At 59.2% G+C, this 57671-nt stretch carries 46 protein-coding genes (2 of these 46 cut by a window edge); 16 read left to right on the top strand and 30 right to left on the bottom strand.

Features of this window, described 5'->3' with window-relative positions:
- Both RCI20_RS08510 and RCI20_RS08505 read right to left on the bottom strand, forming a co-directional pair.
- A protein-coding gene (locus tag RCI20_RS08510) for a sensor histidine kinase (RefSeq protein WP_306604348.1) crosses the window boundary here: on the bottom strand, nt 1-1729 show its 5' portion. The gene continues 59 nt to the left of window position 1, outside the view; 1729 of the gene's 1788 nt are visible here — the first part of the coding sequence; its start codon is at nt 1727-1729; its stop codon lies off the left edge, out of view.
- A gap of 167 nt (nt 1730-1896) precedes the next feature.
- On the bottom strand, nt 1897-2673 hold the full coding sequence (locus RCI20_RS08505) for a response regulator transcription factor (protein WP_306604347.1): 777 nt from the start codon (nt 2671-2673) through the stop codon (nt 1897-1899).
- 166 nt (nt 2674-2839) lie between these two features.
- On the opposite strand from RCI20_RS08505, the gene RCI20_RS08500 reads away from it, so the two are divergent.
- From RCI20_RS08500 to RCI20_RS08485, 4 genes are all read left to right on the top strand, one after another.
- Nucleotides 2840-3766 (top strand): hypothetical protein, encoded by a 927-nt coding sequence (locus tag RCI20_RS08500; RefSeq protein ID WP_306604346.1) that lies wholly within the window; start codon nt 2840-2842, stop codon nt 3764-3766.
- 42 nt (nt 3767-3808) lie between these two features.
- The gene (gene cysC, locus RCI20_RS08495; RefSeq protein ID WP_306604345.1) at nt 3809-4345 is read left to right on the top strand and encodes an adenylyl-sulfate kinase; all 537 of its coding nucleotides are present in this window, start codon (nt 3809-3811) and stop codon (nt 4343-4345) included.
- 61 nt (nt 4346-4406) lie between these two features.
- Nucleotides 4407-5624 carry a TIGR03032 family protein gene (locus RCI20_RS08490; RefSeq protein WP_306604344.1) on the top strand — a complete coding sequence of 406 codons (1218 nt, stop codon included), beginning with the start codon at nt 4407-4409 and terminating at the stop codon, nt 5622-5624.
- 58 nt (nt 5625-5682) lie between these two features.
- Nucleotides 5683-13173 (top strand): autotransporter-associated beta strand repeat-containing protein, encoded by a 7491-nt coding sequence (locus RCI20_RS08485; protein ID WP_306604342.1) that lies wholly within the window; start codon nt 5683-5685, stop codon nt 13171-13173.
- Between the two features lie 60 nt (nt 13174-13233).
- Here RCI20_RS08485 and RCI20_RS08480 read toward each other — a convergent pair whose 3' ends face one another.
- Nucleotides 13234-13800 carry an energy transducer TonB gene (locus RCI20_RS08480; protein WP_306604341.1) on the bottom strand — a complete coding sequence of 189 codons (567 nt, stop codon included), beginning with the start codon at nt 13798-13800 and terminating at the stop codon, nt 13234-13236.
- 38 nt (nt 13801-13838) lie between these two features.
- Here RCI20_RS08480 and RCI20_RS08475 point away from each other — a divergent pair, with 38 nt between their 5' ends.
- The gene (locus tag RCI20_RS08475; protein ID WP_306604340.1) at nt 13839-14876 is read left to right on the top strand and encodes an ankyrin repeat domain-containing protein; all 1038 of its coding nucleotides are present in this window, start codon (nt 13839-13841) and stop codon (nt 14874-14876) included.
- A gap of 51 nt (nt 14877-14927) precedes the next feature.
- On the opposite strand, the gene RCI20_RS08470 is transcribed toward RCI20_RS08475, so the two are convergent.
- The 6 genes from RCI20_RS08470 to RCI20_RS08445 all read right to left on the bottom strand — a co-directional run bounded on the left by RCI20_RS08470 (nt 14928) and on the right by RCI20_RS08445 (nt 22985).
- Nucleotides 14928-15650 carry an LrgB family protein gene (locus RCI20_RS08470; protein ID WP_306604339.1) on the bottom strand — a complete coding sequence of 241 codons (723 nt, stop codon included), beginning with the start codon at nt 15648-15650 and terminating at the stop codon, nt 14928-14930.
- A complete protein-coding gene (locus RCI20_RS08465) occupies nt 15647-16000 on the bottom strand; it encodes a CidA/LrgA family protein (protein ID WP_306604338.1) in 354 nt (117 codons plus the stop codon). Before RCI20_RS08465 ends, RCI20_RS08470 begins: the two co-directional genes overlap by 4 nt.
- 94 nt (nt 16001-16094) lie before the next feature.
- The gene (locus tag RCI20_RS08460; RefSeq protein ID WP_306604337.1) at nt 16095-17957 is read right to left on the bottom strand and encodes a diguanylate cyclase; all 1863 of its coding nucleotides are present in this window, start codon (nt 17955-17957) and stop codon (nt 16095-16097) included.
- Nucleotides 17958-18289: 332 nt separating this feature from the next.
- Entirely contained in the window at nt 18290-20479 is a 2190-nt protein-coding gene (locus tag RCI20_RS08455; RefSeq protein WP_306604336.1) for a diguanylate cyclase domain-containing protein, read from the bottom strand.
- A 158-nt stretch (nt 20480-20637) separates the two neighbouring features.
- A complete protein-coding gene (aceB, locus tag RCI20_RS08450) occupies nt 20638-22236 on the bottom strand; it encodes a malate synthase A (RefSeq protein WP_306604334.1) in 1599 nt (532 codons plus the stop codon).
- 41 nt (nt 22237-22277) lie between these two features.
- On the bottom strand, nt 22278-22985 hold the full coding sequence (locus tag RCI20_RS08445; RefSeq protein WP_306604333.1) for a haloacid dehalogenase type II: 708 nt from the start codon (nt 22983-22985) through the stop codon (nt 22278-22280).
- 75 nt (nt 22986-23060) lie between these two features.
- On the opposite strand from RCI20_RS08445, the gene RCI20_RS08440 reads away from it, so the two are divergent.
- On the top strand, nt 23061-23963 hold the full coding sequence (locus RCI20_RS08440; protein ID WP_306604332.1) for a LysR family transcriptional regulator: 903 nt from the start codon (nt 23061-23063) through the stop codon (nt 23961-23963).
- Nucleotides 23964-23985: 22 nt separating this feature from the next.
- Nucleotides 23986-24342: a YbaN family protein gene (locus RCI20_RS08435; RefSeq protein ID WP_306604331.1), complete on the top strand. Its 357-nt coding sequence runs from the start codon at nt 23986-23988 to the stop codon at nt 24340-24342.
- On the opposite strand, the gene RCI20_RS08430 is transcribed toward RCI20_RS08435, so the two are convergent.
- Entirely contained in the window at nt 24305-25531 is a 1227-nt protein-coding gene (locus RCI20_RS08430) for a diguanylate cyclase (protein WP_306604330.1), read from the bottom strand. The genes RCI20_RS08435 and RCI20_RS08430 overlap by 38 nt on opposite strands.
- A gap of 153 nt (nt 25532-25684) precedes the next feature.
- Nucleotides 25685-26983: an isocitrate lyase gene (gene aceA / locus RCI20_RS08425; RefSeq protein ID WP_117608162.1), complete on the bottom strand. Its 1299-nt coding sequence runs from the start codon at nt 26981-26983 to the stop codon at nt 25685-25687.
- A 299-nt stretch (nt 26984-27282) separates the two neighbouring features.
- Here aceA and RCI20_RS08420 point away from each other — a divergent pair, with 299 nt between their 5' ends.
- Entirely contained in the window at nt 27283-29079 is a 1797-nt protein-coding gene (locus RCI20_RS08420; RefSeq protein ID WP_306604329.1) for a methyl-accepting chemotaxis protein, read from the top strand.
- Nucleotides 29080-29173: 94 nt separating this feature from the next.
- Nucleotides 29174-30472, top strand: coding sequence for an NYN domain-containing protein (locus RCI20_RS08415; RefSeq protein WP_306604328.1), 1299 nt, complete (start codon nt 29174-29176; stop codon nt 30470-30472).
- On the opposite strand, the gene RCI20_RS08410 is transcribed toward RCI20_RS08415, so the two are convergent.
- From RCI20_RS08410 to hda, 8 genes are all read right to left on the bottom strand, one after another.
- Nucleotides 30469-30981 carry a hypothetical protein gene (locus RCI20_RS08410; RefSeq protein WP_306604327.1) on the bottom strand — a complete coding sequence of 171 codons (513 nt, stop codon included), beginning with the start codon at nt 30979-30981 and terminating at the stop codon, nt 30469-30471. The genes RCI20_RS08415 and RCI20_RS08410 overlap by 4 nt on opposite strands.
- Nucleotides 30982-31075: 94 nt before the next feature.
- Nucleotides 31076-31459, bottom strand: coding sequence for an aspartate 1-decarboxylase (gene panD, locus RCI20_RS08405; RefSeq protein ID WP_306604326.1), 384 nt, complete (start codon nt 31457-31459; stop codon nt 31076-31078).
- A 90-nt stretch (nt 31460-31549) separates the two neighbouring features.
- Nucleotides 31550-32374 (bottom strand): pantoate--beta-alanine ligase, encoded by an 825-nt coding sequence (panC, locus tag RCI20_RS08400; RefSeq protein ID WP_306604325.1) that lies wholly within the window; start codon nt 32372-32374, stop codon nt 31550-31552.
- An 11-nt stretch (nt 32375-32385) separates the two neighbouring features.
- Nucleotides 32386-33204 (bottom strand): 3-methyl-2-oxobutanoate hydroxymethyltransferase, encoded by an 819-nt coding sequence (panB, locus tag RCI20_RS08395; protein WP_306604324.1) that lies wholly within the window; start codon nt 33202-33204, stop codon nt 32386-32388.
- A gap of 67 nt (nt 33205-33271) precedes the next feature.
- Nucleotides 33272-33748 carry a 2-amino-4-hydroxy-6-hydroxymethyldihydropteridine diphosphokinase gene (gene folK / locus RCI20_RS08390; RefSeq protein WP_306604323.1) on the bottom strand — a complete coding sequence of 159 codons (477 nt, stop codon included), beginning with the start codon at nt 33746-33748 and terminating at the stop codon, nt 33272-33274.
- Nucleotides 33748-35091, bottom strand: coding sequence for a polynucleotide adenylyltransferase PcnB (gene pcnB, locus RCI20_RS08385; protein ID WP_306604321.1), 1344 nt, complete (start codon nt 35089-35091; stop codon nt 33748-33750). Before pcnB ends, folK begins: the two co-directional genes overlap by 1 nt.
- A 100-nt stretch (nt 35092-35191) precedes the next feature.
- A complete protein-coding gene (locus tag RCI20_RS08380; RefSeq protein ID WP_306604319.1) occupies nt 35192-35860 on the bottom strand; it encodes an HAD family phosphatase in 669 nt (222 codons plus the stop codon).
- Nucleotides 35857-36519: a DnaA regulatory inactivator Hda gene (gene hda, locus RCI20_RS08375; protein WP_306604318.1), complete on the bottom strand. Its 663-nt coding sequence runs from the start codon at nt 36517-36519 to the stop codon at nt 35857-35859. Before hda ends, RCI20_RS08380 begins: the two co-directional genes overlap by 4 nt.
- Before the next feature lie 355 nt (nt 36520-36874).
- Between hda and RCI20_RS08370 the strand changes: the two genes are divergently transcribed.
- Together RCI20_RS08370 and RCI20_RS08365 are read left to right on the top strand one after the other, a co-directional pair.
- Entirely contained in the window at nt 36875-37546 is a 672-nt protein-coding gene (locus RCI20_RS08370) for a hypothetical protein (RefSeq protein ID WP_306604317.1), read from the top strand.
- Nucleotides 37543-38130 carry a FlgO family outer membrane protein gene (locus RCI20_RS08365; protein WP_306604316.1) on the top strand — a complete coding sequence of 196 codons (588 nt, stop codon included), beginning with the start codon at nt 37543-37545 and terminating at the stop codon, nt 38128-38130. Before RCI20_RS08370 ends, RCI20_RS08365 begins: the two co-directional genes overlap by 4 nt.
- A gap of 67 nt (nt 38131-38197) precedes the next feature.
- Here the strand turns inward: RCI20_RS08365 and RCI20_RS08360 are convergent, their stop codons facing one another.
- The 9 genes from RCI20_RS08360 to creB all read right to left on the bottom strand — a co-directional run bounded on the left by RCI20_RS08360 (nt 38198) and on the right by creB (nt 49316).
- Nucleotides 38198-38956 carry a TerC family protein gene (locus tag RCI20_RS08360; protein ID WP_306604315.1) on the bottom strand — a complete coding sequence of 253 codons (759 nt, stop codon included), beginning with the start codon at nt 38954-38956 and terminating at the stop codon, nt 38198-38200.
- A 59-nt stretch (nt 38957-39015) separates the two neighbouring features.
- On the bottom strand, nt 39016-40290 hold the full coding sequence (gene tyrS, locus RCI20_RS08355; protein ID WP_306604313.1) for a tyrosine--tRNA ligase: 1275 nt from the start codon (nt 40288-40290) through the stop codon (nt 39016-39018).
- A gap of 107 nt (nt 40291-40397) precedes the next feature.
- Nucleotides 40398-41672 (bottom strand): glycoside hydrolase family 3 N-terminal domain-containing protein, encoded by a 1275-nt coding sequence (locus tag RCI20_RS08350; protein WP_306604312.1) that lies wholly within the window; start codon nt 41670-41672, stop codon nt 40398-40400.
- Nucleotides 41672-42988, bottom strand: coding sequence for a cell envelope integrity protein CreD (gene creD / locus RCI20_RS08345; protein WP_306604311.1), 1317 nt, complete (start codon nt 42986-42988; stop codon nt 41672-41674). The genes RCI20_RS08350 and creD overlap by 1 nt, the downstream gene beginning before the upstream one ends.
- A 183-nt stretch (nt 42989-43171) precedes the next feature.
- A complete protein-coding gene (locus RCI20_RS08340; protein ID WP_306604310.1) occupies nt 43172-44185 on the bottom strand; it encodes a virulence RhuM family protein in 1014 nt (337 codons plus the stop codon).
- A 95-nt stretch (nt 44186-44280) separates the two neighbouring features.
- The gene (locus tag RCI20_RS08335) at nt 44281-46839 is read right to left on the bottom strand and encodes an ATP-binding protein (protein ID WP_306604309.1); all 2559 of its coding nucleotides are present in this window, start codon (nt 46837-46839) and stop codon (nt 44281-44283) included.
- Nucleotides 46840-47016: 177 nt separating this feature from the next.
- The gene (locus RCI20_RS08330) at nt 47017-47139 is read right to left on the bottom strand and encodes a hypothetical protein (RefSeq protein WP_306604308.1); all 123 of its coding nucleotides are present in this window, start codon (nt 47137-47139) and stop codon (nt 47017-47019) included.
- A 71-nt stretch (nt 47140-47210) separates the two neighbouring features.
- Nucleotides 47211-48638 carry a two-component system sensor histidine kinase CreC gene (gene creC, locus RCI20_RS08325; protein WP_306604306.1) on the bottom strand — a complete coding sequence of 476 codons (1428 nt, stop codon included), beginning with the start codon at nt 48636-48638 and terminating at the stop codon, nt 47211-47213.
- A 3-nt stretch (nt 48639-48641) separates the two neighbouring features.
- Nucleotides 48642-49316 carry a two-component system response regulator CreB gene (gene creB, locus RCI20_RS08320; protein ID WP_306604305.1) on the bottom strand — a complete coding sequence of 225 codons (675 nt, stop codon included), beginning with the start codon at nt 49314-49316 and terminating at the stop codon, nt 48642-48644.
- A gap of 151 nt (nt 49317-49467) precedes the next feature.
- Here creB and purM point away from each other — a divergent pair, with 151 nt between their 5' ends.
- Genes purM through RCI20_RS08295 form a run of 5 tightly spaced genes read left to right on the top strand, consistent with a single transcriptional unit; the run spans nt 49468 to nt 55873 of the window.
- Complete coding sequence (gene purM / locus RCI20_RS08315; RefSeq protein ID WP_306604304.1) at nt 49468-50508, top strand: phosphoribosylformylglycinamidine cyclo-ligase; 1041 nt, start codon at nt 49468-49470, stop codon at nt 50506-50508.
- 49 nt (nt 50509-50557) lie between these two features.
- Nucleotides 50558-51079, top strand: a complete 522-nt coding sequence (locus RCI20_RS08310) for a septal ring lytic transglycosylase RlpA family protein (protein ID WP_306604303.1) — start codon at nt 50558-50560, stop codon at nt 51077-51079.
- On the top strand, nt 51076-52224 hold the full coding sequence (locus tag RCI20_RS08305; protein ID WP_306604302.1) for an efflux RND transporter periplasmic adaptor subunit: 1149 nt from the start codon (nt 51076-51078) through the stop codon (nt 52222-52224). Before RCI20_RS08310 ends, RCI20_RS08305 begins: the two co-directional genes overlap by 4 nt.
- Nucleotides 52221-55265, top strand: coding sequence for an efflux RND transporter permease subunit (locus tag RCI20_RS08300; protein WP_306604301.1), 3045 nt, complete (start codon nt 52221-52223; stop codon nt 55263-55265). Before RCI20_RS08305 ends, RCI20_RS08300 begins: the two co-directional genes overlap by 4 nt.
- Before the next feature lie 26 nt (nt 55266-55291).
- Nucleotides 55292-55873, top strand: coding sequence for a YqaA family protein (locus RCI20_RS08295; protein WP_306604300.1), 582 nt, complete (start codon nt 55292-55294; stop codon nt 55871-55873).
- An 88-nt stretch (nt 55874-55961) separates the two neighbouring features.
- Here RCI20_RS08295 and RCI20_RS08290 read toward each other — a convergent pair whose 3' ends face one another.
- Both RCI20_RS08290 and miaA read right to left on the bottom strand, forming a co-directional pair.
- The gene (locus tag RCI20_RS08290) at nt 55962-56708 is read right to left on the bottom strand and encodes a hypothetical protein (protein WP_306604298.1); all 747 of its coding nucleotides are present in this window, start codon (nt 56706-56708) and stop codon (nt 55962-55964) included.
- Nucleotides 56709-57123: 415 nt separating this feature from the next.
- On the bottom strand, nt 57124-57671 hold the 3' portion of the coding sequence (gene miaA / locus RCI20_RS08285; RefSeq protein WP_306604297.1) for a tRNA (adenosine(37)-N6)-dimethylallyltransferase MiaA. It continues 400 nt past the right edge of the window; only the last 548 of its 948 coding nucleotides appear in the window; its start codon lies off the right edge, out of view; it ends in the stop codon at nt 57124-57126.

The raw sequence follows: 57671 nt of genomic DNA, 5'->3' as shown, positions 1-57671 counted from the left end.
TTTCCGGTTGATTGGCCGCCTGCAGCGTGCCGCCATGTGCTTCGACGATGCTGCGGCTGAAAAAATAGCCCAACCCAGTGCCCTGCTTGCCCATTGAAGTGCCTGCCCGGTAATAGGCAACACCTAACAGAGCCAATTCAGCTTCGCTCAAGCCAGGGCCTTGGTCGACCACCGTCAACAGCAAATCGTCACCCTCCTGTTGAGCCGTCAGGCTGACCGTGCCCGTATCGCCGCTGTAGCGCAAGGCATTGCCCAGCAAATTGCCGACGGCGATACCAATCAGTCGGGCATCCAGTGCATACTGCAAATCGGGTGGCGTCACGCTTAGCCGCAAGCGTCCTTGCGCTTCTGCACCCTGCGTTTCAATCACATTCGCCAGCATTGGAGCCACCCTTTGCTGCGTAAGTACTGGGGTCAGGCGGTGTTGTTCTACAGCCTCGGATACCAGAAAGCTGTCAACCAGCGAGTCCAGACGACGCACGCTGCTACGAATGCCACTCAGCCGGGCGCCATCGGCCTTGTGCAGATCTGTCAGCTTGAGTTGTAACAGGTTGGCGGCCCGGTCAATGCTTGCCAACGGGTTGCGAAACTCATGCGACAGCATGGCGATGAAGCGCCGTTGTTCGGTCTGGCGCTCCAGCACCAAAGCATTCTGTTGCTGAACGTGCGTCTGATCACGCTGATTTTGGTATAGCCGTACTGCCAAAGCCAGGCTCATTACCCCGATGTGCACCAGCGTTGATGTCTGATAGACGCGGGTACTGAACCAGTCAATGCTTAGCCAGCCACTAAAAGTTGCCCATTGCAGTAAAGCCACCACAACGGAGGTCATGAAGCCAAAAAAATATAAAAGCATGTCCCAGCGACGTTGCTGCCACCACAGCACCGCAGTCAACACCAGGCCAAGCAGACTGAGCAGCGCGCCCATTTTCAGTAGCAGTGGCGCAAATACCAGATAGGCCGGTGTAGTGATGAAGCACAAAGTCAGTGCTGTCATCCAGCCCAGCATCAGGTACATCCGAAACAAACGGGGAAAGTGGACGCGCAAATTCAGCAGGTAGCTGAAGAAAATCGTTGCTGCCAACACCGGAGCCAGTGAGCCCAAGCCTTGAATGGCATTGCTTTGCCAAGGCATTTGGGGATCGAACAAAGTTTGCGAGTAGCCACTGATCAACAGGTGACGCAAACCCTGGCTGGCAACAAAAGCGGCGTAGGCTAACAAAACATGCTCGCCAAGCATAAGACCAAGTGCGCCAAATGCCAGTACAACGACCAATATCACGCCTAATAGAAAGCCTAAAAACAGGCCTTCTTGTGTCTCGTGGCTGGTGAACGTCTGCGGCTCATAGATATGGGCGCTGAAATTCATCATGCTGCTGGAGGTGACGCGCAGCCATACCTTGCGCGGCTGGATATCCGGTAAGGCGAGTGCCAGCACGTTCTGGTGCGAATGCACGGGCCGTTCGGCCATCGGCACATGGTCGCCCAGACGGTAAGGGCCGATGGTGCCATCGGCCTGTTCGATCCAGACCTCGATATTGTCCAGGTAGGGCGCTTCCAATACCAGCAACCAGTTCGTGGGTGCATCCGGCGTGCGGGCCAGGTGCAGGAGATACCAGTGTGCGGCGTTCGTAAAGCCGGCGTTTTCAAAGCCGGGCAAGCGGCTGAAAACCTGGTCACGGGCCTGGGCCAACGAGCTCTGTGCACTGGTATCCACCCACCGGCTCAAGTGGCCCGCCAAACTGGATTGCTGGGTGTCAGCACGCAATAGCAGGGCCGGGGAGGGCTCTTGAAAGGCCCAAGTAGACCCACTTAGCAGCAATAGCCACCCTGCCAGCAAGTGCGCCAGCCACCCGTTTCGCGAGGGTAGTAGCCAGTGCGCTCCTGTTCGTCGGCTCAAGCCTGGTCTACCCGCCCAGTGCCGGCAAAAGTGTAGCCTTGCCCATAACTGGGACGCAGCGGCAGCTCGCGCGCACAACCCGCCAGCACTTTGCGGCGCAAGCGGCTGGCGCTGTTGTCCAGGTTGCGCAGGTTGGAAAGTGTTTCGGGTTTGCCCAAATCGGCCAGCAACTCGCTGCGACTCACCGCCGTACCGGGTTGCTGCATCAATCGGCGCAACATGAGGGTTTCCTGATGTGTCAGCTTGAGTCGCTCACCATTAGGCATGCCGAGCTGCCAACTGGTGAGGTAAATCACCCATTCGTCGCGCCTGGTGTCGGGTAGCGTTTCGATAGTTGCCGTGGGTGGTGCGGGGCGCTGCATGTCTGTGCGCGTACCCAGTCGGCGTAAAACACTGTGACAGGTGGCCTCGATGACTTGTAACGAGGCACCTTTCACTAAATAGGCATCCGCCCCCAGCGCGAGGCCAGCCACACGGTCTTCGTCTGAACAAAAGGCGGTAAGCATCACAATGCCCGGTACTTGCGGCATCGCTTGCAGTTGTTGCGCCAGTTCCAAACCACTGAAGCCTGGCAAACCGATATCAAGCAATACCAATTCAAACGCTTGTCGGGCGTGTGCCGTATTGAAAGCCTCTGCACTATCAAATCCTTGTGCAGCAAACCCACGCCAACCTAAAAACTCCAGCAAGTCTTCGCGCAAGTTGTGTTCGTCCTCAACGACCGCAATACGTGTCCGAACTGGGGGTGGGGAGCATATGGCGGTGGATGTCATCTTTGTCTTTGATATGGGTTGCTGCTTTTGTGTCTGGGCTGGTTCGGGACAGAATTTGACAGCATTGAACAGTATTGAGTGCACGAAGGACGCTGGATTCTGGCGCAAAATCCCGCGTAGTCCAAATCAGTTGTGCCAAATGCTCCCTCAGGAACCGATTACACCGATGTCGCAGCAGCATGAGTTGACCGTGCGCCTGTTGCTGCCCCGGCAAGCGGGTTTGCTGGCCTTCTGGCAGCGCGCCAGAAATGAAGCTGACCAGGAGTTGCTGGTGCGTCAGCCCTTCAAAAGCGGCAAGGCCTATCCGCTCGGGCAATGTCTGGAAATAGCTCAACGGGTATTCGGTATTGTTGAAGGGTGGCTGTGTTCGCCCAGCCCCCTCTTTTCCCCCGCGCTTTCCCCTGCCGAGCAACAGGGTTTGGACGCCCTGCGCGAGTTTTTTGCCGCAGGTGGCTTGCTGCGTCTGGTCTGGGGCGCACTACGCGGGCAATATTTTCAGAACGCCATGCAGCTAGGTTCGCTGTATGTCGATGTCGCCAACGACACGGTGTACCGCGAAAAACCGCCGGTGGAAATTTTGCCCTTTCAGGACTGCGGTCTGCTTGCGATCCGGGATTTTTTTCACTTCGCCGATATCGCTCGTCTCTACTGGGGCGGTGAGTTGTTTCCGAATCATCTCTTCCCGCACCTGGCGCCCTGGTTTCCATGGATTTCGGTGGTTCCTGGAACCGGCGTACAACTGGAAGCTGGCAACGATTACATGATCGCACTGACCCGCCAGGATGGCTTTCGCTCGGCGCAGTGCGTGTTGGAACAATCCTCTGCTCCCGCTGCGTTGACCGCAGTTATTGCCCCGTTTTTCGCCGAAACGACACTGGGTTTCTCCGCCGATGGTCGCGCAGCCGCGCTGGCCGGCTGCGAAACCCTGCGCCAGACGCTACCCGATGATGCACAGCGTGACCGGGTTGTACGAGCCTTTTTGGAAGTCAACGCGCGCTTGTCACGTATAGTGGTCCGGAAGGATCAGCCCGCCGGTGCTCTGCCAGCAGACGCTTCGCTAAAGGTAATATCCCGCCCAAGCCTGAAGAATTGATGCATACACCTCCTTTTAATCTTGGTCATTCAGCGAGTTGATTTGAAAGTTCACGCACTCACCTATTGGCTCACCGGGTTTTCCGGCGCGGGTAAAACCGTGCTGGCCCAAGCCTTGGTTCAGCAGTTGCAGGCCGCAGGGCAAGCGGCTTGTGTGCTTGATGGCGACGAATTGCGCAGCGGCCTTTGTAGTGACTTGGGGTTTTCCGCCGCTGACCGTGAAGAAAACATGCGGCGCACAGCCCATCTGGCTCACCTACTCAACCGTCAGGGCATTCACGTCATCGCCGCCTTGATTTCCCCGACCATCGCAGGCCGGTCTGCCGCGCAGCAAACCATCTCGCCCGAATGCTTCGTTGAAATCCACGTCAGCACGCCGCTCGAAATCTGCCAGCAGCGCGACCCCAAAGGGCTCTACGCTCGGGCGCGGCATGACAGTACGCTGGGACTCACGGGCCTGCAGGCTCCCTATGAAGCGCCAGTGCAACCGGCCTTGCGCATCAACACGCATGAAACCCCGCTGGCCGACGCCGTTCGCCAGATTCTCAGCATTCAATCGCTCAGGCACTCCACGCCATGAAAACAGTTCCCCTGCCCACCCACCTCAGCGCCTGCCCGGCGCAACAATTTGGCCAATTACGATGAGCGGCAATCTCAACGACTGGACAGCAAACGATTTTCAGCGCAGCGGTTTTGACGCTGAAGGGAAGTCGACCGCAGAATTACGCGCCGCCGCCGGCAAACCCGTCCTGACGCCATCCCCCGGTCTTGCTGACTGGTTGGCTGCCAGTGGTGGATCGCTGGCATTTTCCACTTACCAGACTGGCCGCTTGTTTTTTCTCGGCACGAATCCCGACAACAGCCTGTATGCACAGGAACGGGTCGTTGGCACCGCGATGGGTCTGGCTATCGACCGGGACAAATTGTGGGTCGGCAACCGGGAACAAATCTGGCGTTTTTCCAATGCCGGCCCGGACGAGATCGCCGGCCAGCACTATGACGCCATCTACATGCCCCGGCGGGCGTACCTGGTCGGCAACAGCAACACGCACGACGTGTTGGCCGATGTCAATTTTCAAGGGCAGCATTACGAGTTTCTCTACGCCAATACCCAGTTCAGTTGCGTCGCTGCGCCCGACGAGCACTACACCTTCAAACCGGTGTGGGTGCCCGACTTCATCAGTCTGCTGGCGCCGGAAGACCGCTGCCATCTGAACGGTATTTGCGCGGTTGATGGCGAACTGGCCTATGCCACCATTTGTGGACGTTTCGACAGCAAACTGGGCTGGAAAGGCGTCAAGAGCCACGGCGGTTTCGTGGTGGACATGCGCAGCAACGAAGTGGTCTGCGAAGGCCTGTCGATGCCGCATTCGCCACGTTGGCACGACGGCAAGCTGTGGCTGATCAATTCTGGTGAAGCCCAACTCGGCTATGTCGATTTCGACCGCAAACAGTTTGTCCCGGTTGTGCTTTGTCAGGGCTTCGCCCGGGGCATCGCTTTTGTCGGTGAGCATGCGGTGGTCGCCCTGTCGCGTCTGCGTCCGGATAAAAACGGCCTGGTCGGCCAGATCAACCTGGCGCAAAAGCTCGAAGAGCAAGGTTTTTACCAGCGCTGCGGTCTACTGGTCTTTAACCTCAAAAATGGTCGCTTGGACCACTGGCTGACCATCGAAGGCCAAGTCACGGAAACCTACGATGTTGCCTTTCTGCCTGGCATCCGCAAACCCTACACCCCCGGTTTTCGCGAGCCGGAACAGCACCAGTGGCGCATGCATTTACCGCCCGGCCCCTGGCGCTCGGCCCCCAAGCCGCCGCCGGATTTTCCTGGCTGGCAGCCTCAGCGCAAAACCTTGCCCTGACGCGACCTGAAACCAACAAACGCCCCCCACGCTAACCCAAATTTCCCGAAGGCCCACCATGACCGCAACCCAATCCGCCACCCGCGAAGTCGTCATCATCGATGCCGGCGTCAGTGACTGGAAAACCCTGACCGCTGGCATCAGTCCCGATATTCCGGTGATCCTGCTGCCCGCTGGTGGCAATGGATTGGCCGCGCTGGCCGCAGCCCTGGCCGAATATGGTGCGCTCGATGCGCTGCATCTGGTCAGCCACGGCGGCAACGGCTTTCTGCAACTGGGCGACCTGCAACTGGGCGACCTGCAACTGGGCGACCTGCAACTCGACCAGAACAGCCTGCCTGGCGAAGCCGATGCCCTGACCGCCATCGCCAGCCATCTGAGCGCCGACAGCGACCTGCTGCTCTACGGCTGTTCGCTCGCCGGCAGCGCCAGTGGCCAGGCCTTCGTGACCGATTTGTCCACCGCGCTGAACGGCGTCGATATCGCCGCCTCCACCGACCGCACCGGGCCGTTGAGTCTGGGCGGGGATTGGGATCTGGAATTTTCCGTCGGAGAGATCGAAACGGTGCTGCCGTTTACGGTACAGGGGATGGAGGGGATTGATGAGTGCTTAGGGTGTGTAAACGGTGGGAGCACATCTACCAACAATCCGCATGGTTGCACTACGAATCAACATTGGGAGGATCCTCCCCCTCCCTCCGATACCACTCCCCCCTCAGTTTCCTCAATTAACCGTATCGGCACTGCAACAACTAACGCGACCAGTGTGAGTTACACCGTTACCTTTTCAGAATCAGTGAACGGGGTTGATACCACTGACTTTGCCCTGACGGGTTCCGGTACAGCCAATGGCACAATTTCCGGCCTGACTGGCAGTGGAACGACGTACACCGTGACAGTCAGCACCATTTCCGGTAATGGCACGCTGAGACTGGACTTGAATAGTTCGGGTACGGGTATCAAAGACAGTGCAAACAACGCCATTGCCGCGGGCTATACCAGCGGGCAAACCTATACGATAGATACGGCCGCCCCCACCATCAGTTCCATCGCCGTATCCGGTACCCCGGCTGCCGATGCTACAGCCATTGACTACACCGTCACCTTCGCCGAAAGCGTCACGGGGGTGAATAGTGCCGACTTCACACTCAGTACCGTCAGCGGCAGCACCACCGGCACCATCACTGGCGTCACCGGCAGTGGCAACAGCTACACGGTGAGTGTGGGCAGCATTACAGGCACCGGCACCTTGCGCCTGGATTTGAACAACACCAGCACTGGCATTACCGACAGCGCAGGCAATGCGATTTCCGGCGGTTACAGTAGCGGTGCAGTGCATACGGCAAGCTTCGTCAGCAATGCCCCTCCGACGCTTGCCAACCTGAACGGCGATAGCGTCGCCTGGGCGGGGGAAGGTCTGTATGTGAAGCTGGACGCCGCCACAGCCCTGACCGTTGCTGACACTGAATTCGGGGCGCTAAATTCCGGCAATGGGGATTGGAACGGAGCGACCTTGACCATCAGCCGGGTCAAGAGCGGGGGCGCCGCCGACGGGGCGACCAAGGATTTATTTACATTCCTCAGCAATAGCGTATTTGATTTGCAGGCAGACGGCTCAATCGCGTACACAAATTACCCGGAGCAATCAATCGAAGCCGCCCAGGCGGCCGGACAGAATGCGACCGGCGTATTGAACGATATGGTGAACACTGGATGGTTCGCCCGCTGGTCGTACACCTATGCAAGCGGTACGCTGATTGTTCAGTTCGGTACGGCTTCCGGCAATATCGATGTCAACCGCATGCCGACGACAGCCTTGGTGCAATCCGTCTTGCAAAACATCGCCTATCGCAACGACACGCCGTATGGCGACACCACCATCCGCTTCTCGCTGAGCGACGGCAACTCGGCCGCGAACGCTGATGTTACTGTCGCCAGTTCGACCATCTACGCCAATTCAATCACCGACAGCGATAACGAGGGTGACGCCGCCGACGGCTTTTCGCTGCGCGAAGCCTTGGCGCGCTCGGTCAGTCAGGCCGGCGCCGACACCATCAAGGTGGTGCTGACCGACAACTCCACCTATACGCTGATGAGCGGAGCGACGGCAGGGGCGGGCGACTCGCTCAATCTTGACAGTGCCAACGGGCTGACCATTGCCGGCAGCACCCTCACGCTGAACGGGGCGCTAACCGTCACCAACACCACAGGTGAAACGGCGAGCATTTCCAGCACCCTCGCCGGCTCGGGCGCCCTGAGCAAAATGGGGGCTGGCAGTCTGACGCTGTCAGGCGCCAACACCTACACCGGCTCGACCACGATCAATGCCGGCACCCTGATTGCCAGTGGCGGTGCAGCGATTGCTGACACCAGTGCCGTAACGGTGGTTACCGGCGCGACGTTAAGCCTTGCCAATAATGAAACCATCGGCTCGCTGGCCGGGGCTGGCGATGTGGTGTTGGGCAGCTACATCCTGACAGCAGGCGGCAACGGCGCGACCACCGCCCATACTGGCATCATCAGCGGGGCGGGCGGCCTGACCAAGACCGGGGTGGGAGCCCTTACCTTGTCAGGGGCCAACAGCTACGACGGAGCCGTCAACCTGAACTCCGGCGTGCTGATCGTCGGCCATAATACGGCATTGGGTTCCACGACAGCGGGAACGACCATTGCCAGTGGTACCACACTGCGCATCCTCGATGGCTTAAACGTGGCGGAAAACCTGAGCATAAGCGGCATCGGGGTCAACGCTGCTTATGGCGCAGTCAAGGTTAACACCGGTAGCGCCACCCTTTCCGGAAACGTTACCCTGGCTGCTGACGCGGCTATCGGTGCCTATGTCAACACCGACATGCTGACGATTTCCGGGGTGATTTCCGGCGACTTCGCCCTGAGCAAGGTGGGGGATGGCACGCTGGCTTTGTCGGGCAACAACACCTACACCGGTGCTACGACGATTTCCTCCGGCACGTTGGTCGCCGGCCACAACTCGGCACTGGGAACCTCTGCCGGCACAACTACTGTTGCCAGCGGTGCCGCACTGGCCCTGGCCGACGGTGTAAACGTGGCAGAAAATATCAATGTGGCCGGCGCAGGCATTTCCAGTACCGGCGCGCTGCGGCTCGATAGCGGCACGGCCACCCTCAGCGGCGCGCTGGCCATGACTGGCAACAGCATGATTGGCGTTGGTACTGGCGCCGGCCTGACCTTGAGCGGCGCAATCAGTGGTGGTTTCAATTTGACCAAGGTCAGTGCTGGCACCCTGACGCTCTCCGGCACCAACAACAGCCAGAATTGGGCCACCCAAATTAATGCCGGAACACTCAGCATTGCCGGAAGCAGTAATCTGGCGACAGGTGCGCTCACGTTGGGCAGCGGCTCAACGCTGCAATTGACCAGTACCACCTCGACGCTAGCCAACACGGTGACACTGACCGGCAATGCGACGATTCAGACCGACGCCAGACTCACCCTCAGTGGCACGGTATCGGGCGGTTTTACGCTGACCAAAACCGGGACGCAAGATCTGACGCTATCGGGGACCAACAACGGTTCGGCCTTGGCTACCGAGGTAATGGCGGGCAACCTCGTCATCTCGTCAGACGCGAATCTCGGCACCGGGACGTTGACGTTGGACGGCGGCACGCTTTATCTCCAAAGCGCGTCTAGTCCCATCGCCCACGGCGTCACTCTGGGCGCCAGCGGTGGCACGATCACGGCGGCGGGGTTGGACGCGACGGTCTCGGGCGTAATCACAGGTAGCGGCGCCCTGAGCAAGATTGGCGGCAAGGTGTTGACCTTGTCGGGGAACAATGATTTTTCCGGTGGGCTCACCATCGCCGGCAGCGCCGGTAATGCCACTTCCGAAGATACCACCGATGATTTCAATGTCATCGTGGCCGACGGGTCGAATTTGGGAACCGGGGCGGTGACCTTAACCAAGGGTCTGAAGATCACCGGTTCAGATGTGTCGATTAGCAACGCCTTCACACTGAATGGCGGCATCATCTCGAACGCCAACACGGTGACGTTGGGAGGCATCATCTCCGGTTCGGGCGCCATGGAGAAGGTGGATATCGGCAACCTTCAATTGACGGGAGCGAATACCTACACAGGCACGATCACGGTATCGGCGGGCACGCTGACAGGCCTCACCACCAGTCTGGTGGGCGACATCACCAACAACGCGGCTGTGGTGTTCAACCAGAACACGACCGGGACCTATGCCGCGGCAATCAGCGGCACGGGCGCCGTGACCAAATCCGGCAGCGGTGCGGTGACCTTCAGCGGAGCCAACACTTACACCGGGGCGACCACGATCTCCGCCGGCACGCTCAGCCTGTCAGGCACTGCGGCCATCGCCGATACCAGCGCAGTCACGGTGGCTTCCGGGGCGACTATGTCGCTGATCGGCGGTAACGAAACCATCGGCTCGCTGGCCGGCGCTGGCGCCGTCTCCTTGAGCTATAGGCTGATAGCGGGCGGCGACAACAGCAGCACCACCTTCTCGGGCGCGATCTCGTCCACCAACACCAGCGGCATCACCAAGAGTGGAACCGGCACGCTGACGCTCACAGGCACCAATACCTACACCGGGGCGACCACCGTCTCGGCGGGCGAGTTGCGGCTTGTCAACGGGTCAGGCACGGTCATTGCCGACAGCAGCGCGGTAACGGTAGCCTCTGGGGCGACCTTGAAGGTATACAACGACGAGACGCTCGGCTCGATAGCAGGTGCCGGTTCGCTTAACGTGAACAACGGCATCCTGACTGTCGGCGGTGACAATACCTCAACCACCTTCAGTGGTGTCATAAGCAATACCATTACTGGCAACCTGGTCAAAACCGGCTCCGGTACCTGGACGCTCTCTGGCACCAATACCTACACCGGTACGACAACGGTCTCAGCAGGGAGCTTGCTGGTTAATGGCACGAATAGCGGTACGGGCAGTTTCAGCGTAGGGGCCGCCGGCACGCTTGGCGGTACAGGCAGCATTGCTGGCAGCGTCGCGCTTTCCAGCGGTGCCACGCTGAGTGCGGGTAGCGTCACTGCTGCCGACGACTTGGCCACCGGTGCGCTGACGCTGGTTGCCGGTAGCGTTCTCTCAGCCCAGATCGGCGGAACAAGCGCTGGTACGGAATATGACCAGATCAACGTTACCGGCAGTGTCGACCTCACTGGCGCCACGCTTGATCTGTCGCTGGTCAATAGCTTTTCTCCCGGCGGCGGCACTTTTACGCTGATCGCAAACGATGCAAGCGATGCCATCGTCGGCACATTCGACACTGTGAAAATAGGCGGGTCGACCGTTACTGTCACGAACGGTCAATTTGTCCATAGTGGACAGGTCTACCAGATCAGTTACAACGGTGGCACAGGCAATGATCTGGTTCTGACTGTCAATGTCACGCCAGTCATCATGAGCAACGGAGGCGGTGCAACGGCCAGTATCAACGTAGCCGAAAACAGCACGGCGGTGACGACGCTGACCGCGACCGATGCCGACAGCGATACCGTGACCTATTCGATCAGCGGCGGTGCCGATCAAGCCAGATTCGCCCTGAATGCTGGCGTACTCAGCTTTGCCAGTGCGCCCAATTTCGAGTCGCCAACCGATGCGGATAGCAACAATACCTATGTGGTCGACGTCACTGCCAGCGACGGCAGAGGTGGTACGGATGTGCAGACGATTACCGTAACAGTGACCGATGTTAATGAAACGCCGCCCGCATCGACTCCGCTACCAACCGAGGCGCCTTCAACTACGACAACGATCGATGGTGTCGCAGTCAGCAGCAATACGAACACTGGTACGAACACCGTTACTGACCCGGTTACCGGGCAGACACAGACCATTGCCACGACCACAGTGACCACGACAATTCCCATCGTGCCGGGGTCGCGCGTCAATACGGATACGACAACACCTTTGGCCGACATTCCGCTGGGGGGTAATGCTTCGGGGGGCGTCCCGGTCACGCTTGGTTTGCCCGTCGGCGTTGGTTTGCAGGCTTCGACCACATTTGCCAGTGCCGGCTCGGGGAGCGGCGCTACAGGTGGTTTCGGCGGAGGCTTCGGCGGAGGTTTGATCCAGGCGATTCAGAACAACAGCTCACAGGGTGCAGGCCGCGACAGCATGACCGGCATTGCCAACAGCTTCTCGCAGGGCTTGCCGTCTGGTACCAACTTGGTTGTGAACACGATTACCCCAAGTGTGGCGCCTGGGAGTGGTCAGCCAAACCAAGCCATCATTGTCAGTGCGCCGCAACACCAGAACAGCGGCCAGGCAATCGGTCTGGTAATCAATGCCAGCAATCTCCCCGCTAACACCAACATTCAGTTGCAGAACGTGGACTTTGCCGCGGTTGTCGGTTCTGTGCGTCTCACGGGCGGAGAGGGCAGTCAGGTAGTCACGGGCGACGGTGCCAGTCAGTACATGGTGCTCGGCGCCGATGATGACATCCTGCATGGCGGCGGTGGCGACGATACTGTCGGCTCCAGAGGGGGTAACGATCAACTGTTTGGCGATGCCGGCAACGATTTCGTCGTTGGCGGTAGCGGCGACGATACGCTGGAAGGGGGCGACGGCAACGATGTCCTGCAAGGTGGTGGCGGCGATGCCGGCAACTGGACTTTTGCGGTTGGCAGCCAGGGGCAGATGCATTTGCACTATGCCGCCAATGACGTGACGCTGGCGGCCATCGACCAGGCGGATCTGGTGCTGGCAGCGCCGTTGGCTCAAGGGCAACTGGATCAGCGTGTCCCGCTGGTCGATCAGGACTTCACCCGGCTGACCGATATTGCGCTCCTGTATCACGCCGTTACGGGCAACCGGCCGGATGCGGCGGGGCTGGCTGGGTTGGCGCGCAGTGATTTGAGCTTGGCGGACATCGCCCTGCTTGCCAACAACCATTACCAAGCCCAGCATTACCAAGCTCAGGTTGACATTCAGCCGCAGGCGCTGGAAGTGCAGGTGCGGGCATTGATCGAACAGGTCTGGGGTAGCGCAACGACCGAAATGGTCCAGATCGGTGTCAATTACATGACTCAGGGGGGGAGTTGGACCGACGCGCTGCTTTACCTCGCGCGTCAGGAACAAGGCCGGGCGGGATTGCAGAATGAGGCCGGCCTGTTGCAATTGACGACGCCGCTGGTGCTGGGTGAATTGGGTTGGGGGGCGGATTCCGGGAATGACCGGCTGTTCGGTGGTGCGGGTAATGATTTGTTGATCGGGGGCAGCGGGAATAATCTGCTGGATGGCGGTGAAGGGATCGACCTGGCTTCCTTTGTCGGCACACAGCAGGATTATCAAGTGGGTCTCCGGGAAACGACACCCGGTACGCTGGATCTGGTGATCCGCAATAGCCACAGCGGTGACGAGAGCATCCTGCGCAATGTGGAATTGGCGCGGATCGGCGATGCGATCTACCAGGCTCAGTCAGCGCAGCCAACGCTGGCGCTCGGTGAGTTCAAGGCGCTGGTTGACTTCCTGCAGGTCGTCGGCGTGGCGGAACTGCAGGCCATGGGCGTCCCGGCCAACTGGCTCTGATCGATCCTGGATGCCGGCGGTCTGTGTGGAACGGGCCGCCGGCTTGGGGTAGCGGTTTTTTTAGCGTAACCTGAAGCGTACCGGCAGCAAGGATTCGCTGGGCGCATCGGCCGGTAGCGAACGCAAGCGACGCACGGCGCGCAATGCGGCTTCGTCGAGCAGGGCGTGCCCGCTGCTTTGTTCGACGCGGGCGGCGGCGACTGCGCCGCTGGCATCGAGCATCAACAGGACCAGTGCTTCGCCTTCCAGTCCTTGTTGAATGGCGGCTTCGGGGTAGAACAAACCGTCGCGTTGCTGGGCTGAAAACTGTTCGCGGATGGCCTGGGTCCAGGTTTTTGCCGTTTTTCTAGGGTCGACCGCAGTTTTTGGCTGTTTTTCCGGTTTCTTGACAGCGGGTTTGCTTGCTACGGCTGTTGGCGTCGGCGGGCTTTCCGGTTCGTCCAGGATGAGCTCGGGCGTCGGCTGAGCGGCAGGCGCGGGTTGCAATGTCGCGCTGAGCGGGATACTTTTCTCCAGCTGCGGGCGGGCTGCCGGGGGCGGTGCGATCAACTCGCGGGCAAACAGGGCCGCGTGAATCAGCAGAGAGACGGCTAGTGCAGCAAGTAGCGAGCGAGGCTGGCACGACATGAGAGAATATTCAACGGTCTGTTTGATGGGAAATGTCGATGCGTGATGTTGTTGGGAAACTTTGGCTGGCAATGATAATCGGGATGGCAGCGGTTTGCCCGGTCCACGCCCAGTTGTGGGGCAGCGGCGAGGTTCGTTTACCCAATGCGGTGGAATTCGCCAACCAGATGGAGCTGGGTAACCTGCGGCAGGCGACGGCCTGGCTGGATGCCGGTCTGCCACCGGATTTTCTGGGGAGTCGCACCGGTTCCGGTTTGATGATCGGTGCCTGGGAAGGCAACATCGAATTGATGCGCCTGTTCATTTCGCGCGGTGCCGAGATCAATCACTTGAATGCCAATGGTGAGTCGGCGCTGGCGCTGGCCGCCTGGCGGGGTAATCTAGATGCCGCAAAATGGCTGGTCGAGCGTGGGGCACGGATCAATGCGGCACCTCGGCAGTGGTCGCCTCTGCACTATGCGGTCTTTGCCGGTCACACGGAAATGGTTGATTACCTGATCGGTCTGGGGGCGGATATCGATGCGCTGACGACCAATGGTTCCAGTGTCTTGATGATGGCGGTGTACGAAGGCCGTGAGGCAATGGCGCGTAAATTGATCGAGCAGGGCGCTCGGCGCGATGTCAAAAATGAATGGGGCGACGGGGCGATGGAATGGGCCATGCGCAACAACAATCTGGGGATTGCGCGCATGGTGAGCAATCCGGAAGAGTTCAACATCGCGGTCAGTCAGCCCAAGGAAAAATGGGGTGAGCCGAAGCGTTCGCTGAGCATGAGCAAGGAACTTGAAACCTTGCTGTCCATGCGGCAAACCTTGGCGGAGCGTAAATTGTCCACCGATGCCATTGATCGCCGCATTGCGGCAGAGCGAGTTCGCTTGGTCCGTGAACAACTCGACCGGCCCAGTAGTCCGCAACGCGCTTCGACGCTGGAGGTGACGGCCAGCCGGAACAAGAGTCAGGAACAGTCGATCCGGATCATCCAGCAGAAAAAACCCGATGCCGGTTTCAAGGTGCCGCCGGCAACTTTCCATGGCAAGCCCAAGATGCCGGCACCGGCGCCGGTACGCAACTATTGAGCCTTGTTACCGCCCGCTTGCGCTGGTCAATTCGCCGAAGCGGCAGCGGCTTTACTTTATCAGCCAGTCAGCAATGCCCGGCAACAGCAGTGCGGTGAGCAGGCCGTTCAGTCCCATGGCCAGTGCGGCAAAAGCACCGGTCTGTTCATTGAGCTGGAAGGCGCGGGCGGTGCCGATGCCGTGCGATGCAACGCCGAGTGAGAAGCCGCGAATTGCTGCATCGCCAACGCGAATGATGGCAAAGATCTTGTTGCCCAGGATGGCACCGAGTACCCCAGTAAAAATCACCATCACCGCCGTCAGCGACGGCAAGCCGCCAATTCGTTCGGCAATCCCCATGGCAATCGGCGTGGTGACCGACTTGGGCGCCAGAGATGCCTGGGTGGCCGTGCTGGCATCGAACAGGCGGGCAATCATCACCGCCGACACAATGGCGGTGGCACTGCCGGCCAGCAGCCCGGCAATGATCGGAAACAACATGCTGCGTACCCGGCGGAACTGGGTGTAGAGCGGAACGGCCAGCGCAACAGTGGCTGGTCCGAGTAGAAAGTGCACAAACTGGGCACCGGAAAAGTAGGTTTCGTAACTTGTTCCGGTCAACGCCAGAAACGTGGCAAGAATTGCGATGGCGATCAAGACCGGATTGACGATCGGGTGCGCTTTGCTGCGCTGGTAGAGCCAGAAGGCGGCCAGGTAAGCGAGCAGGGTAACGGTCAGGCCAAGCAACGGTGAGGCCGACAGATAGACCCAGGTTTCTCCGAGGGGCTGGCTCATGATGTTTCCTTGCCGCTGATGCGCAGGCAAAGTTGCATGACCCAGGCGGTGACGATCAGGGTCAGCACCGTACTGATGAGCAAGGACAGCAACAAGGCCAGCCACTCGTCACCGACCCGTGTCAGGTGCAGAACGATACCGGTACCGGCCGGCACAAAAAGCAGAGAAAGATGCTGCAGCAGATTCTGGCTGGTCGAGCGCAGCTCCTCTCCTGGTCCTTGGCGTAATACCAGGATGAGGAATAACAGGATCATACCGATGACCGGACCGGGGACTGGCAAGCCGAGCCAGTGGGCCAGTACTTCGCCAATCAATTGGCAAAGCAGTAACAGGGTGAGGGCGGCAAGCATAAAAAAACTCCGGAACTGAATAGTCCGGAGTTTATTTGTGCCCTTTTGTTTTGTTAATGCTTAGTCTGGTCCGATGATATTTTACTTTTCGTCATCAATAGGCGTCGTCGCTGGCCCACATCTCGGATTTGAAGCGGATAACCCGGTTGCGTCCCTGGTCCTTGGCTTGATAAAGCGCGATATCGGCAAACTTGACGGCCTGCCAGAAGGTTGCGCTGTCGCCAGGGAAATCGGCGATGCCGATGGAGATGGTTTTCTGGAGGACCAGCGTGCCAACCTGAATCTTCAGGGCTTCGACCGCCGCCCGAATTTTTTCGCCAATCTGGAAGGCTTGCTCGGCACTGCTTTCCAGCAAGACGATGAGGAACTCCTCGCCGCCATAACGGATGACCAGATCGGAAGCGCGTACGGCCTGTTTCAGCACATTGGCCAGCGCCTTGATGACGGCATCGCCGGCATCGTGACCGTGCGTGTCATTGACCATCTTGAAGTAGTCGAGATCGAGCATCAGGATCGCGACATGGGCACCCTTGCGTTGAACGCTGGCGACCAGTGTTTCGACATATTCTTCAAGGAAGCGGCGATTGTTCAGGCCGGTCATCGGGTCGCGCAGCGTCGAATCGCGAAGGCTTTCCATCAGGCGCTTGGTTTCAAGTACCGGCGCAGTTTCCCGCAGGTAAACCTGAAGCAGTGCGGCGGTATCCTGGATGCGTTGTTCGTCTTCCGGCCTGCTGATGACCTGGACAATACTGCCGACCGAACCGGACTGGATGATCGGGAAACATACGTGACGCCGTGCGCCGAATTCCGGTGGTGGCTGGAAGGCGTAACAGATATCCGGGTTGTCGATGCTGTTCACCACGTGCCCGGTACGCCGTACGCGACAGGCTTCCGGCCGGATGAGGATCTGTGGATCGCACCAGCGGCAGGTATCGGCACCCTCGCCATCCACGATGATGCTTTTCATCTGTTTCTTGTTGGTGGTGATCTCGTAAAGCGAAAATTCCTGCAGTGCAAATTCCTTTTGCAAGGTGGTCGATAGACGTGAGTAGATTTCCGCCTTCGTTTCGTCTTCTTCGATGGCCTGTTTGAAATGTGCCGCCTTGGCCAGACCGTCGACCATCTCGATGGTTGCTGTCAGGAGGTTTTCTCCCGGCGTCGCCGTGCGCTCGGTCAATTTGGCAACGCTCATGCCGATCCGGTTCAGACCGGTATCGAGGAAACTCAGCAGGCGGTTCATGTCGTTGGCAATCTGACCGATTTCGTCATTGGTCTTCTTGACAACATGGGCCTTGAAGTCGCCTTCCAGTGCACGATGCACGGCATCTTCAACCGCATGCGCCGTTTCGGAAATGGGGCGTAGCAGGCGCCGCATCAACATGACGAGAAGCAGGGCGAATACCGTGACTGCACCGGCAATGCCGGCCACTGTGGTCAGGGCCTTGATCCGGAGTGCATCGATTGACATGGTCATACTGACTGCGCCAAGCACCGTGCCTTCGGGGACCTGGTGGCACTGCAGGCAGTTGGGCGTGCCCGATGAGGAAGCGATATAGGGAATCGTGCCCCGGAAAATGGTTTCTTCTCCCTCGCTGAGCATGACGAAAGAGGCTTTTCCATCGGCCATGACCCGGCGTTCGAGTTCGTCCGGGGTGCTTTCCAGGTTCAGTCCGGGGCCAAATTGGCGCTCGAGATCCGGTGAGCGCACAACCCGCGCGGAACGCAGGCTGTTAACTTCGACCAAGCGCTTGAGGAAACTTTCACGTTTGTCGATGACGCCGTTGATCATCGATTCCGTCAGGTGGACCCGAACGATTTCGCCTGCTGTCCGAATATGATCGGTTGCCGAGGCGATGGAAAAACTGCGAAATGCATACAGGCTGATGGCAACCAGTACGGCAAGCAATGCGGCGGCGATGACAACGAAAAACAGGGTGACCTTGGTGTGAAGATTCACGGTGCGACTCGCAAAAGACCATGCCTATGCGCTTTTTTCTCGACAGTCACGAACCGTTCTGATTTTTTTGACCGTGATGGCCAATTCGGTGTGTGCATCGGATAAGCAGGCAAAAGACATTATTGATAGAAGGGGTGATTATGTTCGAACGGGCGCTGAATGCAAGGGAAAGCGCGGAAAATTTGCAATGGATAAGCAGGAAGTTTTGTGATGCCATTCGAGATGGCAGTTTTTAGTCCTTTTTATGCCTTGAGACTGCGATCGTCACGCTTCATGAATCCTGTTTTTAGCAACTCGCCGTTCGGCTTGGCTGAATTGCCCGGTGGCACTGTTCAATTGCCGGGAATGGCCATATCCATCTTTTTCGAGGGGGCGGTTGCCGTATCGAGATCGAAGATGCAGAGCCGGTTTTTGCCGCTTTGCTTGGCTTTGTACATTGCCTGATCGGCGTGGCGCAGCAAAATTTCGGTTTCAACATCATCCTGTGGAAAGAGTGTGACACCGATGCTGGCCGAAACGCTGAGTGATATGTCGTCCACCATCACGGGGCGTGCGATTTCGCCCAGAATACGTTTGATGGCCGTTTCGCATTCGGCGTATTCGGTCAATCCGAGAAGCAGAATGACAAATTCATCGCCGCCGATGCGGGCAACAGTATCGCCAGCCCGGATGCAGTTCTCCATCCGTCGTGCCATTTCGATCAGCATTGCATCGCCAGTCTTGTGGCCAAACTGGTCGTTGATGGGCTTGAAGCCGTCAAGGTCGAGATAACAGAGGGCCATCTGGTCGCCGTTGCGCCGGGTGTGCGAGATTGCCTGGGTCAAGCGATCAGCTAGCAGGCTGCGGTTCGGAATACCAGTAAGCGGATCGAAGTGTGCCATCCGTTCGAGCTTGTGCTGGTGCTCCTTCATGACTGTAATGTCGCTGAAGATGCCGACGTAGTTGCGGACCTTGCCGGTGTTGTCTTGCACGACGGAGATATTCATCAGTTCGGCGAATACTTCGCCGTTTTTGCGCCGATTCCAGATTTCACCGCTCCAGTATCCTTGTTCGACCAATGCCTGCCACATCCGGGTGTAAAAGGCTGCTCCCTGGATGCCGGATTTAAGCAGCCGGGGGTTCTGATACAGCACTTCATCGCGCTGGTAGCCGGTGATTTGTGTAAATGCATGATTGACATCGAGAATTCTGGAGTTTGCGTCGGTGATGATGATGCCTTCGCGCGTGTTGGCAAAGACGCTTGCCGCCAGTTTTTGTGCCTCTTCGTTGCGCTTGCGTACTGTGACATCCTGCAACACGGCAAAGAGCTTGCCTGAGCCTGGATCCTGCAGGCGGGCCAGGCCGTGTACCCAGCGTTCTTCCTCGTTGTCCGCACGCCGGATACGGAACTGGTGGTCGAAGGCAAATTGCTTGCAGTTGCCGTGTTGACCGAGACATTCCTCGAGGATGGGCCGATCTTCCGGGTGGCAGAGTGCGAGCAGTCCTTGCGTATCGCGCGGGTATTCTGGACCAATGCCGAAAATATGGTCGAGCATGTCCGAACTGCACCACTGGCCGCTGCCTGCGTCAAAGATGAGGTGACCAACGAGCGCCATTTGCTGCGCTTGCAACAGCAGTGCCCGATTTTCCCGTAGTGCTTGCGATTCCTGGGCCAGAAGGGCTTGCAGGCGATTGAAGCTGTCGACCAGCAAACCGACTTCATCTTGTTGTTGTACCTTGAGTGGATGCAAGGTGGATTTGCCTTGGGCAATGCCATCAAGTTCTGCTGCGGCTTCGGTCAAGGGCGTGAGTGCGCGGTGGATGATGATGACAAAGGCTGCGCCGGTCAGTAATAACAGCAGCCCGGCCAGGATATTGAGGCCGATTTGTTTGTATAGCGCATCCTTGACGTCATCCATGTAAATACCGGAGCCAATGACCCATCCCCAAGGGGCGAATTGTTTGACGTAGGAAAGTTTCGGGTAGCGCTCGGCACTGACGCCACCTGTTGGCAGAGGTTTTGGCCAGTTGTAGGTGACGTAACCGTGATCGGCCTGACGAACGACGTCGTTGAACGCACGGAAAATATTTTTCCGGCCATCGGTATGAAAGATTTTTTTGCCATTACCCGGCATCTCGCTGGTGGCGCAGTTGTAGATCGGGTCATCAAGGGCTTTGTCGATCAACTCCGGGATGGTTGGGTGCATCACCATGTGCGGTGTGGGTTCGGCCAGATCGTTGATCCAGAAATAGTTGATGTCGCTGTAACGCAACTCGGCCAGTGCGCTGATCGCTGCTTCGCGGGCAGCCTGTTCGCTGAGCCGGCCTGCGAGTTGTTCGCTGTGGTAGTGCCGCAGCAGCGAATGGGCCACTTCGACCAATTGCCGGGTTTTGTGCGCCTTTTCGAACTTCAGGGTCTCGTAGACGGTAGCAACGTTAAGGGAACTGATGACCGCCGCGATGAAGACGAACAAGCACGCGGCTGCGGTAACTTTGGTCCGCAGTTTGTGGTGGTGCAGCCAGTGGGCGAGCTTGTTGGTCATTATGGGCAGACTTTATTTTCATCCTAACTTAATGCGGTTAAAAAATGACGAACTTGAGGTGCGCAATTACGAAATAATGAACTTGTTGCAAATTTGGTAATACAAAAAAACGCCACCACGGTTTCCCGTGGTGGCGTTTTTATTTGCTTGTTATCGGATCAAGCCATTGCTTCGTACAGCGGCAACGTCAAAAACTCCGGATATTCTGCGGTCAACGACATTTTGTCGAAGATTACGGCGGCCTGGTCGTAGGTTGCCGTGTCTTCACCTTGTGCCGTGACGGTGGCCTTCACCTTGGCTAGTTCCTCGGCGATCATCGGGCGGACCATTTCAACGGTGACCTTGCGGCCGTCGTCGAGGACGCCCTTCGGCGAGACCACCCACTGCCACACTTGCGAGCGGCTGATTTCGGCGGTGGCGGCGTCTTCCATCAGGTTGTGGATGGGCACGCAGCCGTTGCCGGCCAGCCAGCTACCCAGATAGTGGATGCCGACGTTGATGTTGTTGCGCAGGCCGGCTTCGGTGATCGGGGCTTCCGGGCGGAAATCGAGCCACTGGGCCGGGCCGAAGCTGCCTTCGACTTGCTTGTCGAACTGGTTCGGGCGGTCGCCTAGCACCTTGACGAACTCTTCCATGGCGATCGGCACCAGACCCGGGTGGGCAACCCAGCCGCCGTCGAAGCCGTCGTTGGCGTCGCGGGTCTTGTCGTGGCGAATGCCGGCCAGCGCCTTTTCGTTGGCCACCGGATCGTTCTTGATCGGGATCAGCGCCGACATGCCGCCCATCGCCGGGGCGCCGCGCTTGTGGCAGGCCTGCACCAGCGCCAGGGCGTAGCCGCGCATGAACGGCACTTCCATGGTGATGGCGCTGCGCTGGGCCAGGCAGAAGTCCTTGTTCTTCTTGAACTTCTTGATGCACGAGAAGATGTAGTCCCAGCGACCGGCGTTCAGACCGGCGGAGTGGTTGCGCAGTTCGTAGAGGATTTCTTCCATCTCGAAGGTGGCGAGGATGGTTTCGACCAGCACGGTGGCCTTGATCGTGCCCTGCGGCAGGCCGATGTGGTCCTGGGCCATGACGAAGGCGTCGTTCCACAGGCGGGCTTCGAGGTGGCTTTCCATCTTCGGCAGGTAGTAGAACGGGCCGGCGCCGCGGGCGATCTGCTCCTTGGCGTTGTGGAAGAAGACCAGGCCGAAGTCGAACAGGCCACCGGAGACGCGCTGGCCGTCAACGAGGACGTGCTTTTCGTCGAGGTGCCAGCCGCGCGGACGAATCTGCAGCGTGGCGATCTTGTCGTTGAGCTTGTATTCCTTGCCGTTGTCGCCCTTGAAGGAGAGTTCGCGGCGGATCGCCTTGTACAGGTTGACCTGGCCTTGCAGTTGGTTGTCCCAGTTCGGCGAGTTCGAATCCTCGAAATCGGTCATGTACGAATCGGCGCCCGAATTGAAGGCGTTGATGATCATCTTGGCTTCGACCGGGCCGGTGATTTCGACGCGACGGCACTGCAGGGCTGCCGGGACTGCTGCGACTTTCCAGTCGCCATTACGGATGTGGGCGGTTTCCGGCAGGAAGTCGGGCATTTCGCCAGCATCGATGCGTGCCTGGCGTTCAACGCGGGCCTTGAGCAGTTCCTGGCGACGGGCTTCGAAGGCACGGTGCAGCTTGGCGACGAATTCGAGCGCTTCAGTGGTCAGGATGGATTCGTATTGCGCTTGAATCGGGGCAGTGATCTGCACGCCGGCGGGAAGATTGATGGCCATGAAAGTTCCTTGTTTAAGGTTGAAGATGAAAGTGGTGATGGTTAGCCGCGCAGTCCACCGACATAGCTGAGTACGTCGGACAACTCGCGACCGCAAGCAGAAGGCGAAATGTCGAGAACTTCCTCGGGCTGCTGGTTGCGATTGACCCAGAATGTGGTGAAGCCGAACCAGGTTGCGGCGCAGGCATCCCAGGCATTAGCCGAGACGAAGAGAATTTCGTTTTTTGGCACCTGGAAGGCGTCGACCGCGAGTTGGTATAGCTCGGGCGAGGTTTTGAACTTCTGCACGCTGTCGGCTGACAGAATGTGCGAGAACAGATGCTGCATGTCGTTGTATTTGACGGCGATGTCGAGCATCGGATGGGTGCCGTTGGACAAGATGGCCAGCGGGTAACCCATCGCCTTCAGCGTTTCAAGCGTTGCCAGATTTTCCGGGAAAGGGCGCAAGCAGGCGTACTGGTTCATCAGGTGCTGGCGCTGGCTGTCGTTCATCGGCAGATCCAGACTGCGCGTGGCGAAAATCAGCGCGTCGCGGGTGATCTCCCAGAAGGTCTTGAACTGGCCGCTTATCGTCCGGATGCGCGTGTATTCGATCTGTTTCTGTCGCCAAAGAATGGTCAACGCCTTGCCCTGGCTGGGGAAATACTCTTCGGCCAGTGCTTCCATGCAATAGACGTCGAACAGGGTCGCATACGCATCAAATGCGATGGCGTTGATCGGCGAGGCTGCTTCTTGGGTAATCATGGACATGGAGTTTATTGTTACCAATAAGATAAGATAAGCCGCAAATGAGGCGTTTATTCTTTTACTTAAAGTAAAGAATCTATGGATACTTTCAAACAGATTTCGGCATTTGTAAATGTTTCCAGTCGCGGCAGCCTGTCGGCCGCTGCGCGTATGGAAAATGTCACGCCGGCCATTATCGGCCGGCGCCTTGATGCGCTGGAGGCAAGGCTGGGCGTCAAGTTGATGATCCGGACGACGCGCAAGTTGACGCTGACCTTCGAGGGACAGGCTTTCCTGGAAGATTGCCAGAAGATACTCAATGACTTGGCCAATGCCGAAGCGGCAGTCTCGCTCGGCGGCATGCAGGCGAGCGGTTACCTGAAGGTTTCTGCCCCCGCCGGTTTTGGGCGGCAGCATGTGGCGCCGCTGGTCGGCGATTTCATGCAGGCTAATCCGGAGGTCAGGGTCAACCTGAATTTGAGCGATCGATTGGTCGATCTGATCAATGAAAATATCGATTGCGCCATCCGTATTGGTGAAATGACTGATTCCAGCTTGATCAGCGTGCGTCTCGGCGAAATGCGCCGGATGGTGGTGGCCAGTCCTGCTTACTTGGTTGACCATGGCGTGCCGCGTTCGCCGGGCGATCTGGCGCGACACAATTGCCTGTCGCTCGGCCAGCAACGCGGCTGGCTATTCCGGCATCCGGAGAGCGGTGAGGTTGATACGCTGAAAGTCGGTGGCAGCTTTGAATGCAACGATGGTGCGGTGCTGCATGAATGGGCGCTGGCCGGACGCGGTTTAGCCTGGCGCTCGTTGTGGGAGGTGGGGCGCGACCTGAAAGAGGGGCGGCTGACCTCGGTGCTCGATGCCTGGCAGGCGCCGCCGATGGGCATTTACGCAGTATTCCCGGAGCGTCGTCACCTGCCGTTGCGGGTGCGGCTGTTCATCGACTTGCTGAAAGAAAATTACAGTCGGCCGAGCTATTGGGAATTGCGGTGACACTGGGAATTGCGGTGAAAAATTGATCAAAAAACCGGTTTGCCGCGTACTTGGCGCATTGTCGGTACTGCTCGGTGTGCTTGGCGTCGTATTGCCCTTGTTACCGACGACGCCTTTCCTGATTCTGGCAGCCTATTTCTTTGCCCGTTCGCATCCCGAATGGGAGGCCCGCTTGCTGGCTCATCCTGTTGCCGGGCCGGCCATTCTCGGTTGGCGTAAACATGGCGCCATTCCGTTGTTTGCCAAGCAACTGGCCACGGTGATGCTGGGGGTCAGCGCCATTGGCGGCTGGTTCAGCCTGCCGGACTGGTGGCGCTATCTGCCGGTAGCCAGCGGCAGTGTCATCCTGCTTTGGATGTGGTCGCGTCCGTCGAACTAGTTGGCTCGTCATCTCGTGCCAGGCTGAGTGAAGTGCCGTCAGGCCAGATCGCCCGGTTGCGTCCTTGTTCCTTGGCCGCATACATGCGCTGGTCAGCACGCTGGATCAGGGTTTCCCAGCCGCTGACATTTTCTTCCAGGCTGTTGGCGATCCCGATTGATGCCGTCAGTGGCGTGCCATCCGGGCGTTCGCCCAGACCGCTGTCACGCAACCTTGTTAACAGTGTGGATACGTTGTCGAGTGGCGTGTCCGGCAATACGGCGACGAATTCCTCGCCACCCCAGCGAATCAGCAGGTCGCTACGACGCAAGGCCGCTCTGATCGTGTCAGCCAGTGCTCGCAAGCATTGATCGCCGGCTTCGTGCCCAAAATTGTCGTTGATGCTCTTGAAGCGATCGAGATCGATGAAGGCCACGGTTAGTGGCTTGGCCGCCATGTGATTCAGGCGATAGAGCAGGTTGATCGCTTCCTCGCCGGATTGCCGTGTATAGGCGGTGGTCAATGGGTCGTGCATAGCCTTGAAAACGAGCGTAGCCATGTAGTGGCATTGGCTCATCCCGGAGAACATGGCGACGCCCAGCATCATGCACATGAACCAGAGTGTGCCGCCGTATTGCGCCAGGGTCAGCATGGGTTCGGCGAGCAGGGTGTTGCCAAAGCCAATGCCGATGACCGGCAGGGCGAGTATCAGTGTTTCCAGTGCGGTGAGCGGGAAGATCGCCAGGCCACCCAGTACGATGGTTGGCAGGTAGGCATACAGTTGGGCGACCAACTGTTGCACATGGGTGTTTGCGGCACGACTCAGCATGTCGGCTGACATGACATGAAACAGTGGCGGAACCAGCAACAGGATCAGGAGCGCACCCAGTGCTTGTCCATAGCCACGGGTCACGGACAGTTCGCGTGGCCAGGCCAGGGCGATGAATATGCCAGCCGATGCGAAGCGCATGCCGACCAGCCGGAGTGCGGTTTGAGTGTCGAAGACCAGTAGATCAATGACCGAGCATAGCGGGACAAGAACGGCAAAGATGCCGGCGATCAACTGAACTCTGGCAAAGATGACCGAGGCTGCATGGCGTCTTAATTCTGGAGAGCGTCCAGCCGGTGTCAGCATCGCAACAATCTGGCTGCCATTCAACTGGGATGGCGCCAGGATGTTGTCGCAGATTTTTTTCCAGATTAGGGTCACGCGTGGCCTAGATATTAAAAGGTGGGCCATAGTATCAAGTGCTTGTGCTTCTAACACTTGTTTCAGGTCAAATGAATGTGAAAAGGCCGGCACCTTGTGGGTGCCGGCCTTCGTTTGCCACCCGGTCGGGTGGCAATTCAAAACGCTAAGTTCTTAGTGGAACTGTTCTTCTTCGGTCGAGCCGGTCAGGGCGGTCACGGAAGACTTGCCACCCTGGATCACGGTGGTGACGTCGTCGAAGTAACCTGTACCGACTTCCTGCTGGTGCGACACGAAGGTGTAGCCACGGTCGCGGGCAGCGAATTCCGGCTCCTGAACCTTCTCGACGTAGGCCGACATGCCGCGCTTGGCGTAGTCCTGGGCCAGGTCGAACATGTGGTACCACATGTTGTGGATGCCAGCCAGGGTGATGAACTGGTACTTGTAGCCCATGGCGCCCAGTTCCTTCTGGAACTTGGCAATGGTGGCGTCGTCGAGGTTCTTCTTCCAGTTGAAGGAAGGCGAACAGTTGTAGGCCAGCATCTTGCCCGGATGAACCTTATGCACGGCTTCGGCGAACTTGCGGGCGAATTCCAGATCCGGCGTGCCGGTTTCGCACCACACCAGGTCGGCGTAGTCAGCGTAAGCGATGGCGCGGGAGATGGCCTGGTCCAGACCCTTCTTGGTCTTGTAGAAGCCTTCGGCAGTGCGCTCGCCAGTCAGGAACGGCTTGTCGTTCTCGTCGTAGTCGGAGGTCAGCAGGTCAGCGGCTTCAGCATCGGTACGGGCGATAACCAGGGTCGGTACGCCATAAACGTCGGCAGCCATACGGGCAGCGATCAGCTTCTGGATAGCTTCGGTGGTCGGAACGAGCACCTTGCCGCCCATGTGGCCGCACTTCTTGACGGAGGCCAGCTGGTCTTCCCAATGCACGCCGGCAGCGCCAGCGCGGATCATGGCCTTCATCAGTTCGTAGGCGTTGAGCACGCCGCCGAAACCGGCTTCAGCGTCAGCAACGATCGGCAGGTGGTATTCAACATGGCCGGCATCGCCAGCGTTGATGTTCTTCGACCACTGGATTTCGTCGGCGCGGTTGAAGGCATTGTTGATGCGCTCGACAACCTTTGGCACGGAGTCAACCGGATACAGCGACTGGTCCGGGTACATGGCGGCGTATTCGTTGTTGTCGGCAGCAACTTGCCAGCCGGACAGGTAGATGGCCTTGATGCCAGCCTTGGCCTGCTGAACAGCTTGACCGCCGGTCAGGGCGCCCAGGCAGTTGACGTAGGGGGTGTTGTTGACCAGATCCCACAGCTTCTCGGCACCGCGACGGGCCAGGGTGTGTTCAACCTGGAAAGAGCCGCGCAGGCGGACGACGTCAGCAGCGGAGTAGCCGCGCTTGATACCTTTCCAGCGGGGGTTTTCGGCCCAGTCTTTTTCCAGGGCGGCAATTTGCTGTTCGCGAGTGCTCATGTGTATTCCTCAAGAGTTGGGTGGCAGATCAAGTTTTGCTCCGAAACAGTTTGCTTCAGGCAGTGCGGCAAAGTATAGAGAAAATCTTGCAAAGCAGCAATAGTCTTATATAAGACATAAGACAAAAAATTAATTAAATTAAACAGTGTGTTAGCTTAATTGTTTCACGATGCGAAAGCACGTTCGCGTCGGTGAAATGCACTGCAACATTTTTTGATTCGTGTATTTGCCACTTTTCCTTGACCTTGCCCAACAAGAGGTGTTGAATTCGTCAAATTTATAAAATTTTGGTGATTCATATGGAATTTGTCAAAGAGGCTTACGACTGGGTAGAGCGAACATTCTGGAATTCGTTGACCAAGAAATTGATGAGTTTTTTGCTCCTCTTTTTTGTCGATCTGGGCTACCTCGCGGTCTACTTGCACCAGAAAGCAGTCGTGGCCGACGAGTTGGCCAAGGCTGGCGCGACCAGCGAGGTGTTGGCGCGTATCGCGCAAAGCCTGGATTACGGCCTGCTGCTGATGATCATCCTGACAGTCGTCGCGCTGATCTGGAACGTCCTGCAGATTCTTTACCTGCGCCATCTCATTCTTCGGCCTGTTCGCATGATCGCAACGATCTTCGATGAAATTGGGCGCGGCGAGGGGGATTTCTCACGCAATTTGCCCACCATTACCCACGATGAATTGCGCACTTTGGCTGAGGCCTACAACGGCTTTGCCGACAAGATGCGGGAAATCATCAGTGAGGTGCGCAAGATGAGCGTCAACATTGCGCGTGAAGCGGTGGTCGTCAAGAAGACTGTCGCGTCAACCGCCGTGCGCGCCGAACAGCAAGGCGAAATTGCCAGCTCGGTATTCGGTGCCAGTTCCGAGGCGGTGCGGGCGATTCAGGAAGTCTCCAGTTCGGCCGAGTTGATTTCGCATTCCACCGATAGCAATCTGGTAACGGCCCGGACGTCGCTCGATGAAATGCAGCAAATTGTCAGCAAGGTGCAGACGGTTAGCGATAAGTTGACCGAGTTCAATGCGACAGTCAGCCATTTGGCCGAACGTTCGGACAGCATCCGGACGATTGCCGGCTTGATCAAGGATATTGCCGATCAAACCAACCTGCTGGCACTTAATGCGGCCATTGAAGCGGCTCGCGCCGGAGAGGCGGGGCGGGGCTTTGCCGTGGTCGCCGATGAAGTGCGCAAGCTGGCGGAGCGAGTCAATGTGGCAACCCAGGAAATCAACCAGAATATTGCCGGCATGATCGATCTGGTGCGCGAAACGCAGCGTGAAAACGAGGTCATCAATACTGATATTCGCCAAACCCGCGAGGTGGTTGAGCGTTCCTCGGATGAATTCCAGCGCATGGTCGGCAATTTCGACCGGACGGGCGATCAGTTGAGCCAGATCGCGACGGCGATGGAGCAGTTGACCGCGACCAATGCACAAGTCCATGACTCGGTGCGCCAGGTGCATGAGTTGTCCAACGAGGTGGTGGGCAGCATGCATGCCTCCGAGCAGACGACCTTGATGCTCAGTCAGGCGACAGAAAGTGTGCAGGAGCTGGTCTCTCGCTTCAAGATCGGGCGTGGTGCCTTCGATTTCAATGTCGACAAGGCACGTTTGTTCCGCGATGCAGTGCAGGCGAAACTGCTGGAGCTTTCCGGCAATCATGTCGATGTCTGGGATCAGAATTATCGGCCCATGCCCAATACCAATCCGCAGAAGTACGAAGTCGGCTATTGCCGTGTTTTCGAGCAGCAAATGCAGCCGCTGCTGGAGAATGCTTTGTCCAGCCTGCGCGGTGGTGTCTATGCCTTGATCGTTGATACGAAGGCTTATGGGGCGATCCATAACCAGAAATTCTCCCGGCCGCTGACCGGAAATTATCAGAATGATCTGGTCGGCAATCGTACCCGGCGTATCTGGGACGATGTGACCGGGCAGCGCGGCGCAAAAAACACTCAACCCATGCTGGTGCAGACCTATGCCCGGGATACCGGGGAAATCCTGTCGGAAATCAATATGCCGATCATCGTGAACGGGCGGCATTGGGGGGCGGTGCGGGTTGGTTGCGAGAGCAGCGTGCTGCTTGAGGGCTGATCTGGTGAATCTTGCGGTCAACTGGTGTGAGGACTAAATTCCTGTCGGTCAGGGAGGCGGTATACTGCGCCTTCCTTACTCATGGATGAAGCTGATGGCTGCTGCCTCTGACACCGCCAGCATGGCGCTTTTTTGCGATTTCGAAAATATCGCTTTGGGTGTGCGCGATGTGCAATACGACAAATTCGATATTCGTCCCGTGCTTGAGCGTTTGCTCGCCAAGGGCAGCATCGTGGTCAAGAAGGCTTACTGCGACTGGGATCGTTACAAGTCGTTCAAGGCCGGGATGCACGAAGCCAATTTCGAGTTGATCGAAATTCCGCATGTTCGCCAGTCGGGCAAGAATTCTGCCGATATCCGCATGGTCGTTGACGCGCTCGATCTCTGCTACACCAAGGCACATGTGGATACCTTCGTGATTATTTCCGGTGATTCCGATTTTTCGCCGCTGGTTTCCAAACTGCGCGAAAACGCCAAGAAAGTTATTGGCGTTGGCGTCAAGCAGTCGTGCTCCGACCTGCTGGTGACCAACTGCGACGAGTTCATTTATTACGATGATCTGGTGCGTGATCGTGAGGCGAGTCGGGGCGGGCAGCGTCGCGAAAGGGAAAAACGTTCGCCGGAAGAAGAAGCCAAGCGCAGCGAGAAAATGGAAGCCCGCAAGCGCAAGGCACTCGACCTCGTTGCGGCAACCTTTACTGATTTGATGGCTGATCGGGGTGAGGCTGAACGTGTTTGGGCCTCAGTGCTCAAGGAAGTGCTCAAACGGCGCAATCCGGGTTTCAGCGAGAGTTACTTTGGATTCCGCACATTCGGCAATTTGCTTGAGGAAGCAGCGAGCCAAGGCATTCTTGTCGTCGGGCGCGATGACAAATCAGGTACCTATGTAACACGCGCTGGCAATCGTGCGGCAGAGGGGGATGTTCAAGCAGCAGAGCAGACTGCTGCGGTCGACCTGCCGGAAACGGAGAAAATGCCTGGCGAATCGTCAGTCGTTCCCGAGGAGGGAAAAACGGGCGGCCGTCGTCGAGGTGGCCGACGCAGTCGCAAGGACTCCAGGGATAGCGGCGATAAAGGGCTGGTTGAGGCCGGAAACGGCAGCGCGCCCGTTATGCCTGACGCTTTGACTATTGTCGTGTCTGAGCCGGAAGTGGCGCTTGCCGTTGTATCACCAGTCACCGTCGGCACTGAGCCTGTTGAGGTCAAGGAAAAGACGCGGCGTGGCGGTGTCAGGCGCTCGCGCAAGAAGCCTGAAGCCAGCGATGGCGTGGAAATGGCCAGTGCACCGTCAGTTGTCGATGTCGCAGCCGAACTGCCGGCGACGGAAAAGCCGCCGGTCAAGCGGGTTGTACGCAGTCGGAAACCCAAAAAAATTGAGGAATCCGGCGGCTAGATCACGCGTAGCAGCATCCCGCGCAGTTCTTCGGCCCGCCGTCGTCCTTCCCGGGTTTGTACAATGGCGTGAAACCACGGGTCGAACTGCAGGCGCAGTTCCTCGTGGTTTTTTGCCGCATGCGCCGCTTCGAGGATGTTCAAATGGGCATAAGGCCCGCAAAAGGTGCGCAGGGTGTTTTCGATGAAATTGCGCGCCTGCAGCATTTCCTGGATGTCTGGGGGATTGGGGGCTGGGCGGAAAGCGGTAATCGATGGCAAGGGTTCGCTGGGTACCGGTAACGGTGCGCCGCTTGCATCCTTGATTCCGGTGACTTCAATGAAGCCTTCTTCTTCCAGCAGGCCCAGCGTGTGCTGCAGATCGTCGGATTGCAGCATTTCACGCAGTTCATCGACCGTGCGTTTCGCATCGATCATGATCAAGACGCGTCGCTGACGTGGTGTCAGGTTGCCGGACCTGGTGCCGATTTCATCCTGTCCCTTTGGGGTCTTGGCAAAGATGATGCCCATTTTTGTCTCCGTTGCTTTTATTTTATGTGACGGAGATTGTACAGAAAAAGAAAACCCGCCAACCGGCGGGTTTGAGCGTGAAGCCGGGGATCGATCAGGCTGCGGCTTGGACCGGAATCTGATGGCCGCGACGCACGATGCGATTCTGCGTGTCGACATAGATCAGGTCCGGTTCGTGACGGGCCAGTTCGACTTCGTTATAGACGGCGAAGGTTGCAATGATCAGGATGTCACCGGGTGCGGCACGACGGGCTGCCGAGCCATTCACCGAAATTACGCCCGATCCGCGTTCAGCACGGATTGCATAGGTGGTGAAACGCTCGCCGTTGTTGACGTTCCAGATATCGATCTGTTCGTATTCCTTGATGTTGGCTGCTTCCAGCAGATCTTCATCAATGGCGCATGAACCTTCGTAGTGCAGGTCGGCGTGCGTTGTGGTCACGCGATGCAGCTTGGATTTCAACATGGTTCTCTGCATGGTTTCACTCATCCAGAAAGTTAGGGGAAGCGCATTGTAACGGCAATGGACAGCCTGTCAACCGCTGTAATTATGCCGGGTTTTCCTGCGTCAAATCTCGATGTTGTCGATCAGCCGGGTAGCCCCCAGCCGACTGGCGGCAAGCACCACCAGCGGGGCATCCAGAGCGTTTGGCATGGCCAGGTCGGACTGTTGTCGCACTGCAACATAATCCGTCTTCCAGCCGGCTGCGGTCAACTGGGCAATGGCGGCATTTTCCAGTTTGATGGTGTCACGCTCGCCCGCCAGGACGGCATCGCGAATCTCGTTGAGCAGGCGATACAGGCGCGGTGCCTCGGCTCGTTCGGCGGCGCTCAGGTAGCCGTTGCGTGACGACAGGGCCAGGCCATCCTCGGCGCGGACCGTTGCGCCGCCGATGATCTCGATCGGCAAGGCCATCTGGCGGGTCATGTTGCGGATGACCATCAACTGCTGGTAATCCTTCTTGCCAAACAGCGCGGCAGCCGGCTGCACGCAGTTGAACAGCTTGCTGACCACGGTGGCGACGCCGCGAAAGTGGCCGGGGCGGAATTCGCCATCAAGCACGTTCTGGATGGCCGGCGGTTCGACAAAATATTCCTGCGGTTCCGGGTAGAGATCGCACTCGGTCGGGGCGAAAAGTACCTTGACGCCGGCTGCTGCGAGTTTGTCGCAATCCGCCTGGAAGGTGCGTGGGTACTTGTCGAAATCCTCATTCGGACCAAACTGCAGACGATTGACGAAGATCGACGCGACCACCGTATCGCCGTGTGCGCTGGCCTGTTCCATCAGGCTGATATGGCCGGCGTGCAAGTTGCCCATGGTCGGCACGAAGACGATACGGCCCTGGTTTTTCAGCGCGGCGCGCAGCTCGGGAATGCTGGAAAGAATTTGCATGGTTTGAGCGATCAGGCAGCGTAAGTGTGTTCCGGGCCGGGATAGCTGCCGTCCTTGACGGCGGCGACGGCATGGCAGGCGGCCTCGTGGATCGAACCGGCACCGGCCATGAAGTTCTTGACGAACTTGGCCTTCTTGCCGGGCGGGATGTCGAAGGCGTCGTGCAGCACCATGACCTGGCCGGAAGTGTCCTTGCCGGCGCCGATGCCGATGGTGATGATCTGCAGGCTGGCCGTTACTTCGCTGGCCAGCGTGCTGGGAATGGCTTCGAGAACGATCATCGTGGCGCCTGCCTGCTGCAGCGCCAGCGCATCGTTCTTCAGGCGCTGGGCGGCGGCTTCGCCTTTGCCCTGTACCTTGTAGCCGCCCAAGGCATGTACCGATTGCGGCGTCAGCCCGACATGACCACAGACCGGGATGCCGCGCTGGACAAGAAATGCCACGGTCGCCGCCATTTCCTGACCGCCTTCGAGCTTGACCATCTGGGCGCCAGCGGCCATCAGCGTGACGGCATTGCGGAAAGCCTGTTCCGGCGATTCCTGATAGCTGCCAAACGGCATGTCGGCAATGATGAAGGCGCGGTCGGAGCCGCGTTTGACCGCAGCGGTGTGATAAGCGATGTCGGCAACGGTGACCGGCAAGGTGGTGTCGTGTCCCTGGATGACGTTACCCAGCGAGTCACCGATCAGCATGCTGTCTACGCCGGCGCCATCGAGCAGGCGGGCAAAGCTTGCGTCGTAACAGGTGAACATGGCGATTTTTTCGCCCGCTGCATAAAGTTTGGCGAGATCGGCCTGGGTCATGCGGCGGGTTATTGATTGAGCGGACATGGGTAATGGCAGAGTGAATGGAACGCCTAGGATACACAGAGGCGCCCGAGTGGAGTCAAGCCTTTAATTACAGGCGCTGGATTCCCTGATTGGCGACGGCGGGCAGCCAGGCGGCGAGCTGGCCGCGACCGGGAATGCACAGCTTCGGCGCCAGATCGGCCAATGGGTAAAGGACGAAGGCGCGCAGGTGCAGCCGCGGGTGCGGCAGGGTCAGGCGCGGCGTGGCGATGATCTGTTCGTCGTAGAGCAGGATGTCCAGATCGAGCGTGCGCGGTCCGTTTTTTTCCGCGCGCACCCGGCCGAATTGTTGTTCGATGGCGAGCAGCGCATCGAGCAGGGCTTCCGGCGTCAGTGTCGTTTCGACGCTGGCCGCGGCGTTGACGAATTCCGGTTGTTCGGCGATGCCGATCGGGGCGGTGCGATACAGCGCCGACGTGGCGAGGAGGCGCGTTTGTGGCAGGCCGGACAATGCCGCAAAGGCGGCGTTGACGGTAGCTGCCGGGTCACCCAGATTGGCGCCCAGAGCAATGTAAGCCCGACTCATTATTCGCTGATGTTGCGGTCGACGCCGCCATTGGCCGGTTTTTTCCGGCGCCGGCGTTTTTTCTTGTCGCCAGCGGCTTCCGGGATCAGCATTTCGGCGCGCTTGTCGCCTTCTGCCTGCTGAAAATGCGTCCACCACTCAGCCACTTCGGCATCGATTTCGCCGGCTTCGGCGCGCAACAGCAGGAAGTCGTAGCCGGCGCGGAAGCGCGGCTGCTCCAGCAAGGCATAGGGGCGTTTGCCGGCGCGCTGTTCGAAGCGTGGTTGCAGGGCCCAGATGTCCTTGATGTCGCCGGCGATGCGGCGGGTGATCGCGAGCTTTTCTCCCTGCACGTCGAGTACCGTGTCCATCGCCTGGAACAGCGCTGGAATCTTCGCTTCGCCCTTGGCCTTCATCTTGTCCCAGTGCGCCAGCACTTCGTGCCAGAGCAGGGTGGCGAACAGGAAGCCGGGCGAAGTGCCCTTGCCGCGACGAACGCGGTCGTCGGTATTGGCCAGCGCGGCCATGACGAATTTTTCGCCCATCGGTTGTTCGAGGATGACGTCGAGCATCGGCAGCAGGCCATGATGCAGCCCTTCATCACGCAGTTGCGTGATGCATTTGACCGAGTGCCCGGAGGTCAACAACTTGAGCATTTCATCGAACAGGCGAGCCGCCGGGACGTTTTCCAGCAGGCCGGCCATTTCGCGGATCGGCTTCTTGGCTTCCGGATCGATGGAGAGTCCCAATTTGGCGGCCAGACGGACGGCGCGCAGCATGCGCACCGGGTCTTCGCGATAGCGGGCGCGCGGCTCGCCGATCATGCGCAGGGTTTTGGCTTTCAGATCGCCAACGCCGTGATGATAGTCGAGCACGGTTTCCGACGTCGGGTCGTAATACAGTGCGTTGGCGGTGAAATCGCGGCGGGCGGCATCTTCTGCCTGCGAGCCGAAAACGTTGTCATGCAGGACGCGGCCGTGTTCGTCAGTCTTCGTCTTTTCATCCAGTGTGCCGCGGAAGGTGGTGACCTCCAGGGTTTCACTGCCCATCATCACATGCACGATCTGGAAGCGGCGGCCGATGATGCGCGAACGGCGGAAAGCGCGGCGCACTTCCTCCGGCGTGGCATCGGTCGCGATGTCGAAATCCTTGGGGTCGGCGCCGATCAGCAAGTCGCGGACCGCTCCGCCCACCACGAAAGCCTTGTGTCCCTTTTCCTGCAGCGTTTCGCAGGCGCGTCGGCTGCCGCTACTGATGCGGTCGCGGGTAATGCCATGGCTGGAAACGGGAATGATGGCCGGCTGATTGCTGCCGGCCCTGGACTTTTTGCCGCTGAAAACGCGGGAGATGAATTTGCGGATCACTGGTTCCTGAGATAAAAAATAGGGGAAGCCCCTGTTTCCGCGAGATACGCCGGGAATGGGATTCGGATTTGCCCCGGTTGTCTGCAGAAAAACGCGGATTTTACCGCAAACTGATGATTTCCCAGCCCATTTGGCTGGCATGAGTACGTAGTTTTTCGTCCGGATCAACAGCAATCGGGGTTTTGACCTGCTGCATCAATGGCAGGTCATTGTGCGAGTCGCTGTAAAACCAGGTGTTGGCGAAGCTGCCCCACCACAGGCCGAGGCTTTCCAGCCATTGTTCGACCCGCACAATCTTGCCGCCCTGAAACGACGGCGTGCCGGTCGGCGCCCCGGAAAATGCCCCATTTTTCACGTCGACCGCAGGAATCGTGCAGATCAGGTGCGGGACGCCGAATTCGCGGGCGATCGGGCCGGTCACGAAGCTGTTGGTGGCGGATACGACGGCGCACAGGTCGCCGGTATCGAGATGGCGTTTGACCCGCTCGCGGGCCGGCGCACTCATGATCGGCCGGATGTGCTTTGCCATGTATTCGCGATGCCAGGCATCGAGTTCGTGTCGCGGGTGCCGGGTCAGCGGTTGCAACTGGAAAGCGAGAAAGGCGTGAATGTCTAGGGTGCCGGCCTTGTAATGCTCGTAGAACTCGATGTTCTTGGCTTCCTGGATTTCCCGGTCGACGACGCCGCGCGAGATCAGGAATTGCGCCCATTCAAAATCGGAGTCGCCGGCGAGCAGGGTGTTGTCGAGATCAAACAGGGCAAGATTCATTGCGGGTCCAGAGGCAGGGTTTCAGTGAGCAGTTCGCGCAATAGCGGCAGCGTGACGGCACGTTTGTGTTCCAGGGTGTAGCGGTCGAGCGCGACGACGATGCTGGACAGCGTGCGCATGTCGCGCGGCGCGTGTCGCATCAGGTAATCGATGCTTTCGGCGGGCAGTTTCAGGGCGCGCTCCTTGGCTTGGGCGGCTAGCGCTGCCGCCTTCTCGGCATCGGATAAAACATGCAGACGGAAAATCAGGCCGGAGCCGAGGCGGGTCCGCAGGTCTTCGCGCAATGCGAGATGGACCGGCGGTTGCGCTGCTGCGGTCAACAACTGTCCGCCGGCCATTTTCAGGCGGTTGAAATGGTTGAACAGGGCGATCTGGCCGGCTTCATCCAACTGCTCGACATTATCGACGGCGAGCTGTTCGCTGGCTGCAACGTCTGCCAGCGCCGGGTTTTTTGCCGCATCGACGTAGGCAAAACCGCTGGCCTGCAGCAAATGCGAACGACCGCAACCGGCTTCGCCATAGAGACAGAAGGAGGTATCCGGACAGCTTCCGGCCAGCCAGCCAGTCAGCGCGGCAAGGGTTTCCGCATTGCCGCCGGACACGAAATTGTCCAGCGAGGGGGGGCTGGTCGGCAGGAGATCGAGAGTGAGTTGGCGCACGGTGGTTGTTTGATAAGGGCGCCGCTATTCGACGCCGGCCGGATTCTAGCATCTTGCCAATGCACTGCCGGGTTCTCCGGCGTACTGTCCAACAAGCTCTGCGGGTGGAAAAAAAGCAGTTTTTGTGGGTCGAAAACCGCAGCCGTCGGCAGCCTGGGGGGCTCAAACAGGAGTTTTAGCTTGACCAGTAATTGGGTAATTCTTAGTATTTGCCGGGTATAACAATCAATGCTGCGTAATTATTGCAATTCCGCACTTTCCAATGAGGTGGTCCATGAAACTAGTCCTAACGACTGCAGCTCTTTTGGTTATGACGGCGTTCACGGGGTGTGCTTCCCGATACGCCGACGTACCCATGCCGACACGATTCGATAATTCCAGTCAGCAGAAATTGCAGGCTGCCGAACACTGGAGAATCATCGCCAGTCATGCGGCAGCGCAACTGGCGCTGGATTTGAAAGATAAATACGGTAACCGGGCTGTCCATGTTCCGATGCCGGAAGGTGAGCAGGCTTTTGTCGGCGGTTTTCGCGAATTGTTGATTACCGAACTGGTGGCTCAAGGCATTCCTGTTTCGACCAAGCCTGCCAACGCGATGCTGGTCGACGTGCGCTATACCATCTTCAAGTTCCGTCCTGAGCGCCTGGAAAATACCCGCTATTACGGCGATGCCACGATGCTGGCTGCAGGTATCTGGGCGGTTGGCGGGGTGCTGGATGCCTCGATTGCCGCTGCGCCAGGTGTTGATGCAGGCGCCAAGCTCCTGCTTACGGTGGCCGGGCTGGAAGGTTTCTCCTGGTTGAAGAACGAAGGTATGGGTCGCGACAAGCGCGCACAAGGGTCGGTGCCGCGCTCCGAAATTCTGTTGACTACCACGGTGCAGGATGCCGACCGTATCGTCAGCCGCAAGAGCAATATTTATTACGTCGCAGATGAAGATTCTGCGCTCTACGTGAATCGTTCAGCCGCCCATACGCTGACTGTCCGTGGTGATTGCAACGGAGGGAGAAAACTGTGCGCCGAATGATGACTCGTGTTTTGCCCATTTGCCTTGCCTCGGCTTTCGTGCTGAGCGGTTGTGAAACTTTGACGCGCTCACCTCAGTCGACCGAACCGACTTACGAGCAGGCGGCACAGCACTCGTTCAAGTTGACCAACTACGCCGCACTTGACGCCTTGATGAAGGGCTACCAAGGCAGCAGCGCCGTGGCTGGCAATCACATTGCCGGCGGCAGTGGCGCTCCTTTCCTCGTTGCCACGCTGGCAAATATCGATCAGCTCGAACAGTCATCGACGCTCGGTCGTACCATTTCCGAACAGATCGCTTCCCGGATGACGCAAACCGGGCATAGCGTCATCGAGTTGAAGGTACGCAACGGCGTTTACATGAAGCGCAATGAAGGCGAATTCCTGCTGACTCGGGAAATCCGTGAAGTGGCCACCTCGCATAAGGCGCAGGCGGTCGTGATCGGCACCTACGCCGAAAGCGCCTCGTTCATTCACGTCAATCTGAAACTGGTTGATCCATCGACCAGCATCATCATTGCGGCGCATGACTATACCTTGCCGCTGGATCGTCAGAATCGCAGCATGCTGACCCGCGGTCGATAAGCATCTCGCTTCGTGCAGAAAAAAAGCCGGCATTTGCCGGCTTTTTGTTTTTGTGGGAAAGCGCGGCTTAACCGGCGTTTTCTTCCCTGGCATAGGGTTCGCGCAGTTCGACCGGTTTGCCGGGCGTCTTGCGCATCTTGATATTGAGCATCTCGACGGCGACCGAGAAGGCCATGGCGAAGTAGATGTAGCCCTTCGGGACGTGGTGGCCAAAACCGTCGGCGATCAGCACGACGCCAACCACGACGAGGAATGACAGGGCCAGCATCTTGATTGTCGGGTGGTCGGACACGAAACGGCCGATGGCGCTGGCGAAGAGCATCATCAGGCCGACCGAAGCGACGACGGCGGCAATCATCACGCCAACTTCACTGACCATGCCGACGGCGGTGATGATCGAGTCGAGCGAAAAGACCAGGTCGATGATGATGATTTGCAGAATGACCCCGGCAAAGGTCGAGGCGACCTTGCGTGACTCTTCGCCTTCCTCGCCTTCAAGCAGTTGGTGCACTTCACCGGTACTCTTCCATATAAGGAACAGGCCGCCGGTAATCAGGATCAGATCGCGGCCGGAGATGTCCATGCCGAATGGGCTGATCACCGGTGCAGTCAAGCCGACAATCCAGGAAAGCACCAGGAGCAGGCCGATACGCATGAACATGGCGAGAAACAGGCCGATTTTGCGCGTGAATTCACGTTTTTCTGGCGGTAGTTTATCGACGATGATCGAGATGAAGATGATGTTGTCGATACCCAGCACCAACTCCAGTGCGGTCAGGGTGAAGAAGGCGATCCATATTTCGGGGTTGAGGAGAAATTCCATCATGGGCATTCAAGTAGGTGAGCAAAACAAAAGGAGCGCCTTGGCGCTCCGGGAATCGAGGCTTACTGCCAGCTGATCAGGCCGTAGTTCTTCTTGCCACGGCGCAGGATGGTGAAGCGACCGTAGAGCAGTTCGTCGCCGCTGACCGCGTGGTCGAGCGCCTCAACCTTGTTGCCGTTGATGCTGACGCTGCCGCTCTGGATGAAGCTGCGCGCTTCCGACTTCGACTTGGCCAGACCGGCGGCGACCAGTGCGTCGATCAGGCCGGGATTGGCCTTGTCGATCTGGACGCCGGGCATGCCGTCCTGGGCGAGTTGTTCGAGGTCATTTTCGGTCAAATCGGCGAGTTGACCGGAGAACAGGCATTCGGTGATGCGCCGCGCCGCCATCAGCGCGACTTCACCATGCACTAGGCGGGTCGCTTCCTCGGCCAGGATGCGCTGCGCTTCTGGCTTCTGGCCGCTGGCTTTATCGGTCGCTTCGATCTCGTTGACACGGTCGACCGGCAAAAAGGTGAAGAATTTGAGGAACTTGTAGACGTCGGCGTCGCTGGTGTTGAGCCAGAACTGGTAGAAGGCGTAGGGCGAGGTCTTTTTCGGGTCGAGCCAGATGGCGCCGGACTCGGTCTTGCCGAACTTGGTGCCGTCGGCCTTGGTGATCAGCGGCAGGGTCAGGCCGTAGACCTGTTTCTGGTGCAGGCGGCGGGTCAGGTCGGTGCCGGCGACGATGTTGCCCCACTGGTCGGAGCCGCCGATCTGCAGCACGCAGCCGTGGCGCTTGTAGAGCTCGGCGAAGTCGTAGCCCTGCAACAGGCTGTAGGAGAACTCGGTGTAGGAAATGCCTTGGTCTTCGCGGGTCAGGCGCTGCTGCACGGATTCCTTCTTGATCATGGCGTTGACCGAGAAGTGCTTGCCGATGTCGCGCAGGAATTCGAGGCAGTTCATGCCGCCGAACCAGTCGTAGTTGTTGGCCATGATCGCCGGGTTGGCGCCTTCGAACTTGAGGAAGGGCTTGACCTGCTCGCGGATGTTGCCGACCCAGCTGGCAATCACGTCCGGCGTGTTGAGCTTGCGCTCGGTGGCCTTGAAGCTCGGGTCGCCGATCATGCCGGTGGCGCCGCCGACCAGGGCGATCGGCTTGTGGCCGGCTTCCTGGAAACGCTTCAGGATGAGCACCGGGACCAGGTGGCCGAGGTGCAGGCTGTCGGCCGTCGGGTCGAAGCCGCAATAGAGCGTTACCGATTCCTCAGTCAGCAGCTTGTCGAGCGTCTCGGCGTCGGTGATCTGGGCGATCAGGCCGCGCTCGTGCAGATCCTGGATGAGGGGGGACTGGTACATGGCAAAACTCTCCACTGGAACAGGCGCTCGCTGAAAGTCGCGGGCACCGAAAAATTCGGACCCGCGATTTTAGCAGAGGCGAGCGGTGCTTCAGCGACGTGACGATGTCAAATTGGTGACGACGATAGTCCTGTCAAGCGGCGCGCGCTCGCCGACAGCGTTTCCGGCGCAATTTCGCCTCGTTCCAGCACCTGCGCGGCCGCGAAGATCGCCCGGTAGACCTGGCGCGGATCGTAGCTGACCAGCACCAGGTCGACGCCGGCGGCGAGTGCCTCCGTCGCCACCCTGCCGATGCCGAGGTTGTACACCGCGCCCATGTTCAGGTCGTCGGTGACCAGCACGCCGTCGTAGCCCCAGTCGCCGCGCAGCAGCCGGACGACGGCCGGCGAGTGCGAGGCAGCGCGCTGCGGGTCGAGCGCCTCCAGCGTGACGTGGCCGAGCATCAACGCGCTGCCGGCGTGGCCGGCCAGCGCGCGGAAGGGCAGCCAGTCGGCCGCCAGTTCTGCCGGCGTTTCGCTCAACCGGGCCGGGTGCAGGTGCGTGTCACGGTCGACCCGCCCCAAACCGGGAAAATGCTTCAGCGTGCCGCGCACGCCGCTGGCGGCGAGGCCGTCGAGGTAGCCGGCAGCGACTTCAGCGACGCCTTCCGGATCGCTGCCGATGGCGCGCGCCGGGATGTCGCTGAACATCTCGCCAGCCGGCCGGTCAGCCAGGCGCAGGTCGACCACCGGGCCGAAGTTGAGTGTCACACCCAGCCCGGCCAGCGTGCCGCCCTGACGTTCGCCGTAGGCCTGCGCGGCGATGCCGGGATCGGGTTGGTCGGTCACGCCGGCCAGCGGCGGCAGGCGTTCGAGCAGCGGCGACAGGTGATTGACCCGGCCGCCTTCCTGGTCGGCGGCGACGATCAGCGGCGGCAAACCGGCCCGGGCGCGCACCGCCTGCAGGCCGGCGATCTCGGCGCGCACGTCCGCCAGGCTGCGCCCGCGCACGTTGCGCCGGCCGACGTAGATGCCGCCGATCAGCCCCTTGGCCGCCAGTTCGCGGACCTCGTCGACATCGGTGTAGCCGACGACGAAATGCCGGCCGACGGCCTGCATCGCCGGCCCGGCGGCGAGCACCGCTTCACGCTGCAAGCGGTAGTCGACCGCCTGCCAGCCGAGCAGCAGCCCGACGCCGAGCAGCAGCACCCGGCCGAGGCCCGGTAGCCGCCGCCAGCAGAGCAGCCCGAGCAGCGGCAGGCCCCACAGCAGCGCGCTTTCGCCGTGGCGCAGGCTGAACAGCAGCGGGTGCTGGTAATGCCAGGCCGAGGGCAGCAGCGCCAGCGGCCAGACATTCGCCGCCAGCGTCGCCGCGCCGCGGCGGAATGCGGTGCCGGCCGGCATCAGGCGTCCTCCGTCTTGCGGCCGAGGCCGTACCAGTCGAGTCGGCGGGTCGCCAGCATGGTCGCGCCCAGCGCCGCGAACAGCAGCAGGCTACCCATCAGCAGCGCGTTGTCTTCCGAGCGCAGCACGCCGAAGAGCACGCCGTAAAGCCCGCTCAGCCCGGCGCCGAAGGCCGCGCCCTGGCGCCAGCCGCCGAGCGCACCGGCCAGGTACCAGCCGATCAGCACGATGCAGGCCGCCGCCGACAGGCCGTAGGCGGTGGCGAAAGGCATGTGCTCGGAAAAGGCGATCAGCAGCAGGAAGAAGATCGCCAGCGCCAGCCCGACCAGCAGGTATTGCAGCGGATGGATCGGCGCCCGGCGCAGGATCTCGGTCAGGAAGAAGCCGGCAAAGGTGAGCACGATGAACAGCACGCCGTACTTCACCGCCCGCTCCGACTGCAGATAGACATTGACCGGGTTGATGAAGTCGATCGCCAGTGCCTCGCCACTGTTCGGATTGAGCGCGTTGTCGAAATTGCGGGCGAGGTGGGAGACCTCCCAGCGGGCATTGAAACCCTCGGCGCCGACGCTGCGCTCGCGCGGCAGGAAGCGGCCGCCGAAATTCGGATGCGGCCACGCCGACTTCAGCGCGATGCGGTTGCTCTCGCCGACCGGCGCGATGGCCAGGCGCGTGGTGCCGGTCAGGTGCAGCGGAAAGCTGACGGCGAAATCATGGAGCTTGCCGGCTTCGATGCGCCCGAGTGTTACGGTCAACGGCTGCAAAGGCATGATTTCCGGATCAACCTTGCCGCTGGCGAAACGGTGGCGCTGGCCGTTGATCGTCACCTCCGGATCGCTGGCCACGCCGCGCGGATCGGACAGGCCGATGATCAGCGTCGCCTGCAGGTCGAGCAATTCGGCATCGCCGCTCGGCGGCGGCGCGTTGAAGCGGAAGCGGCCGGCGACCTGGCTGTCGAGATGGAACAGCCGCGCCTGGTAGATACCGCGCTGGCGCGTCTCGACCTTGACGTTGCCCTCGATGCTCAGCGACTCCGGCGCCACCAGCCGCCGATGCTCGACCACCCGCGTGCTCTCGGTGACCTTGCCGGTCTCCGGCGCCACGCGCGTTTCGCGCAGGCGCTCGCGGTAGCGCAGCACGACAATCGGCCCGATCAGCGTCTGCGCCCCGGCCGAACTCTCGGCGATGTTCTGCTGCACCTCATGCTGCCGCTGGCTACGCTCGCGAATCTGCCCCTCGATCAGCGCCAGCGGTATCAGCAGAAGGATCGACATCGTGACGATGGCGACGATCTTGTAAAGCAGTTTCCTGTCCATGATTGGCTCCCTGGTTGAATGACGGGAGCGAGTCTGGAGGGGGCTGGTGAGGTGGTTATGAGGGCTTGTGAAGTGGGGGTGAAGTATGCGGGCAACCGGCGCGACCAGTTCGATACGTTCGTAGTGGCGCAACGTATGGACGCTAAGTCTGGTCCGCTTTGGGGCTGTAGCGCCTGATGGTTGTTACGCCTGATCCGACCCCGGATCAATTGGTGTTGTTTTTTGCAGCACTTCAAGTGCTGCCATATCTTCTGCATCAGCGAGCTCTGCGGCGTGTTGTCGGCGCGCGCTATCAAAAGCCGTGTAGCGCTCCAGTGCCAGCTTTTCCGCGACTTCAGCGCGCAGTTTGCCGGCATGCGTCAGCACTTCACGTTCATTGAAATTCAGGAAGGCGTCGAGCCGGTCAGCCCAATCGGCCATGGTCATCGTCTTGCGGCGGCGCGCCTGATCTTCGGCGAATTCCAGATACATGGTGACGACGCGGTTCAACTCGTCGATCTCCTCGGCGTTCATGTAATTCTTGGCAATCGTCACGTCCTTCTGGCGAACCTGTGTGCCGGCCCAAGTGGTCAATCCCATGTTCGGCGCCCCGACATCGGCGCGAGCGGCAATCAACTCGGCCGCCGTCTGGCCGGTGATTGCCCACAGCATCTTGTTCTGCACTTTCTTGAAGAACAATTGTGCCTCCTCGCTCTTGCCGTCGTAATCGACCGCCGTCGCATAAATGTCGCGCACCTTCTGGTAAAAGCGCTTCTCCGAACTCCGGATGTCGCGGATGCGGGCCAGCAGTTCGTCGAAATAATCCCAGCCGGCCGGGTCCTTCAGTCGCGCGTCGTCCATGACGAAGCCCTTGACCAGGAATTCGTCCAGATGTCGTGTCGCCCACTGTCGGAACTGCGTGCCGCGTGCCGAGCGTACCCGATAGCCGACGGCCAGGATCAGTGGCAGGCTGTACACCATGGTTTTACGGCGAACGCTTCTGCTGCCTTCGTCTTGAACTATTAAGCAAGACTTAATAGTTGCCTCGGTCTGCTCGCCCTCAGCCAGAATCTTGCGCACATGCTGGTTGATGTTCGGGATGCTGGTCGCGAACAACTCGGCCATCTCCTGCTGCGACAGCCAGACCGTGCCGTCCTCGGCGCGCAGCTTGATGCTGGTCTGGCCGTCTTCGGTGGTGTAGAGGATTAGTTCGGGCATATTGAGTTACCAGCGAAGGCGCCTGCTATGTGTAGCGCAATAATTTGAACATCATGGCTTCGATCCCATTTCATCCTGCTTATCTATCTGGTTATTCAAAATGGCACTTCAAAGTCGGAGTGGCAAAGGACTACAACTCGACAAACTCTATAGATCGTGGTGCCGTCGACATTGCCAACTGGAACGTGTTTTTTTGTTTCACCCCAGTGAGTGCACGATTTTGAGATGGCACTTTCAAGCGCAGCTTTCATGGACCATGCACTTTGATCGACAGAGGGTGATTCGAGTTCGGCCAACCACGAAATATGACCCTCCAAGTCGTTGCTCTCGAATAGCTGCTCATTTGGCTGGAAGTCAGAGAAATCGCTTTCTCGAACGCCATCCTCTCCATCGTGACTGACATCTCCTTCATAAATTAATAGGGTTTTCATTTCTTTTAAGGAGGAGACCAATTCTTGAAATGTTACTCGCTCGCCTCCGAGTGAGCCGATAATCAATTTGTCATGACTGGCGCCCAACTGAATCAACAACGCGCTATGCGAGTCATCTAAACCATTAAGGTTGAATAATGTCTTTTTTTGTCTTTCAGCCCAAGTTTGAATGTTTGCTAGGGAAATCTCGGGTATGGCACTTTGCCGGGCAAGGTCGCTTTGTGGTTTGGAAAATATCAAGCCAGAGATGAAGCCAAGGCGCCCGGCGAAAATTCCGTTGGTTACTCCAACGCCAAGATCATGTATGTACCTGGTATGTGCTGCACAACGCCCGTGTAGTAATCCTTGATCATTGAATACTCCTGTTACGTGGGACCATGGACCAAAATCGTCGGGATTTTTGCCGAGGTAATAAAGAGGAGCAATGCGTTGCAAAAGTTCAAAAGGAGGGAGTGTTTTCCAATCATTTGCTTTAACGACCTGCTTTTTTTGTGCGGCGGCGCAAACCGATACGTCAATGTCGAGCGCAGGAGCCAGGAAAGCGCAGGTTTGTTCCAGAGACCATCTTCCGTTGGGGTCTTTTGTAGAGCCTTCCTTAATACAAAGATCGAGAAGCTTTTCTGGCGTTAGAAAAATAGAGATACGAGTTCCAGATTTTTTTTGCCGTTCAATGCTTGAAGGCTCTCTTAGTAAGGGCCGATTTTTCGTTCCTGATGTGAATTCCAATAGCCAGCCACGATCACTTTCGTCATCTTTGGTTTCACACCGCCGCGTACAAACACGAACCTTCTCGCCCAGCATGAATACCGAGAAAAACCCGATCCCGAACTGCCCAACGGCCTCGAATCCACTTGCCGCCAGCCCGCTCCATTCCCCGCTCAGATCGGCGCTACGCCAAAGCGAGTGACCGAAATCCAGTAATACTTCGGTCAGCACGTAGCGACTCATGCCGATGCCGTTGTCCGTTACATGCAGCCAGTGGCCATCGTCGGCATCCTCGATGGCGACTTCGATTTCACCTTCGTCTTTGTTCAGGTAGCCCAGGCTACGGGCAGCGTGGATGGCATCGCGGGCGTTCTGGATCAGTTCGCGCAGGGCCAGCCAGGGTTTGTCGCCGTAGAGCTTTTCGCCGCCAAAGCGTTCGACGACCGACTGGATGTTGCTGATGCGCAGCGAGGTGTCGACCGGATACCAGTCTTTGGTCGGAACCTGGCGGGCAAAGCTTTGCGGGCTCTTGATGCCGGCAATTTCGCGTGCCGCGAGGCGTTCGCCGTGGTGGTCGCGCAACAGGCTGTCGGCGGCGCTCAGTTCCCGGTCAGCCAGGCAGGCAGCATCGTAAGCGAGCCACCACGCGGCTTGTTCGCTGGCCGGGAAGGGGCTGCCGGAAAGGATGAGTTCTTCCCGCTCGCTGTCGCATTTGACTTGATGCAATTTGGACTGGAAGCGCCAGTGCTGGCTCGATATGCCCTGCGGCTGTTTGAGCAGCATCAGGAAGCGTGGGGCGCGCTTGGCATCCATGTGGCAGGCATCAGCAACGCGCAGCAGGATTGCCAGTTTCAGTGGATCAACCGTCCAGTTTGCCGGGTTCAGGCAGCTTGGTGCGGTGACCGTGCTCTTGGCGAAGACTTCCAGTTCATGCGGGTGCGACCAGTGGCTTTGGGCTATTTGCCCGATCAGATCGCCATAGGCGTCGCGTAACTCGTCATCGGGGAATAGGCGCAACGTTGTGCCGTCGTTGTCCTTCCATTCGGCAAAGGGAAGCTCGCGGGCTTGGCGCGGATGCAGTGTGCGTAGCGTGTCGAACAGTACGGCCTGAAAGTCCTGGCTGCCTTCGGTTAGCGTGGTCGGGTCGAGTTTGCGTAGTGCCGCCGAGTCCCGCCATTCTGCGGTTGCCTGTAATTGATCGAGTCCGCCTGGATAGGCTGCACGACAATGGGCTGCGTCGTGTAGCAGGAAGGCGCCGCCGAGAACCAGAGCCTCTGCCGGGTTGAGGGGGTAATTCGGGCCGGCAATTTCCGAAGCGACCTGCCAGAGGGCGTCAACGTGGGTGATGTCATGCAGGGTCAGGTTTGGCAGTTCTGCTTTGATCAGTCCAAGGAGTTGCGCTACCCGTTCGTGAAAGCGTTCGTAGGCTTCGGTAAGGCGTTTACATTGAGCCGTATATTCAGTAAAGCCTTCAGGAAAAGCGGTTTTCCAGAGCGTGCTTTGTTGGTAGGCAAGCATTGTTTTCTGCGGCGGAGCGAGGGAGTGAAGATGTGATTATCCCCCGGAATGCCATGCCTTTGTAATGCATGCTTTTTGGCCTGTTTGGTTTGAGGGTGTTGATTTTCAAAATTACGGGATCAAGAGATAGAGCCAAATCGTCGGCATCCGCATCCAACTCATCTCGCTGCTCCAGTTTCAGTAGTGGGTGAGCATGAAGTCGTCGACGGGGCGCTGGCCACCTTTGCCGATCTCGACCATTTTCGTGACGTCACGAAAATGGTCCTCAGGGGGCGCGCTGCAGTCTGCAGTTTTATCCATGATCGCTTTTCTGAACCATTTTCCCGGGGCCGGGAAAATGCTCTTGTTTGCGAAGTGCGTTAGTTTGGCTTTCAGCCAAGTGCCAAAGTCAGCAGCGCCTCACCACCACCCTCCGGATGATTGGCAAATCCCGCCTCGCCACCGTGCAGTCGCGCCACCTCCCGCACCAACGCCAGCCCCAGCCCCGTGCTCTTCTTCCCCGTTGCCGGGCGGGGCAGGGAGTAGAAGCGGTTGAAGAGTTGCGCCAAGGCGTAGTCGGGGGCGCCGGCGCCGTGGTCGCGGAGGCGGATTTCGGCGATTTCTGCGGTCGACCGCAGAGTCAGCGAGATTTCGCCGCCGTCGGGGGAGAATTCGATGGCGTTGTCGAGCAGGTTGAGGACGGCCTGGCGCAGCAGGAAAGCGTCGCCGTTGATGTTGATGCCCGGCTCGGCGTCGATGACGCAATTCAGATTGCGGGCGGCGAGCGCGAGTTGGCGGTCGGCGACGGCGGTTTTGAGCAGTTCGGCGAGGTCGACCGCAACATTGGCGCCGGGGGCCTGCAGTTGTTCGACGCGGGCGAGTTGCAGCATGCGGTCGATGATGTCGCGCAGGCGCCCGGCCTGTTCGCCGATGCTGGCGGCGAAGCGGCGGCGGTCTTCGGCCGGGAGTTCGTCTTCGAGGATTTCGGCGGCGCCGATGACGGCGGTCAGCGGGCTTTTCATCTCGTGCGCCAGGTTCTGCACGTAGCGTTCGACGTACTGCTTGCCTTCGAGCTTTTCGCGCATGGTCGCCAGTGCCTGCGCCAGTTCGGAGAGTTGGCGGCCGCCGCCGCTTGGCGGTTCGGCCTTCTGCCCTTCGCTGACGGCGCGGGCGTAGTCGCGCAGGCGGTGGATCGACCAGCTGAGCCAGGCGGTGAATACCAGGCCGATCACCGCTGTCGCCAGCAGCAGCGTCAGGCCCGAGGCGCGGACGCGGTCGGTGGCGCGCTCGACGAAGGGGGCGATCGAGGTCATCGGCTTGGCCAGCGAGACGACGCCGATCAACTGGCCGTCGCGGCGCACCGGGGCGGCGACGTGCATGACCGAGGTGCTCGGGTCGTTCGGGTCGATCCGGCTCTGGCGGGCGCCGTATTCGCCGCGCAGCACGCGGGCGACGTCGTTCCATTTCGAAAAATCCTTGCCCTGCGCCTGCCCGGCCGAGTCGTAGACGACGATGCCGCGTGCGTCGGTGAGGGTGATGCGCAGGTCGACGCTGTCCTTCTTGATGCCATAGATTTCGGCGCCCGGGTGGCGCTGCAGCGCGGCGGCGACCGCCGTGGCGAAGGCGCCCTCGTTGATGTGCCCGGCGGCGAGTTCGCCGGCGGCCAGTTCGGCAAGCAGGTTGGCGCTGTCGACCAGGCTTTCCTCGGTCGCCTGGCGGATGCTCGGCTCGCTTTCCTTGACGAAGGTGTACAGCACGAACCAGGCGGCCAGCCCGACCACCAGGAAATAGCCGAAGAACAGGCGGACCGAGATGTTCACGGGTCAGGCGCTCAGGCTGTAGCCGAGGCCGCGATGGGTGAGGATCGCCTCTTCGTCGCGCACCGCGCGCAGCTTGCCGCGCAGCGTCTTGATGTGGGTGTCGACGGTGCGCTCCAGGCTTTCGCCGTCGTCCTGCCAGACTGCCGCCATGATCTGCGGGCGGCTCAGGATGCGCCCCGGACGTTCGAGCAGCAGCGCCAGCAGCAGGTATTCGTAGCGGGTCAGCGCCAGCCAGTGGCCGTGGTAGGCGATGCGCAGGCCGTCGCGGTCGACGGCGAATTTGGCCGTTTTTTCGGGTTGACCGCGAGATTCACCGTTGGCGTGCAGGCGGCGCAGGATGGCGCGCACCCGCGAAGCAACTTCGCGCGGGCTGAACGGTTTGGTGACGTAGTCGTCGCCGCCGAGTTCGAGGCCGACGATGCGGTCGACCTCGTCGGAACGGGCAGTCAGGAACAGCACCGGCAGGTCGGACTCGCGGCGCAGCGCGCGGCAGACGTCGAAGCCGGTGATGTCGGGCAGGCCGACGTCGAGGACGACGAAATCGACGCCGCCCTGTTGCAGCCGCGCCAGCGCCTCGCCGCCCAGCGTGCAGCATTCGGTGGCGAAGCCCTCGGCGCGCAGCGCGTAGCTCAGCGTATCGGCGATGGCCGGTTCGTCGTCGACGATCAGGATGTTCATGATGGCGGCAATGATAAGCCAGGCGGTGCCGGAAAAAGTTGCCCGGAATGCGCGTCGACCGCAGGATTTTTCATTGTTGTGTCCGGAACTTAAGAAGTGCCCGCGTTTCGGGTAAAATCTCCGGTCTTTCAGCCTGTTGGCCTTACCTATCATGACCCAGACAACTTCCCTTTCCTACCGTGATGCCGGTGTCGATATCGATGCCGGCGATGCTCTCGTCGAGCGCATCAAGCCGCTTGCCAAGAAGACCCTGCGCGAAGGCGTGCTCGGCGGTATCGGCGGTTTCGGCGCCTTGTTCGAGGTGCCCAAGCGTTACAAGGAACCGGTGCTGGTGTCCGGGACTGACGGTGTCGGTACCAAACTGCGCCTGGCGTTCGATCTGAACCGCCACGACACCGTTGGCCAGGATCTGGTCGCGATGAGCGTCAACGACATCTTGGTGCTTGGCGCCGAGTCGCTGTTTTTTCTCGACTACTTCGCCTGCGGCAAGCTCGATGTCGATACCGCTGCGTCCGTCGTTGGCGGCATCGCCAAGGGTTGCGAACTGGCTGGCTGTGCGCTGATCGGTGGCGAAACGGCCGAAATGCCGGGCATGTACCCGGCCGGTGAGTACGACCTGGCCGGTTTCGCGGTCGGCGTTGTCGAAAAATCCAAGGCCATCGACGGCAAGTCGATTGCGCCGGGCGATGTTGTGCTCGGCCTGGCTTCCTCCGGCGCTCACTCCAACGGTTACTCGCTGGTGCGCAAGATCATCGAACGCTCCAATCCGGACATGAACGCCAAGTTTGACGGCGAACGTACGCTGGCCGACGTGGTCATGGCGCCGACCCGCATCTACGTCAAGCAGGTGCTGGCGACGATGGAAAAGGTGGCGATCAAGGGCATGGCGCACATCACGGGTGGCGGCCTGCTGGAAAACGTACCGCGCGTGTTGCCGGAAAACACTGTTGCCGAACTGGAAAAGGCCGCCTGGCCGCGTCCCAAGCTGTTCGACTGGATGCAGGCCGAAGGCAATGTCGCTGAAAACGAAATGCACCGCGTGTTCAACTGCGGTATCGGTCTGGTCATCGTTGTTGCTGCGGCTGACGCCGATGCAGCGATGGCCGAACTGAAGGCGCAGGGCGAAGCGGTTTATCGTATTGGCAAGATCCGGGCCCGGCAGGGTGACGAAGCACAGACCCTCGTGGTCTGATTGCTGCCGCTTGGCTGCGGCTTTTTGCTGCAGCCTTGGGCTGGCCTCGATGGCTTGCGCGGCGGATTCGGCGCTGGCGCTACCGGGGCTTGCTCAGGACGCGGTGGTGGGGCTGGCCAGCCACTATGGCAGCCGGCTTCACGGGCGCAAAACGGCCAGTGGTGAGCGGCTCGACAGGATGGAGTTCACCGCTGCCAGCAATCGTTTTCCCCTTGGCAGTACCGTGTTGGTGCGTCGCCCCAGTAATGACGCGTGTGCCATTGTTCGGGTCAATGATCGAATGAGCCGTCGGCACCGCGTGCGCGTCATCGATGTGACGCACGAGGTAGGCAGGCATTTGGGTATGTTGCAGGCCGGTGTGGTCAGGGTAGAGGTTTCCCTGCTATCGGCTGACTGGTTGCCTGTCGTCGGCCCGGTGGAATGTGCCGACGTACTTGCCGGCTCGCCGCGCAACTGTCCGGATTGCATTTCCTCCGATGCCGCCGGCTTGGCAGGCCAGCCTGCCGATGTGGCTCACCATACCGCCCAGATCCCGGCGCTCCAGCCGGCTACAGAGGTTTCTTCACCATGAATACAATGACCCGTCGCGGCGTTGTCGCGCTTTCCCTTGTCGGGCTGCTTGCTCTGGGGGTTTATGCCTGGTCAGCCAATCGCAGTCCGGCTGTTGCTGCTGCACCGGGCAGCGCGCCCGCTGGGCCGGCTGCGGCAGCTCAGCGTCCGGTGGCTGTTGAGGTTGCGCTCGTCCAGGCGGTCGATTTTTCCGACGAAGTCAGTGCAGTAGGCTCCTTGAAAGCCAGTGAGTCAGTCATTTTGCGTCCGGAAGTCAGCGGTCGCGTGGTGCGCATCGGTTTTCGCGATGGGGCGGTGGTTGGGCAGGGCGATTTGCTGATCGCCCTTGATGCCGCCATCCAGGATGCCGAACTGGCTCAGGCGCAAGCCAATCTGGGATTGGCGCAGGCCAGTTACCGGCGCAATCAGGAGTTGCTCGACAAGAAATTCATCAGCCAGCAGGCGCTCGATGCCTCGGGCGCGACCCTGAAAGTGCAGGAGGCCGCTGTCCAGCTGGCCGAGGCGAAAGCGGCCAAAATGCGTATCCGCGCACCATTTCGTGGGGTGATCGGTCTGCGCGACGTCAGCGTCGGCAGTTACGTCAAGGAAGGCGAAGTGCTGGTCAATATTGAAGACATCAGCAGTTTGCGCGTGGATTTTCGCCTGGCCGAAAGTTATCTGGGGCGCTTGGCGGCAGGACAGTCGCTTGAATTGTCCAGCGATGCGCTACCCGGTCAGCGTTTTACGGCACGTGTCGAGGCGATTGATCCGCAGATCGATCCCAACGGTCGTTCAATTGCCGTTCGGGCACGGCTCGATAATTCGGCCGGCAAACTGCGCCCCGGCATGTTTGTGCGGGTTCGCCTGGCGTTTGGCGAACGCAAGGGTGTCCTGATGTTGCCGGAAGAGGCCATTGTGCCGGGGGCCAAAGCCTCGGTATTCAAGCAGGTCGATGGCAAGGCTGAGCGGGTTGTCGTCCGCCTCGGGGTGCGCCGCGATGCGATGGTTGAAGTGGTCGAAGGCTTGGCGGCAGGCGACGTCATCGTGACTGCCGGCCAGATGAAGTTACGCCCCGGCGCACCGATTTCGCTGTCGGGTGAGCAGCGGGGAAGCGATAAAGCATTGGCCGAAAAACCGGCGGCTTCCGGGATGGCTGGCGCAAAATGAGAATTTCGGAAATCTGCATTCAGCGCCCGGTCCTGGCGACCGTGTTGTCGCTGGTTGTCATGTTGCTCGGTGTGGTTTCCTACGACCGCCTGTCAGTACGCGAATATCCGAAGATCGATGAGCCGGTGGTGACAGTGAGTACGGATTACCGGGGCGCCTCGGCCGACATCATCGAATCGCAGGTGACCAAGCCGCTGGAGGATTCGCTGGCCGGGATCGAGGGCGTTGAGGTCATTACCTCGATCTCGCGCGCTGAACGCAGCCAGATTTCCGTTCGTTTCAAGTTGGAGCGCGAGCCGGATTCGGCGGCGGCCGATGTGCGCGACCGCGTCTCGCGCGTACGCAACCGCTTGCCGGATGAGGTCGATGAGCCGGTGATCGCCAAGGTCGAGGCCGATGCCAACCCGATCATCTGGCTGGCTTTTTCGTCGGATCGCCACTCGCCGCTGGAAGTGACCGACGTTGCCAACCGGGTGGTCAAACCGAAGTTGCAGACGCTGTCCGGTGCGGCCGACGTGCGGGTATTCGGCGAGCGCAAGTTCGCCATGCGCATCTGGCTCGACAAGCAGCGGCTGGCCGCTTATCGGCTGACGCCGGCGGACATCGAAGCCGCCTTGCGCCAGCAGAATGTCGAAGTGCCGGCTGGCCGGATCGAAAGCCGGGAGCGCGAGTTTTCCGTCGTGGCGACGACCGACCTGCGCACGCCGGAAGAGTTCGGCGCCGTGGTGATTCGTACGGTCGACGGCTATCCGGTGCGCATTTCCGATGTCGCCAGGGTCGAGATCGGTGCTGCTGCCGAGCGGACGTCGGTGCGTTTCAAGGGGCTTTCGGCGGTTGGCATGGGGCTCATCAAGCAGGCGACGGCCAATCCGCTTGAACTGTCGAAAGCCTTGCGGGCCGAGTTGCCGCGCATCATCGCTGAATTGCCGGAGGGCATGCAGGCGAATATTTCCTACGATTCGTCGGTGTTCATCGACCGCTCGATCAAGTCGGTGTTCACCACCATCGGCGAAGCCATCCTGCTGGTGCTGGCGATCATTTTCTTCTTCCTGCGTAACTTCCGCGCCACGCTGATCCCGCTGGTCACCATCCCGGTGTCGCTGGTTGGTACGTTTGCCATCATGTTTGTGCTGGGTTTCACGATCAATACCCTGACCTTGCTGGCACTGGTGCTGGCCATCGGTCTGGTGGTCGATGACGCCATCGTGGTGCTGGAAAATATTTATCGCCATATCGAGGACGGCATGGATCGCCGGAAAGCGGCGTTTCAGGGCGCGAAGGAAATCGGTTTTGCCGTGGTCGCCATGACCCTGACGCTGGCTGCTGTTTATGCGCCAGTGGCTTTCATGACCGGGCGGACCGGCAAATTGTTCATCGAATTCGCGCTGACCCTGGCCGGTGCCGTGTTGGTCTCCGGTTTTGTCGCGCTGACTTTATCGCCGATGATGTGTTCCGTCTTGCTCAAGCATGAAGACAAGCACGGCAAGGCTTTCGTCCTGATCGAGAACTTTCTCAACGGGCTGAATAATGGTTACCAAAGGGTGTTGACCGCAGCATTGAAACATCGCTGGGTCGTTTTTGTCGGTTTTGCGGTGGTGGCGCTGCTTTGCGGCGTATTGTTGAAAACCCTGAAGTCGGAACTGGCACCGGTTGAGGATAGAGGCGTCATTCTCGGCGTATTCAATGGGCCGGACGGGGCGACGCTGGAGTACACCGAGCGTTACGCCCGGCAGATCGAGGATATCTACAGCAAAGTGCCGGAAATCGAACGTTATTTCGTCGTTTCCGGCAATCCGACGGTGAATCAGGGCCTGTCTTTCGTCGGCCTGACCGATTGGACCGAACGTGATCGTCGGTCTACTGACATTGCCAAGGCGTTGTTTCCGAAGTTTGGCGCGATTCCCGGTGTGATGGCTTTCCCGGTGACACCGCCTTCGCTTGGCCAGAGTCCGCGTGAACGGCCGATCAATTTCGTCATTGCCACGTCTGCCTCCTACGAGGACCTGCAACAAGTGACGCAACAGTTCATGGCGGAGCTTGCCAAGAATCCGGGCCTGTCGAATCTTGACACCGACCTCAAACTGAACAAACCGGAACTGGCGGTTGAAGTCCGGCGCGACAAGGCGGCGGATCTGGGGGTGCCGGTCGAAACGATAGGCCGCACGCTGGAAACTGCGCTGGGCGGGCGCCAGGTTACGCGCTTCAAGCGTGATGGCGAGCAGTACGATGTGATTGTCCAGGTGGCCGATGTCGACCGCAGGTCGCCGCAGGATATTCGCGATATTTATGTGCGCGGCCAGGATGGCAGCATGATTTCGCTGGATAACCTGCTTGACGCCAGGGAAACCATTGCGCCGCGCGAATTGAATCACTTCGGTCAGCGTCGCGCCGTGACCATTACCGCCAATCTGGCGCCAGGCTATACGATGGGGGAAGCGCTGAGCGCGATGGACGCGCTGGCCGGGCAAATCCTGAAGCCGGGTTATGCGGTGGATTACAACGGGCAATCGCGTGAATTCCGCCAATCGTCAGCCTCATTGGCGATCACGTTCAGCCTGGCGCTGGCCTTCATTTATCTGGTGCTGGCGGCGCAGTTCGAGAGTTTCCGCGACCCTTTCATCATCATGCTGACGGTTCCCCTGTCGATGGCCGGCGCCCTGCTGGCGCTGTGGATGACCAATGGCACATTGAATGTGTATAGCCAGATCGGTCTGGTCACATTGGTCGGACTGATTACCAAGCACGGCATTCTCATCGTCGAATTCGCCAACCAGTTGCAGGAGCAGGGCAGGGCGTTGAACGAGGCGGTGATCGAAGCGGCCGTCATGCGTTTGCGGCCCATCTTGATGACGACCGGTGCGATGGTGCTGGGGGCGGTGCCGCTGGCGCTGGCCACCGGTGCCGGTGCCGAATCCCGGCAGCAGATCGGCTGGGTAATCGTCGGCGGTTTGTCGCTTGGCACTTTCCTTACGCTGTTTGTCGTACCGGCGGTTTATACCCTGCTCGCCGCCCGCAAGACAGCCTCGCTGGAAGCGGCCTGATTGGTCGCGTTTTACTCAGGACAAGCATGAAACTATTTTCACCGCTGTATCGTCGGGCCATGATCTGGTCGCGTCATCCCCACGCACCATGGTATCTGGGCGGTTTGAGTTTTGCTGAATCCTCGTTTTTTCCGGTGCCACCCGATGTCATGCTGGCCCCGATGGCGCTGGCCAATCCGCAACGCTGGTTCTTTCTGGCGCTGTTGACGACGCTGACCTCGGTGGCCGGCGGTGTTTTCGGTTATCTGATCGGCTATTTCGCCATTGATGCCATCCTGCCCTGGCTGCAGGCTAGCAAATACTGGCCGGCCTATGAGACGGCAGTCGAATGGTTCGGGGTCTGGGGATTCTGGGCCGTCTTCATTGCCGGCGTGTCGCCGATTCCCTACAAGGTGTTCACAATTGCTGCCGGTGCCTTGTCCATGTCCTTGTTGCCCTTTGTCCTGGCTTCGATCATCGGGCGCGGACTGCGGTTTTTCCTGGTTGCCGGCTTGATGGCCTGGGGCGGCGCAAGGATGGAGGCGGTGCTGCATCGCTACGTCGATCGCCTGGGCTGGGCGATGGTTGCGCTGGTGGCCGTGCTCGGCCTTTGGTTCGGCATGAACTGAGTATTGCCACCGTTGCGCATTGCTACCCGGCGATACGCTTCAAAGGAAAGAGTGTCTCTCTCTCTTTCCTTGTCCGGGTAGGGGAAAATCAGAGAATGTCGATGCCGTAGCCTGTCATCATGTCGACCATGGGCTTGATCTGGCCGATTACCGTGACGTAGCCGCTGGCAACCGAGTCGAGCATTTCCTGGGTAACTGCAGTTGGGGCGGGACGGGCCAGTGCGCCGTTGTACACATTCATCATGCCGTCCCAGAAACTCGATGCACCCTGAGGGTTGCTCATGAGCGAACTGAGGTTACTCATGGAGTTGGTCATTGCCTGGGTATCGGCTTCAGTCAAACGCAGGCCGACATTGAGCAGGTAGGTCAGGCCAACTTCGCTGAGCGACCGCCCACCAAGATTTTCACCGGATCGTTCTGCCGCGCCATCCATGTCGAAATCGGCACCGGCATCGCGCCAGGCACCCATGATCCTGTTGGAGAAATCGAGCATGCCAATACTTTGCAATTGCGAGGTCAGCGCAGACATCGAGGTGTTGATCAGCGTAACGTCACCCGGATTGGTGATCGCACCGCCATTGTTACCAATAGTACCGCTGGTCTGGTCGAGGCTGTTTGCATCGAAACCCTGGCTGTTGAACCAGTTTTTGATGTCGGTGGCTGTCACGCCAGGGGCGGCCTGGCCGACGATTTCTGCCAGCATCTGGTTGGTAATCTTGAATTGTTTGGCAACGTTGTAAATATTGCCCGGGGTGTTCAAATTGCCGGCAATGAAGTCAAAGGCTTGTTGCACGCTGACGTTGAACTGGCCCAAGTGTGCTGCTGCAGTGGTCATGAGGTTTCTCCAGCGAGAGTATTGATTAAAAGGGTAATTGTCTAAGCTTGCTATTTTAAGGGGAAAGTAAAAAATGACAAAAATCTATGTCTGGTGGCTTGCTGGCTTGTCTTTTTTGGTGACTCTTTCATCGTCCCTTGGTCGGTGGAATGGCAATGAAATAGAGGGGGGCTTGATTCATTTGTGCAGATTGCATTGCCGGACGTGACCCGCATCACCGACTGCCCTTCGAGCCCATGAGATTATCCTTCCCATGAAATACCTGCGCACCACTTCCTTGGTTATTACCGCCCTGATTGTTCCGGGCGGTTTGCTGTTGCTGGCACCGATGGCTATTCGGGCTTATAGAAACTGGCGGGCTTGAATCGGGCGGCTTGTTTTGTCGTTCATGTTTTCGAGGTTGCGCTGAAGTCGGTCAGCTTTTTTCCTTCAGGAAGCGGTCGACCGCAGCAATGATCGTCTGATTGACCGCCGGATCCAGGCAATCGAAATTTTCCGCAGCAAATGAGTTGGTCAGCCAGGTGATTTGTCGCTTGGCCAATTGACGCGTGGCAAAGATGCCGCGATCGCGCATTTCGCGGCTGGGGATGATGCCATCCTGCGCTTCCCAGACTTGCCGGTAACCGACGCAGCGCATTGATGGCAGGTCGGCATGCAGGGTGTATTTCCGGCGCAGCATCGCAACCTCGTCGGCGAGTCCGGCAAGGAGCATTTCGTCGAAGCGCCTGGCAATGCGCTGGTGCAGTACGGCACGGTCGGAGGGGAGCAGGCCGATCTGCAGGAATTCGTAGGCTGGTTTCTGTTGTTCGCTGGCAGCGAGTAATTCGGACATCGGTCGGCCGCTGGACAGGCAGACTTCCAGTGCGCGCTGGATGCGTTGGCTGTCCGTTGTATGCAGGCGTGCTGCGGTCGACGGGTCGAGTTCAGCCAATTTGGCGTGCATCGCTGGCCAGCCTTGCTGTG

This window comes from Azonexus sp. (assembly GCF_030824335.1).
GTDB lineage: Bacteria > Pseudomonadota > Gammaproteobacteria > Burkholderiales > Rhodocyclaceae > Azonexus.
Note: the sequence above shows the minus strand (reverse complement) of the source record. Positions and strands in the feature narration are given on the sequence as shown.

Excerpts from the sequence above, each read along its gene's own strand:
- RCI20_RS08505 (WP_306604347.1), bottom strand. The coding sequence starts at position 2,673 with ATGACATCCACCGCCATATGCTCCCCACCCCCAGTTCGGACACGTATT.
- RCI20_RS08500 (WP_306604346.1), top strand. The coding sequence starts at position 2,840 with ATGTCGCAGCAGCATGAGTTGACCGTGCGCCTGTTGCTGCCCCGGCAA.
- RCI20_RS08490 (WP_306604344.1), top strand. The coding sequence starts at position 4,407 with ATGAGCGGCAATCTCAACGACTGGACAGCAAACGATTTTCAGCGCAGC.
- RCI20_RS08485 (WP_306604342.1), top strand. The coding sequence starts at position 5,683 with ATGACCGCAACCCAATCCGCCACCCGCGAAGTCGTCATCATCGATGCC.
- RCI20_RS08480 (WP_306604341.1), bottom strand. The coding sequence starts at position 13,800 with ATGTCGTGCCAGCCTCGCTCGCTACTTGCTGCACTAGCCGTCTCTCTG.
- RCI20_RS08475 (WP_306604340.1), top strand. The coding sequence starts at position 13,839 with ATGCGTGATGTTGTTGGGAAACTTTGGCTGGCAATGATAATCGGGATG.
- RCI20_RS08470 (WP_306604339.1), bottom strand. The coding sequence starts at position 15,650 with ATGAGCCAGCCCCTCGGAGAAACCTGGGTCTATCTGTCGGCCTCACCG.
- RCI20_RS08465 (WP_306604338.1), bottom strand. The coding sequence starts at position 16,000 with ATGCTTGCCGCCCTCACCCTGTTACTGCTTTGCCAATTGATTGGCGAA.
- RCI20_RS08455 (WP_306604336.1), bottom strand. The coding sequence starts at position 20,479 with ATGACCAACAAGCTCGCCCACTGGCTGCACCACCACAAACTGCGGACC.
- aceB (WP_306604334.1), bottom strand. The coding sequence starts at position 22,236 with ATGGCCATCAATCTTCCCGCCGGCGTGCAGATCACTGCCCCGATTCAA.
- RCI20_RS08445 (WP_306604333.1), bottom strand. The coding sequence starts at position 22,985 with ATGTCCATGATTACCCAAGAAGCAGCCTCGCCGATCAACGCCATCGCA.
- RCI20_RS08440 (WP_306604332.1), top strand. The coding sequence starts at position 23,061 with ATGGATACTTTCAAACAGATTTCGGCATTTGTAAATGTTTCCAGTCGC.
- aceA (WP_117608162.1), bottom strand. The coding sequence starts at position 26,983 with ATGAGCACTCGCGAACAGCAAATTGCCGCCCTGGAAAAAGACTGGGCC.
- RCI20_RS08420 (WP_306604329.1), top strand. The coding sequence starts at position 27,283 with ATGGAATTTGTCAAAGAGGCTTACGACTGGGTAGAGCGAACATTCTGG.
- RCI20_RS08415 (WP_306604328.1), top strand. The coding sequence starts at position 29,174 with ATGGCTGCTGCCTCTGACACCGCCAGCATGGCGCTTTTTTGCGATTTC.
- RCI20_RS08410 (WP_306604327.1), bottom strand. The coding sequence starts at position 30,981 with ATGGGCATCATCTTTGCCAAGACCCCAAAGGGACAGGATGAAATCGGC.
- panD (WP_306604326.1), bottom strand. The coding sequence starts at position 31,459 with ATGCAGAGAACCATGTTGAAATCCAAGCTGCATCGCGTGACCACAACG.
- panC (WP_306604325.1), bottom strand. The coding sequence starts at position 32,374 with ATGCAAATTCTTTCCAGCATTCCCGAGCTGCGCGCCGCGCTGAAAAAC.
- panB (WP_306604324.1), bottom strand. The coding sequence starts at position 33,204 with ATGTCCGCTCAATCAATAACCCGCCGCATGACCCAGGCCGATCTCGCC.
- folK (WP_306604323.1), bottom strand. The coding sequence starts at position 33,748 with ATGAGTCGGGCTTACATTGCTCTGGGCGCCAATCTGGGTGACCCGGCA.
- RCI20_RS08380 (WP_306604319.1), bottom strand. The coding sequence starts at position 35,860 with ATGAATCTTGCCCTGTTTGATCTCGACAACACCCTGCTCGCCGGCGAC.
- RCI20_RS08370 (WP_306604317.1), top strand. The coding sequence starts at position 36,875 with ATGCCGACACGATTCGATAATTCCAGTCAGCAGAAATTGCAGGCTGCC.
- RCI20_RS08365 (WP_306604316.1), top strand. The coding sequence starts at position 37,543 with ATGATGACTCGTGTTTTGCCCATTTGCCTTGCCTCGGCTTTCGTGCTG.
- RCI20_RS08360 (WP_306604315.1), bottom strand. The coding sequence starts at position 38,956 with ATGATGGAATTTCTCCTCAACCCCGAAATATGGATCGCCTTCTTCACC.
- tyrS (WP_306604313.1), bottom strand. The coding sequence starts at position 40,290 with ATGTACCAGTCCCCCCTCATCCAGGATCTGCACGAGCGCGGCCTGATC.
- RCI20_RS08350 (WP_306604312.1), bottom strand. The coding sequence starts at position 41,672 with ATGCCGGCCGGCACCGCATTCCGCCGCGGCGCGGCGACGCTGGCGGCG.
- creD (WP_306604311.1), bottom strand. The coding sequence starts at position 42,988 with ATGGACAGGAAACTGCTTTACAAGATCGTCGCCATCGTCACGATGTCG.
- RCI20_RS08340 (WP_306604310.1), bottom strand. The coding sequence starts at position 44,185 with ATGCCCGAACTAATCCTCTACACCACCGAAGACGGCCAGACCAGCATC.
- RCI20_RS08335 (WP_306604309.1), bottom strand. The coding sequence starts at position 46,839 with ATGCTTGCCTACCAACAAAGCACGCTCTGGAAAACCGCTTTTCCTGAA.
- RCI20_RS08330 (WP_306604308.1), bottom strand. The coding sequence starts at position 47,139 with ATGGATAAAACTGCAGACTGCAGCGCGCCCCCTGAGGACCATTTTCGT.
- creB (WP_306604305.1), bottom strand. The coding sequence starts at position 49,316 with ATGAACATCCTGATCGTCGACGACGAACCGGCCATCGCCGATACGCTG.
- purM (WP_306604304.1), top strand. The coding sequence starts at position 49,468 with ATGACCCAGACAACTTCCCTTTCCTACCGTGATGCCGGTGTCGATATC.
- RCI20_RS08310 (WP_306604303.1), top strand. The coding sequence starts at position 50,558 with ATGGCTTGCGCGGCGGATTCGGCGCTGGCGCTACCGGGGCTTGCTCAG.
- RCI20_RS08305 (WP_306604302.1), top strand. The coding sequence starts at position 51,076 with ATGAATACAATGACCCGTCGCGGCGTTGTCGCGCTTTCCCTTGTCGGG.
- RCI20_RS08300 (WP_306604301.1), top strand. The coding sequence starts at position 52,221 with ATGAGAATTTCGGAAATCTGCATTCAGCGCCCGGTCCTGGCGACCGTG.
- RCI20_RS08295 (WP_306604300.1), top strand. The coding sequence starts at position 55,292 with ATGAAACTATTTTCACCGCTGTATCGTCGGGCCATGATCTGGTCGCGT.
- RCI20_RS08290 (WP_306604298.1), bottom strand. The coding sequence starts at position 56,708 with ATGACCACTGCAGCAGCACACTTGGGCCAGTTCAACGTCAGCGTGCAA.